The organism is Planococcus sp. APC 3906, assembly GCF_030407685.1.
GTDB classification, from domain to species: domain Bacteria; phylum Bacillota; class Bacilli; order Bacillales_A; family Planococcaceae; genus Planococcus; species Planococcus koreensis.
This window is the reverse complement of sequence record NZ_JASDCW010000010.1, coordinates 1-57,671: the sequence shown is the minus strand read 5'-3', so window position 1 is coordinate 57,671 and position 57,671 is coordinate 1. Positions and strand designations below refer to the sequence as shown.

Here is a 57,671-nt window from a genome sequence, read left to right as displayed (position 1 = left end):
TTTCCCAATCCGACTGCAAATCGTTTGCTTGAAAATTCCCGAGGTATAAATCTTCAATTTGTTCAAAGTATCTTTTTTCGTCAAACTTTTCGATAGCCAGATTGCGGGAAGTTTGGCGCATGTGAGAATAGGAAGGATGATAGATCAATTGCTCTAACCGACTTTCTAGCATTGGTAGATCTCCTGGAGTGATGAGATAGCCGTTCTTGCCATCTTTTACAGCTTCATCAATGCTCCCTACATCTGTCGATAGAACAGGTATTCCGTAACTGATGGCTTCAAGTATCGACATTGGCAACCCTTCAAAATAGGAAGGTAGGACAAAGAGATCCGTTTTTTGGAGAAGTACGCGTTTTTTTTCTTCCCCGATCCATCCATGGAATTGAAAAAAACGTTCAATTCCATATTCCATTGTGAGTTTCTTGGCATCCTCCAGTTGTGGACCGTCTCCGGCAATTTCAAAAACCAGGCGCTTGCCTTGATCAACCGCTCTGGAAATGACCGGGACAGAAGCTTTTATCAAATCTAATATGCCCTTCCCTTCATTCATTACTGCTAGAAAAAGGATTGTGAATGGGCTGCCTGCTTTTTTGGCGGATTTGAAGTCCGGCATCGCCACTGAGTTCATCAAAATATCCACGTTGGAATCCGGTTCGATTTCCATTAATATTGTTTTCCAATTGCTTCCTAATGCAATGACTTTATCTGATTTTCTTAGCATTTCTTTCATGCACAACTGCAACTGAAAAGGGGATTTTTCATAAAATTCATTGAAGTTGCCTCCATGCATGTGCAGGATTACTTTCTTCCTGAAAATCTTTGATGCTTTGAATACGATATATTTCCGAACAAAACTACCTTTATCAGACATATGTAAATGCATGATATCTGGTTTTTTGAGCATTAGATGATAGACAATGCGCACCAAGCTTTTTGCGAAAAAGTATGAATTATAAACTTTTCCTTTTTCGGAATGCGTGGCAATATACTTCAAGTTGACCTTAGGAGAAAATCGGTGATCCAGGAAAGACTGGACTACCGTGGTCATTCCACCTTTTACTTGCGTATTAGAACCGACCATTAAGACATTGACCCTGCCGTCCATGGAATGACACTCCTTTTTTTACGAAATAGAGTTTTGCAATTCAATAGGCATCTTTCGATCCGAATAAGACGAACACCGTCTTAAAGATCAATTTAAAATCCACCCATAAGCTTTTTTGTTCAATGTATTTCAAATCCAGAGCGATCCATTCATCGAAACGTATGTTGCTTCTGCCACTCACTTGCCAATAACACGTAAGTCCGGGTGTTACTTGAATACGCTGTTTTTCATATTCGGTATATTGCTCTACTTCATCAGGGAGTGCCGGTCTTGGTCCGACAAGGCTCATTTCTCCCCTCAGTACATTAATCAGTTGAGGCAATTCGTCAATGCTCATTCTTCTGATCACTCTGCCGACTTTAGTGACACGCGGATCGTATTTAATCTTAAAAACGGGGCCGGTTGCTTCGTTTTGTTGAAGCAGGGCTTCTTTTAAGGCTTCCGCATTTGATACCATCGAGCGGAATTTATACATATAAAAGAGTTCCCCATTTTTTCCCACACGCTGCTGCTTGAACAATACAGAACCATGCATATCCTCTGCCTTGATCAAGATATAAATGACCAGAAATAGCGGCAGCAACAGTAACATTCCCATTAACGAAAAAGTGACATCAATCATCCGTTTGAAAAAGAAATAATATTTCGCTTCTTGGGATGCCGCTGATTCAATTGAAATCGGAGGAACTTCTAAAGCATGTCCTTGTTTTTTTTCACTAGAAACCGCCAATTACATCACCGCTTTCGTTTATTAGTTTTCATGCATTGATTTTAATGGCTGTGTACCAGTCCTTTTAGTGGTGGTAATAATATTGATTCAAGTCATTTTTAGGCAGCTGGAAATTGTTAAGAACTGCCCCCAGTAACTTTCCATTAGAAGCTACAATAGCTTCTTTCGCCTTTTGGGCCTTCTTTTTTTGCGTTTTGCCAGAATTGATGACGAGCACGACACCATCACATTTATTCGCTAAAATTTGCCCATCCGTTACGGATAATATGGGCGGAGAGTCAAAAATGACCAGGTCGTATTGGTCTTCCAGCTTCTTAATTATGCTTTGCAGGGATAAGGAAGCCAGCAATTCGGCGGGATTGGGAGGAATTGGTCCGCTAGTCAATAGGTGAAGTCTTTCAATGCCTGAAGGCATGACCACATCCTGTATGGACGCCTGTCGAGTCAGAACACTGGAAAGCCCCCTATTGTTTTCCTTATTAAATGTGTAGTGCATGGTCGGTTTTCGCATATCCGCATCAATCAGCAGGACTTTTTTTCCTTCTTGGGCAAATACAATCGCTAAATTTGCGGCTGCCGTCGACTTGCCTTCAAAAGGCGAAGCGGAGGTTATGACAAGTGTTCGAATTTTATGGTCAGGTGAAGCGAAGTTGATGTTGGTCCTTAATGTCCGGAATTGTTCCGCTATGTAGGAATTTGGAATATTCGCCGTGATTAGCCTTCTCGCAGAGTATTCCGTTTTGTTTATTTGTTTGACCATCATTCAAATCTCCTTCCGTTCAAGAATTGTCGCGGCTACTTTTTTGCCCTTGCCTTCTTCTGGAAATATTGAAATATATCCAAGGATCGGAATTGCCAAGGCTTCTTCAATATCTTCGTCATTTTTTATACTAGTATCCAGGTAAGACATTAAAAATGCGAAGCCGATTCCACAGCATAGCCCGAAGAAACCAGCTAGAAGCATATTCAAGATGGGCTGTGGTTCAATGGGAACCGGGTTCTGTGATGATACTGCCGGAGATAAAATTCTCACATTATCGACATTCATTATTTCTTTGATTTCTTCCTTGAAAATTTGCGCTATCAAATTTGCTATCAAGACAGCATTTTCAGCATCATTATCCCTAATCGTAATACTGGCTACTTGAGATTCTTCCGCTGTATTGACAGTTATATTTTCATTCAGCTCGGTTAGGGAGGTATCAAGCTCCAGCTGATCAATCACTTGATCGAGTATCACAGGGCTTTTGATGATGACACTATACGTATTAATCAGCCGCAAATCGGTTTCGTTATCATAATTATTCACTTGTATTTCTCCTGCTTGATTTTGGTTAACTAAGATTTGAGTAGAGGCCTGGTAAACTGGATCCACAAAATAATAAGAAGCCAAAGCTGAAATCCCAATAGATAGCAAAGTAAGCGCCAAAATTACACCGGCATATTTTTTCAAAAGCATCAATATCTCTGCCAAACTCTTTCCTTCTCTCATTCAAATCCCTCGTTTCTAGTTATATGCGCATCTACCTGCAATTTCTTACATTACGGAACGATTCTTGTTCATTTTTTACACCATGAAATAAATTTATTAATTTTTATCAAATTATTATTAATAATTATCCTCACTGTGCCTTTATACACTGTACGAAAACTTTTTTTAATTTTAACATTTAATTTTCTGAATAAATAGTCTTATTTAATTAATTTTCTCATTTTTCTAAATTTTTTAGACAAATAAGATAAATCACTTCAAAAAAAGCGATACAGAATCCGATTCTCTGGATTCTGTATCGCTTTCGATTAAAACCCCGTTCGCTTTCCAGCGAAAAGGGCTACCCTAAATTTCTCGTATGCCGTACTTTGCAGATTTCTTCCGTTTCCTCCCAGCTATAACAGATACGGAAAATATCTTCTTCTATCAATTCACTACCAGTCTGCACTTCAATGATTTCCATATCAGTTGTCGCCCGGATTGCATGCTTGGTGCCGAGAGGAATGTGCAGCACGTCTCCATTGCGGACATGCCGCAGTTGATCATCAAAGACAAAAATCCCTTCTCCTTTGACGATGGTCCAGACTTCGCTACGTTTGTAATGCACTTGATAGCTAAGATTCTTACACGCAGATACGCCTAGCCTTTTGGTTAGCACTTCGTTGCCTTCCGGGTATTTCGTGTATTCCAGAACCCGATACCACCCCCAACGCCGCTCTTCGAACATTGGACGCCCTTCCCATCGGTCGACATACTCTTTCACTTTCGAGCTAGCATCTTTATGTGTCACTAAAATGCCGTCGGGGCTTGCGGCCACTACAATATTATCCAAACCAAGCAATGTAATCGGTATATCCAACTCGTTGATGATGTGAGAATTTTCAACTCCCTCGCCAATCAGGCCTTTACCGGTAATGCTCCCAGTCATTTTGTCTGTCAGCGTATTCCATGTACCTAGATCTTTCCAATACCCATTGTATGGAAGCGCAATAATGTTCGGTGTTTTTTCTACCACTTCATAGTCAAAGCTGGTTTTTGGTAATAAGCTATAATCTTTCAAAAGCGCCTCATAGTTTGTCGGCAGATTACGCTCTTTCAATGCGGCAATAAGAAAGCTCAGTCTAAAAGCAAACACCCCACAATTCCAAAGCGCATTTTCATTAATCAATTCCACCGCCTGGCTTGGCGTGGGCTTTTCTTTAAAATAATTCACAGTCAATCGCCCATTAACATTCGCAGGATTCGGAACGATGTATCCATATTTCTCGGAAGGAAATGTCGGTGCAGCGGCAAGAAGCGCCAAGTCTGCATCCGACTCAACTAAAGCGATTTCCAAATCTTTGACCCGTTCAAAAAATTCGTTATCCACATATGGATCCACCGGTAATATACCGACGACTTCGTCCAGTCCGCAATTTCGAACCGAATACAGGTAGCTGGCAGCAAGCGCAATAGCCGGGAAAGTGTCCCTTCTCTCCGGTTCAGTCACTACTTCAATCTCTGGACCTAATTGGGCTTTCAGCATATCCACTTGGGAAGTACTTGTCGCGATGATGGATTTTCCGGCCAAACCGGTTTCTTCTAGCTGCGTCCAGACCCGTTGGACCATCGAAACTTTATTGCCTTCATTATCATCCAGCATTTTAAGGAATTGTTTGGACCTGGAGTCATTGGAAAGCGGCCACAAGCGTTTGCCTGAGCCACCCGATAATAGAACTAGCCTCATTTTAAAACCCCCATCTAAAATTATTATGTAAAAAATCTTGAATATTGTGGTAAGCATATTTTACAGATAATAAATAATAAATTCAATAAAATTATCGGTTTAATTAGAAAATTCAGATATTATAATTAAGAATCTGTCAAATAAACGTACGCCCTTCATATACAGGAAATCCGTTTTAGCTAGCGGGTTTATGCTGCCGCTTTTTTAATGTACTTTTCCTTAAATAGCAGCAAAAAGAATTTAGAGTCGTCAATGAAATACCGCTTGAACAGCCTTTTCGGCTCTCGTGAAAATCGCCAGAACCATTCCATGCCCGATTTCTGCATCCACACCGGCGCGCGCTGAATCGTTCCGGCTTCGAAGTCAAACGACGCCCCTATACCCAGCGCCACGGGTACTTGTGCCGCCTTCAAGTTTCGGCTTATCCACTTTTCCTGCTTCGGCGCCCCTAACCCCACAAATAAAATATCCGGCTTCCCCTCACGGATCAAGCTGACAATTTTGTCGTTTTCCATTCGGTCTTTCTCAAAACCGAAAGGCGGTGAGTAAACACCCGATACAGCAAGGCCAGGAAATTTCATTTGCAGCCGCCTTGCCGCTTCCTCGGCCACCCCTTCTTGCCCACCTAAGAAAAAGACTTTCAGATTTTCCCTGGCCGCCATCTTGCATACCAACGGGAAAAGATCGGAACCGGACACTTTCTCTTTGAGCGGCTGCTTCAGGAAGCGGGAAGCCCAAATCAACGGTTGCCCGTCTGCCAATACGAGAGAAGCTTGGTTGTAAATTTCCTTAAATTCCAAATCCGTCTGCACCTTCATAACGTGATCAACATTCGGAGTTACTACATAGCTATAGCTTTCTTTTTGTTTGCTCAACCCAATGACTTTCTCGCACGCCTCTTTTAAACCGACATTATCGATTTTGATCGAGAAAATTGTCACTTTATTAATAATGTCCAACTCCCTTCTAAATGAATTCTATATAATCTGTTAATTCAGATAATATCATTGTTCTACTTCATTCGCCATCTAATTTCTTTTTTTGTACTGGTCGATAGATATGCAAAAAACCGCTGCCAGAAATCATCCGATTTCTGGCAGCGGTTTTTATAGCGTACAATACGGCTGGATCTATCTGTCACTTCAAGTCTTCAAATTCCTTCGCAATGCGCTCCAACGCTTCTTTGATCAGCGGGCGCGGGGACGGTGTGCAGATGCGCTGGTACAGCTCGCCTTCTTCACCGAACATCGTGCCGTCTTCAAGGATGACGTTCGCTTTGTTGTAGATGCGGTCGTGGATTTCCTCAGCCGAAATGCCGTAGCCGCTGAAATCGAGCCACATAATGTACGTGCCTTCCGGGATATAGGTTTTCACTTTCGGCATATGCTCTGCCAAAAACTCCTGCGTGAACTGCATTGTTCCGTCGATATAATCTTGCAGCTGCTCGAGCCATTCGTCGCCGTCGTTGTAAACGGAAATCAACGCGGCAATCGCGAACGGCGATGACAGCTGGAAGCCCATTTCCGTGCTGAATTTTCCGCGCAGCTCTTCGTCGGTAATGACTGCATTTGTACAATGCAAGCCTGCGACATTGAACGTTTTATTGATGGCAGTCAACGTGATGATGTGGCTGCTGTCTTCGACAACTTTCGCCATCGGCAGGAATGTCTGTCCTTTGCGCACTAAGTCGCCGTGGATTTCATCCGCGACAATGACAACGTTATGGCGGCGGCAGATGTCCGCCATCTTCACAAGCTCATCTTCGGTGAACACGCGTCCGGTCGGATTGTGCGGGTTGCAGAGAATAAACATCGTCGTGTCTTCCTGCTTCGCTTTTTCTTCCAGATCGTCAAAATCCACTGTGTAATAATTAGTGTCATCGGCAATCAGCGCATTATTGACCACTTTGCGGTCGTTGCCTTCAACGGCCGAAGTAAATGGCGGATAAACAGGGCGCTGGATGATGACGCCGTCTCCGGGATTGGTGAAAGATTTCACCGCAACATTCAGTGCATGGACCGTTCCCGGGCTGAAAACGATCTGTTCTTTCTCGATTTCCCAATCGTGGCGCTTGCTGAACCAGTGCTGGATTGCCTGGTAATATTCGTCCGGGAACACCGAATAGCCGAAAATCCGGTGGTCGACCGTTTTATGCAGCGCGTCGATCAGCGGCTGCGGCACTGGCAAATCCATGTCCGCCGTGAACAACGGAATCGTGTCTTCATCGTAGCGATCCGTGATGCCAAACTGCTTGATGATCTCCGCGCCGTCCCATTTTAAAGAATATGTACCTCTTCTGTTAACAAATTCATCGAAATTGTAATTCATTTATATACACCCTTTCCTAAAAATAGCCTCTCCACCCATCGTAACGCAAATGCTTTTTTAAATCTCGATTTTCGGCTTGCCTGCTGGGAGAATAAATCCCGAAGCACGAAAAAATTCATTCCCCCAGCCTCGCCGCCGCACGCCAGAAATGATACAACACACCGTCATACCACAGAAGCGCTTCGACTTTTTTCAGCACCAGGTCCAGCTCTTTACCGGATTTCGCTGCGCGTACGAAATATTCATCGCGCCGGACTTTGCGGTGTTCGGCCATCGCCGCTGATGCCTCACCAAGTTCTGCGATCAGTTCGGGCATAGCGCCTTCATCGAGTATGTGCTGCTGGGCGTTTTCCATCAACGGCAGCCAACGTTCGGCTAGCCCGGGATGCAGCTGGTCTGCCCCTTTTGCGCCAGGCTCACTTAGCACTTGCAGCAAGCGGTCGATGTGGTCGAGCGCATGCAGGATTTGCACGTGGCGGTTGAAGACGTCAGGCGACATCGTTTCGATTTTCGCCAAAAACGTCCTCACCTGCATCGCCGCATTATGGAGATGGGCAATCTGACTCGCGTCGGCATCAGTCCCGGCAAGCATAGCGCGCGCGAGCCCGAAGAGTTTCGAGAGAATCAGCTGAATCGTGCGCTGCGCTGCTTCAAGTGCGACTTCCGGAATCTCCGCTACTTGTGCTTCCAAATGATAAAGCAAAGGATCGCCTTTTTCCGGCACCAGCCATTCAAGCAGCCGGACGAACCATGGCAGCACCGCTGCAAAAAACAATACCCCCAGGACATTGAACAGCGTATGGAAAATCGCGATGCCAACTGCCGCGTCAAATGTGCCAAAAAGCGCTGTACTCAGCGCTCGCGTCACCCAGATCAATAACGGTGAAAGCAGCACGGCGAGTACGGCCGTTCCCAGATTGAAGAGCACGTGCGTCAGCCCTGCCCGTTTCGCTGCCGTCCCCGCTCCGATTGCCGCTAATACCGCCGTCAAAGTCGTGCCGATATTCTGGCCGATGACCAGATAGACCGCTTGTTCAAAGCCGATGACGCCTGAAAACAATGCAGTCAGCGTCGTCGCCACTGCGACCGATGATGACTGCATGATGACCGTCATCAATGTGCCGACAACAATCAGCAAAAAAATGTTCGTCATGCCTTCAAATGACACTGCTGCCTGTAAATCCGCCATACCCGTCTGCAATACCCCGACGCCAAGAAACAGCAGCCCGAATCCCGCAATAGCTGTACCGTGGGCTGCCTGCCGCTTTTTAAGGACGGTCTGCGCCAAGACGCCGATGCCGACAATCGGCAGCGCCCATGACAACAAGTCCACCTTGAAACCGATGAGCGACACCAGCCATCCCGTGCTCGTGCTGCCGATGTTCGCGCCCATGATGACACCGATCGACTGGCGGAATGGCAGCAAGCCCGCGCTGACAAAGCCGATTGTCAACAGCGTCACCGCTGTCGATGACTGGATGATGGCGGTGATGAGCGCACCGGAAAAAATGGCGCGGCCGGTCCCGCCGGCGATGCGGTTCATCCACGTTTTGATGAACTCACCCACCAGCTCTTTTAACGCCCCCGTCATCATCCCCATGCCAAGCACGAACAAACCGATGCCGCCGATAAGCGCAGCCGCCATTTCCATGGCCTCCACCTCCCACCATTCCTTTTCCTTTAGTGTACGGCAAACTGGTGAGAAAAAAGCATTTTTTGACTGAAAATTCTTTCTTTTTGATAATAACTATTGCTATGATAATAAAAACATGAACAATGCGCTTGCCAGTAGATGCGCTGATTCCGCTTAGTTTCCTGCAGAACGGGTAAATTCCCATTAACAATCTATTTTCGAAGGAGGCCACTTTATGAACATGAAATTGCTGCTAGGCTTTATTGTCAAATTCGTCATGATTACGGCGGTGCTGCTGATTGTGCTGGCATGGATTTTCGACGTACCGGTCGTTGACACCCTGCTCATCAGCCTCGCACTGACGGCACTGTCCTACGTGATGGGCGACTTATTTATCTTTCTGCATGCCGGCAATCCAGCCGACCAGAAAACACGCAATTCCATCGCGACGTTCATCGACTTCACTGTTGCGTTCCTGCTAATTTGGCTAGTTGGCCGAATTCTCGGCAGCACAAGCGAGGAATTGCTGGTACCCGGACTGTTGTCCGCGATGATCCTTGCCGGCGGCGAATGGTTTTTCCACAAATACGTCGACCGCAGCATCATGCCGGGATACAACATTCCTGCCCGGAACCGCTAACTTTGAGGCATGCTAAAAAAGCCCGTTCCAGCAAATCTGGAACGGGCTCAGACTGTAGACAAAGTCTACTCAAAATGAATAACTGTGTATACCCCAACCGGTCTGGCCACTTCGCTTTCCGAGGGCTCAGCTTCAGCCTCCTCGTCACTGACGTTCCTGCGGGGTCTTCAGCCTTCGCTGTCCCACAGGAGTCTTCGTGGCCAGACCGGCTGTTAGCATGTAGCTCTAATTAAAGAGAGTAACCAACTAATCCACTTTTCGTAAGCAATCTCTCAAGGATTCGGAGCGCAATGCGGCGACTCCTGCGGAAGAACGGAGTGATGAGACCCCGCAGGAGCTTGCGACGAGGAGACTCAGCGCTTCGTCCGCGGAAAGCGTCCGCATGGAGCGCAGAATCCGGTATACCTAAGATGTAATGACTTTTTATTCTTTAAATAACATGAATATTTATTTGTCTACTACCTGAGCCCGTTCCAGCAAATCTGGAACGGGCTTTCCCATTTTCCCCTTTATGCGATCGGTATCGTGTGGGACACCATCCACGAAGAACTCTTTTTACTATAATATGCGGTAATCACGTACCCGATGCCAGCAGGCATAAATGCTCCTCCGTTTCCCGGCTGTTTATTGACATCTGCATATTCACACACCAATTGCACCGGCTGTCCGCCGCTGTCTTCGACAAAAATCTCGAGCTTTTCCTTGAATGGGTGCTGCGGTGCAGGCGGCAGCTGGATGACAGCGGGGCTCCTTGCGCCGGCTGGCCGGTTGATCGCCGCCTGCGACGTTCCTTCCATTGAATACGGTTTGCCGCAATCCGTTTCTGCCGCATAGCCGTAATGCCGGCCATTATAAGTGATGCTGGTGGTGTCATAATCGAAGTAATGCCCGCGCAAAGAAGTAATTGAATCGATCTCACCCGCTGTCCCGTCGACCGGTTCCGCAAGCAGCGGCTCCAGAATGGTTAACCCGGATGGGTAGTCGAGAATCACATTCGCGTAGCCGTTTGATTCGAAATAACAATGGTTGAGTGTATTGGAATAGGCGGGCGTCGTATTGATCATGCCGGAACCGATATGAATGCCGGCAATGCCATTCGAATCGAAATTGCCGCCTTGGATATGATGGCCGTACAGTCCACGCACCATAAGCCCCGCACCGGCATTGCCGACGAAATGGCAATCGTAAATGCCGTAGACGTTATTGTCGCTGCCGCGGTCGGTTTGGAGGCCGCAGCCGATGTGGATTGCATATTCCGTTCCTTGCTCGAGCGGAATTTCCAAATCAGGGGAAATCGTAATACTTCTCGAACCAACTGCATCGATATGGTAGACCGACCCTTTGCCATTGCCGAATTTCAAATAAGCACCGACATGGACATCGCTCGTTTGCGGATTGAAATCCGCAAACTCCACCGTATCGGCCTCGCCTTTAGCATCGTCACTCTTTATAACCGTTCCGTTCTGCGAAAACTGGCACAGCCGGTCGAATACGCAGAGATTGTTATTGCCTTCCCCTGTGATCTGAAGCCCATGGACTGCTCCCCAGACAAACGCCGCATTCGAAAACGCCTTGTTCCGGATATCCGAAGCGAGCATGCAGACTTTGGCATTCTGCACGTAGCCGTTCATCGGATCCGTCCCCCGGAATTTGATGCCTTCGATCCGTCCATCGCCTCCCCGCATGCGAACCACATAAGGCATCGGTTTGGTAGGCGCAATCACTGTCGTTTTCGGGCTTTGTCCGATCCAGGAAACGGTGTGTTCCGCATCCCTTTCCGGCACTTCAAGAGGCTGGCTGATCCGGTACAAACCTGGCGGAAAAAAAAGCGCACCGCCGCCTGGGTTGTCATAGATAAAATCCACCGCGTCTTGAAGTGCCCTCCAGTCATCCGCTTCCCCGTCTCCTTCGGCACCAAATGACTTCACATTATAAATCGCGTCGACTGCGCTGACATCACTCCGTGTATCCAACTCACTTGGACTGGGCTGATTGCCAAAAAGTTTACGGTGTTTCTGTCTGAATGCCATGGAATTCCTCCCTCGATAGGTCTTCTTAAAATAAGATTAGCCATTTTTCAGAAAACTTACAATCTTAAAGCCGTCTCTGCAGGCAATAGACTGATTTGAATTCGGCCCAACACAAAAAAACTCCCGCACCAATTTCCGGTGCGGGAGTCTGCTTTTCTTTATTTCACCAACAAGCCGCGCGCTTCGCGGAACTCGGTGATGTGGTGGTCGATGATGCGGCCGTTTTCGATGACGACTGCTTCTTTGACCATGTCGGACCAATTGCCTTCCGTCAAGTCATCGAGCATGCTCCAAAAGCCTTCGCTCAACACTTTTGTGATGGTGTGCGGGAACATCGCCGGTGTGTTGTCGACTGTGTAATGGATGATGCCGTCGACCGTATAGACCGGGTCATCGATTGTCGACGGGCGTGACGTTTCGATTTCCAGTTCAGGATCGCAGCTGACATCGATGATCATCGCGCCTTTTTTCAGGCGTTTCAAATCTTCTTTGTAGATGATGCGATCTGTGCGTTTCGTGTCCCACATCACGCAGTTTACAAGAACGTCGTATTCCGTCATTTTTTCGCGGAATAACGATTCGTGTCTGCGGCCAAAAACGTCGACTTCCGCGCCAAGACCATGAAGGATGCGCATGGCACCTTTCGATGTGTGGCCGTTTCCGAGGATCGCTACTCTCGTTTCATAAGGCATTCTGCCTGCATATTGATACGCTTGAAGAACAGCTGCTTCACCCGCCACTTCGCGGTTGCGATAGAAGATATAGCGTCCGCCTTCGAACATTTCTTCCCACGCGATGACCGTGTGATTGCCTGCAAGCACTGCGTCAGTGAACCGGATGTCCTGAACAGCGTGCGCCCAGCCGATCAATAATTTGCCTTCAGTGATTTGGTCGAAGTAATCGGCATCGCCGAGCTTCACATCGACGATCGCTTCGCATTCCAAAGCGCGTTCGCGCGATACGATATGGACGCCGTGTGCAGCGTATTCTTCGTCTGAAATGCCAAGCGCTTCTCCGTAGCCTTGTTCAAAATACAGGCGTTCCGGGAACTTAATGCCCGACATATCCTTCGGCAAAATCGCCCGGCGCTTTTCGTTGTTTTTATGGCTGATGACAAAACCTAATGTGTAAATAATAAACCCTCCGCTTCAAGTTAAATCCGTATAGACGGCAATGGCTGTGGCTTACTCCGCAGCGTTAAATAGCCTCTACTCAAATCATACCATGTCTGGTGAAAATCCTGAGTATTTGTAATTAATTTTTTATAATTTTGGCTCATTTCCATTTATAGGTCTGTTTTTCTACTAATCAAGTAGGAAATCCATGGGGCATTGCCGCCATTTCAAAAATGGCAGCCCCTCGTTCCACCACCCTGCCTAGCTTTGCATAGGCTTCTTCGTTCCAGATTTTCCGCCCCTCCCACAACTCGAATCGGATGTTGCGGCTGAATAGCTCCTCGAAGGGGAATTGTTCACGGTTGCCTAGGAGAACAAAAGACGCACCGTACTGTTTTCCCCAGCACGTCAGCCCGTACTGCAAGACAAGTTCCGGCGCTAAATGGGCGAAACCAGGCAGCGCCGCACTGAATTCCGGCTGAAGCACGCCGCAGCTTAACCTGCTCACTGAAACAGCGATGGTGCGTTCCCGGTATATGGCTTCTGCTATGATCAGATCCGGCCCTAGTTTTTCAATGTATTTGGCAAGCTGGTGCCTGTCCACTTTGCTCTGCTGCAGGTTCTGAAGAGCTGCAATCGAAGCATACAAGGCAGCAAAGTGGCTGGCATTTGCAGGATTAGTGGCCACACGGTAATCGACACCGGACTCAAGCGCTTTGAACAACACCTTTTTGCCGCGCGCGCTAAATTCGTCGCACACCGGGTTTTTGGCGCGGAGGTCGATTGCCGCAATTTCGCCGATGAATTCCCTTTCGTAGCAGCCCGCAAAATCAGCCGCATTGCCGAGCACAGGTTCGAAATGCACCCGTTCGCTGATGATGTTTTGCTCGAGGCAATATTTGCGGAACGCGCGCTCAAAAGCCGCAGCCAGTTCCCAGCGTCGGCCTTCATGGCATACCAAAATTACGGGGCCACCAAAAACGCAAGGCGTCACCGCTTCAAAATACATTTTTCCATCGCCAGCAATCGGAATCTCGCGCTTGAGGAACATGCTGCGCACCGATCCCAGCTCATGATGAAGTTCAAAAACCGCGCATTCCCCGTCCCCGGCCGTTTCTACCAGCTGCCCGTACCGTTGTGCAAATTGCAAATCATCCATTGCCATAACCCCTTTTCATTAATGAAATAAAGAGTTTTCCGCTTCTGAATCACTTTGCGTGACCTGTTTGTCCGTTAACTTCATACTAAGGAACGTAGGTTAAATTAGCGTTAAATCGGGAAAAGAAGTCCTTTTGTAATTAATTCGTAAATCGAAGGGTTAATGGGCCGTATTGAAGGGTATCTAATGCATTAGGTAAACTTATTTGGAAAAGGGGATATGCTGAATGGAATTTGTAATGTTGAATAATGGATTAAAAATGCCGCAGCTTGGCTACGGGGTTTGGCAAGTGCCGGACAACGAAGCAGCGGATGCAGTTACAGAAGCAATAAAAGTCGGGTACCGTTCAATCGATACCGCAATGATTTATAAGAATGAAGCAGGCGTCGGGCAGGCATTGAAGGAATCTTCCGTGCCGCGCGAAGAATTGTTCATCACAACCAAAGTGTGGAACAGCGACCAAGGCTACGACAGCACATTGCGCGCGTTCGAGGACAGCCTGGAGCGTTTAGGGCTCGACTACGTTGACTTGTACTTGATCCACTGGCCGACTCCGGATTTCGGCCAATACGTCGATACGTATAAAGCGCTTGAAAAGCTTTATAAAGACGGCAAAGTCAAAGCGATCGGCGTCTGCAATTTTGAAATCGAGCATCTTGAGCGCTTGCTTGAAGAATGCGACGTGCCGCCTGTCTTGAACCAGGTCGAATGCCATCCGTACTTGGCGCAGACTGAACTCAAGGAATTTTGCGCACAGCACGATATTTTTGTAGAAGCGTGGAGCCCGCTTGACCAAGGCGGCGAAGTGCTGCAGGACCCAACGGTGATAGCGATTGCCGAAGCCCACAGCAAAACGCCGGCACAAGTCGTCTTGCGCTGGCATTTACAGAACGGCACGATCGCGATTCCGAAATCCGTCACGCCGTCACGCATTGCAGAAAACTTCGACCTCTTTGATTTCGAATTGTCAGCGGACGACATGGACAAAATCCATGCATTGAACAAAAACCGCCGCAAGGGTGCACACCCGAACGAAATGAATGTCCGTTAGTCATTATAAAAAGAAAGCCCATTCCACAAGTGGAATGGGCTTTCTTTTGGCTTCCGGAAGCTACAGCACCAGCAGCAAGATCGGGATCGTCACAATGCTTGCGACTGTGCTGACGAACATCGCGCTCGACACCAGATCCGGATTCATATTGAATTTGATGGCGAGCAGCGTGGTTGTTGCGGCGGTTGGTGTCGCAGCCGCCACTAGCAGAACCTTCGCTTCCAGCGCATTGCCCGGATACAAGAGCTGCAGCAGCAAAAATGCCAGCGCTGGAAACGCGATCAGTTTGAACAGCACCGCCGTGCCGATGAACGCGAAAACATTTTTCAGCTGGATTGATGCGAGGGTAATGCCGAGCAGCGTCAGCATCACCGGAATTGATGCCTGTCCAAGCAGCCCCGTCGCACTTTCAATCGCCGCCGGCACCGGAATACCGTTGATTTTCAACAGCAGCGCAAGCAGGATCGCGATAAAGCCCGGCATCCGCACGACCGTCAGGAATATATCTTTTTTCGGCGCGTGTCGGTGATTCGATGCATAGAACACGCCTGCCGAGTTCATTAAAAAGGATTGCATAACCAGGTAGATGATGCCGATCGCCACGCCAGCCTCGCCGAACGCAAACAAGATGATTGGCAGCCCGTAATTCCCTGCGTTCGGAAATCCGCTCGCCAGCATCAGCGTATTTTGATACGTTTGATCCCATTTAAGAAGCTTGCCCGCCAGCCATATATAGGCAGCAAACAGCAGGAACAACGTAAACGAAAAAACCACAATGCGGCCAAAATCATTCATGCCCATCTCGGAAGTCGATACCGAGTAAAAGAACAAAGCGGGACTGAAGACGTAAATCGACAGATCCGACACCGACTTCGAATTGATCGCCATCGTTTTGCCGACGATAAAACCGACAGCGAGCAACAGAAAGACCGGCAATACTACATTTAATATTTCAGTAAGAATCAAGTGCATTCACATCCATAACTATGATCGAAAAGCGTCGCCGCTCTTTCCTTATCCGTCAATTCTACGGAAAGGTGTGTGGAAATACTAGGTTTGGGGTTGAAATGGTTTTGGGATGGCTATTATTTTGATGGATGCGCTTTTCCAATACCCATGCAAAAGCCACTGCCAAGAATCTTAAGGATTCCTGCAATGGCTATGTTTCTATATTCTGATTTGCCAATAGACTAAATCCGTTCGGACGTCGGGATTCTTATTTCTCCACCCCGGCTTTAATCTCCAATGCCGGAACCCCCATCACCGTCGAAAACGCCTCGACATCCTCCACTACCGCAGAACCTGCGCGGACAACACTCCACTGGCCGATTTCTTTCATAGGAGAAATACTTGCGCCCGTCTCTACCAGCGCACCTTCGCCAAGCTTCGCTAATCCCGCTGCCGCTGCGCCTGAAGCGATATGGACATAATCTCCGACAATGCAATCATGCTCCACCACGGAACGCGAGTTCAAAATCGCGTGATTTCCAACCGTTGCCTCTGCATTGACGACCGCTCCGGGCATTACGACGGTGCCATAACCAATCGCGGCACTCGAGCTTATTACGGCGTTGCTGTGTATAGCGGTCGCATATTGATCCGCATTTAACGCCAAACGTTCGACGATTTTTCTTCTGACCGAGTTTGCGCCAATCGCTATAATGACTTTCGCCTGCTCTTTTTCCATTAGCTTGTAGACTTCGGAGACGGGGCCGAACCAGCAGCCATTCGCCTTGAAAACTTCGGTGTGCTTATCATCCAGCCTCGCCACCACGCGGTTCCCGGCAGAAACCACATTATCAGCAATCACTTTGGCATGCCCACTGTCACCTATCAGGATAATATTCACGTTAAGCCCCCTTGGAGTATCAAATAGTTTCGATTCGTTCTTTCTCTATTATAGGACGATAAGCAATCCGCCGGCATAAAAGTTTGAATAAAAAATGGAGGCGGAACAGTTTCGCCTTCGCCCGCATCGCCTCTTCCATCACCCAATGAAACTGCAAAAACCGCTGCCAGAAATCACGCGGATTCCTGGCAGCGGCTATTACTTCATATTGAATTTCAGTCTGCAGCAAGTTTCAGTCCACTAAACGTTCAGCTTTCACTGATTTCGTATAAGGCCTGGATTTTTCCTTCTTGTATTGCTTGTAGCCGACAATAAATTCCTCATACATTTGCAAATACGTTTTAGATAGGTGATCCATTCTAGTTTCTTCTTTAATAATAGCAGTCATTCGATTCATCCTCCTCAGAATTGTTTCTTACAACACTTTTTTCATACAGACATTCTTTTCTGTTTCCGTGCGGAATAAAGGCGCAATTAGTTCAGATTCTGATTTTATTAACAAAATATTATTAAATAATGGATTCCGCTTGCTACTGAATGAATTTCCTGTTTGTGGATTTCAGGTGATAGGGCGTGATGTAGAAAAGCTCTCCAGGACAAGTTTTCGATAAACGGCATAAGCTGTAGAAGACATTGGGTGTAAGTTCGTATCGCTGCATGCAATTGGGCATGGCTTTCGCCTTTTCAGATGCGTGGTCCATCAACACCTCGTCTATGTTCACCCATACAGGTTGAATCCGGGTTTGTTCCACCCCCTCTTTTCCAAAGGAGGTTTCTTTTGTCAGGCGGGCGAAGAACGTGATGAAAGCCGCTCCATTTTCAAGATGCACATCTTTGGATCTGAGAAAAAAATAGCCAATTGATTGTTGAGGCAAATGCTTCATCTGTTCCATATTCGCTTCTCTCCTCTAAACACCCATGATTGTGTGCTTTCCCGCTCCTTTCTTTTTACCCGAGTGCGTGAAGCGCTTCGGAAAGGCGCCCAGCAAAATCTTCGAAAGGTTCCTGTGATGTTAGACGGATGCAATGCATTCCGCGTTCCATTGAAAGCTGCTGCGCATAACTGATGGGAAGCAAAACAGGATGCTCGATCAGCGTCCGTGTGAAAATCGGCAGTTCTTCGGGAAGAAGAAAGACTTCCGCTTCATTAACAGTCTCTTGTCCATCATCGAGCAGTTTAAAAGAGACAGTTAAATCCAGTGACCAGTTGACACACATATCAGGACTTTTTCGGGATTTGATTATGCGTTTCTTTTTGAGCTGCCAAAATTCTGTATCCATTTCCACTTCTGTGCCCATGAATTTGATTGCCTTCTCAACTGTTATTGTTTGTGAACTTGTTTCTACCACTTTTACCACTCCTTCCACTCTCTCCAACAAATTTGCTGCATGCCAATCCTTTACCGGTGTTTTTTACAATGATAGATTTCAAAACAAGCTCCAGCTCATAAAAATTCAGACTATTCAATAAAGTGAAAGGGTTGAATTCTCTAAAATCTAAGCTTTTTCACCTGTTCCACACTAAAAATCATTATCATTCTTTCGTTTTCCAATACCATAAACCTATAGTATAGACTAAAATATGTAAAGGGTTATAGAATATTCTTTTAATTCAGAAATCTTAATTGTTTTTCTTGTATACTATTACTCCCCATGAAACCCATTTTGATAAAATAAAAGAAGATGCGAAATTCATGCATCTTCTTCTTTCTGGCCTTCACTCTTTTTGCAAAAAAAGACATTGAAATAATAGTTTGCTAAAAGAAAATTTCAGCTGATGTGCCAAAAACAGCTGCATCACTTCCAAAAATTCTTTCACTCCTTCTACTGTAATGAAAGATCTATCGATTAGAAATCCGCATCAAACCCGAATTTCTCTCTCCATTCATTTTCCTCCAGGCCGCTTGGATGAGTTCGTTTCAATTCTTCGCACTTCCTTATTGACAACCATTCTCAATAGACGTACGCTAAGTAAGGCAGTAATTGAAAATGATTATCATTATTAATTACTGTCCCCCCCTTATTACCGCTTCACCTATAAAAGCCTACCGAGAAAAGGAGAACATCATCTTGAAAAATCTATACATAGCATTTCTATTAGTGGCCGTGCTGATTCTTGGCGCCTGCGGCACCCAAAAGCCCGCAGCCGAAAGCAGCACAGCGCAAACAGATTCGGAAACCTTCACATACGAATCAGAAAATGGACCTGTCGAAGTGCCGAAAGATCCGCAGCGCGTCATTGCTTTAACCAATGGCCCAAATGCATTGGCTTTGGACGCGAACATCGTCGGCATCGACGAATGGACCAATGCCAATCCTTTGTTCCAGGAACAGCTGGAAGGCGTTGAAGTCGTGTCGGAAGACAATCTCGAGAAAATCATCGAGCTCGATCCCGATTTGATCATCGCCGGTTCCCAAACGAAGAACTTGGACAAGCTGAACGAAATCGCTCCGACCGTCGCTTTCACTTGGGGCAAACTGGATTACCTGTCGCAGCAAGTCGAAATCGGCAAACTTCTCAACAAAGAAACTGAAGCGACTGAATGGGTAGCTGACTTCAAAGAACGCGCTGCCGCTGCCGGCGAAGCAATCCGCACGAAAATCGGCGACGACGCTACAGTTTCCGTCATCGAAAGCGGCAACAAAGAATTCTACGTCTTTGGCGACAATTACGCCCGCGGCACAGAAATCCTCTACCAGGCAATGGGCTTGAACATGCCCGACAAAGTGAAAGAACTCGCTCTTGAAGCCGGCGTCTACACATTCTCATCGGAAGTCCTCCCTGAATTTTCAGGAGATTACGTCGTTTTGAGCAAAAATCCCGAAGCCGATAATTCCTTCATGGAAACCGATGTCTGGAAAAACATTCCCGCTGTCAAAAACGATCAAGTCATCGAAATCAACACATTGGAATCCACTTACAGCGATCCGATTACGCTTGATCACCTGCTGAAGATTTTTGAAGATGGTTTCTTGGGTAAGTAACTAAATGACTTTATAACGCAAAAAGCCGGTGCCAGGAATCTCAACGATTCCTGGCACCGGCTCTTTTCTTGTCTATTTATCGTGTGCAACCTGAACCATCTCCTGCACTAAAACAGTATCCCTCATAAATCCAATCGATTTTTCAATGATGAATTCCAAGTCATTGTCCATCGAAGCAATATGGTACGAATCCTGCAGTTCGAATTTTTGCTTGGCTTCTGATTGGACCTTGCTTAAAATATAATCGGTATTGCCAGGCGGGACAACATGGTCTTCCATCGATTGAAAGGCAATCACCGGGCAATGGATATCGGCTAGCTTTGGTTTGACTGAATCCATATAACGCAATAATTCGTGATATGCCTTTACGGGCGCTTCACTATACGTAATCTCTATAGCATCCGCTTTCTTGATATCCGGCTTGTCTTCATTAACATAGCCGCTTGCAGACTCCTCGCGGTAATTTTCGAAGGAAGGAATATCTATAGCCGGATTCAGCAGCAGTATGCCGGCGATTTCACAATAGCGGCTCGCCAAATCCAACGTCAAGGTGCCGCCCATCGATTGCCCTATGACAAAAATGGTCGAGCAGCTTTCTTTTAACTCCATATATGCTTTTTCAATTCGTGCAAACCAATCGCTTGAGGAAAAGCGTTCAAGGTCCTTAAAATGTGTGCCATGCCCCGGAAGCCTAGGACAAGAAACCGTATAGCCGTGGACAGCAATCGCGTGACCCAATTCACTCATGCTCTGCGGAGTGCCTAAAAAACCGTGGCACAACAAAACTCCGATGCTATTGCCTTCCAATAAAAACGACTCTGCTCCTCGAATGACAGGATGCAATTGTTGATCCATCTATTATTCCCCCATCCCACCTTCCATTCAGCAACTTGGCAAAACGTAAAAGGTTATTACTAGTAGACACCACTTAAAACCAACTTGTCAACTAGGTTTTAAATTTTAGCGCAACAGGGTTATGTCAATAAACACTCCAACCTTCTTTAAAAGAAGATTCTATAAGCTTTATCTCCAATATTTTCATTTACTTCCCTTGAACGCTAAAATACTTTCCGATCGCCCTAGTTTCCTTTCCCACAGAACTAAAATACTCCCCTTGACAGACAAAATACTTTCCAAAATCGTTAAAGCCACAAAAGCTGTACCTGGGTAAGTTATTTAAGGCACCCGCATTCAAAAATTTCGTATCTTTATACCAGGACGCGTCTTCTTCAAAAAGCACAGTGAATTTCATCAAATAAGAATGTAATGCGGCCTTCATGGACTCATCGATTTACAAAAACTATTGCTGTCCTCTTTTAATCCTAATAAAGAGCTGGGTAAATAGAAATAAAAGTTAACATAGCCTCAAAATCACAAAAAGAAACCCACTCCCTTAAACTTGATCGGGGGAGTGGGTTTCTTGTTCATTTAATTGCTGTGCCAGATTTGCATCCTGCAGTATTGTTTCTTTCGCTGGGATTTGGAAGTTCATAATAGGGTTAGCCAAGGTTTCGCTAAATCCATTTGGATTCTTCGTTTGCCATCTCCAGGAATCCCGGCACATGTCTTCCAAGCTTTTTTCCGCCTGCCATTCAAGCAACTCTTTCGCCTTTCGCGGATTTGCGTAGCAGGCAGCGATGTCCCCAGGGCGTCTTGAAGTGATTTGATAAGGAATTTCAACGTCATTGACTTTGCTGAAAGCATCCACCAAATCGAGGACGCTATAGCCGACACCTGTACCCAAATTAAACGTTTCAATTCCTTGATTGCTTTCTAAGTATCGGAGGGCTTTCAGGTGCCCGTTCACGAGGTCCGAGACATGGATATAATCACGTACGCCTGTGCCATCATGGGTGTCATAATCGTTTCCAAAGACCTGCAGCTGTTCTCGTTTCCCTGCAGCGACTTGAGTGATATACGGCATCAGGTTATTTGGAATTCCTGTTGGATTTTCGCCGATTCTGCCGCTCTCGTGGGCTCCGATTGGATTAAAGTAGCGCAGCACGCCAATACGCCAAGAATCGTCCGAAAGGGTTAGATCCTGGAGAATTTCTTCAATCATCAACTTCGTGCGCCCATATGGATTTGTCGCAGATAGCGGGAAGCTTTCTTCTATCGGCAAGCTCTCCGGGTTTCCGTATACGGTAGCCGAGGAACTGAACACAAGCTTTTTCACGCCGTGCTTCGCCATCACCTTGCACAAGTTCAATGTTCCCGTTATGTTGTTGTGGTAATAATCCAGCGGCTTCTCCACAGACTCTCCGACCGCTTTGAAACCGGCAAAATGCATGACCGCTTCAATCCAATGTGCGGCAAAAACTTCGTCCAGACTTTCAGCTGCCAATAAATCCACGTCGTAAAACGGAAAATCCTTGCCGCCCAATTCCTTGATGCGAAGAATCGACTCCATTTGGCTATTGCCCAAATTATCCGCAATGACAATGTCATACCCTTTATTCAGCAGTTCTACAGCTGCGTGGCTGCCGATAAAGCCAGCTCCGCCGGTTATTAAAATTGACATGTTTCACTCCCCTTTTTCATTAGATTCTTTGAGCAAAGAAATTTTTCTAAATAGAAATGCATCTTCATCGTAAAGAACAAATGTTAAATAGAAGTTAAAATTCTAAAAATTCAATATTTAAATTAATATAATCCTTAGACTAAATTCAAATGCTTCGTTTGTGCATCTTGCCTTTTTATAGACTTGATATCCCGTGATTGTAAGCCTTTATCCATTTCGAAAAAAAACTAATTACCACTTCATCAATTATATGATAAAATGATAAATAATTGTTATAATATTCTGAATTTATTTTTGTAACGATTTTGATTTCCCATCAAAAGCTAGGAGATGTTCAAAAATGTCCAAAAGATTAACCAGAGTTTTTATAACCACTGTACTTTTGCTATTGCTCACCGGATGGAGTTCTGCCCCAAATCAGCCAGCAAACGCCCAAGGACAACCGGCAGCGTTCAGCCCCGCTTTCAAGACGGAGCTGCCCGTGGATTACACGATGGACGACTACCTCGCCTATGTACTGAATGACGTCCATGCCTATTGGTCTCCGTTAATGACAGGAGACGGTTATCCAGCACCTGCCGTTACCTATTCGTTCCCTGGTGCTGATGAACCGATTGTTACCGATTGCGCGCTGCCTGCACCGAATGATCCACTTCAAGCGTTTTATTGCGGCGCGGATGATCAAATCGTCATCACACAGGAAATGGCTTTGCAACTCTGGAACGGCACGTATAAAATCAATTATGAACCGCCTGTTGAATATGATGCCGGCGATTTCTCCGTAGCGTTTGTCGTGGCACACGAATATGCCCATAATTTGCAGACCGAATTGGGCTGGCTGCCGGTTACCGGCGACCAGAAACCGATCACGACCTCCCGCAGCACTGAGCTGAACGCTGATTGCTTGACCGGCGTATGGGCGAATTCAGTATACGCCCGCGGTCTTTTGGAAACTACCGACATCCAGGAAGTCATGCGCACCCTGGCGGATATTGGTGAAGACTCATCGAAACTTAACAAGACACACGGCACACCAAAAGAACGGACCGATGCGTTTCTGCTGGGCTATAATTCCGGATCTGCACCCAGCTGCGACCCTTATCTGAACACCCCTTACTGACGATCAGCATGTTGAATAAAACCTGAAAACCCGCTCCCTTGAATTCACATCTGGGGAGCGGGTTTTATATAAATAAAAATAAATATTAATTATCTGAATATTTAAATAATAAATTGATATTTTATTAAGAAAAGCGTATAATAGGCATGTGGAAAGTCACGTACATAGCGTTACAACACGGAGCTGTCTGATTTATTATCTAAAAAACCAAACACAATTACAATCCTCCGGCGGCAAACGAGGCATCTGTCCCTGCATCCAGTGAATTCTGCCCCTCCGTCCATTGCCACCATGCCCGAGGAAGGAGGACTGCTTTAATCAGCACATCCATAATCGCCTTACAAACATTCTGCCTGTTTGCCCCGTTGAGGAAACAATATGTCCAGGAAGGTGACAACCATGAAGCGCATCAGCAGAAGCTTCTTTCTCCTGCTGCTTTCGTTTATCGTCATAAGCGCTTTTTCAGTGACGCCTGTTTTAGCGCATGACGCCGGGGATAACACCCCAGACCATTCCGTAAATGCGATTGCATGTGAATACAGTGACAATTTGAATCAGGACATCGTGAAAGCCTATCCGCCAAAACAGGTGGCGTCGAAGTCTGATTCAGATGATGACATGGTCACATGGAAACCCATTCTTTATCGGTGGGATGGCGTCCGCTATTACGAATGGAAAGAGTTTGACATGCCGCCGGCTTACGCCCATGTTTTACCGGATGGCTTTGGCCGCGGGAAGCATTCTGGATGGCGAGATGTTGAAACCGAGGAAAAGATTCGTTCCATCACATTCACCAACCTTGCGAAAGGGTCATACGTGGTCATTAACGTGATGACATGGGAAAGTGATGGACAAGTCCACCGGGAAGTGTCGCCGAATTGGTGCGATATTTGATTTTAGTTCATAGAAAGCAGCACGATTAATGGCCACGCGGGCGAAATCAATGGATTTCGTTCGCGTGGCCATCTTTAAGCAAATTTACAGGACCGTTTAAGATCACTCCTTAACCGCAGTAATTTCCGCCCGCTCTTCATCTGTCAGTTCATCAGAACTTTTCAAACTCCAACTCCCTAACCATTCTTTGATGGTAGCAAGCTTTTCCTGCCGTTCCTCTTCTATACTGCCCAGATTTTTATACATATTTCCCGGTTCTCCGTCATCCGTACTTGAACCATCATCGAGTCTGCGCATCAATGCGCCCGCATCATCACCATTGACCAAGATGACCAAATCATCGTAGTTATCAAGTCTTGGTCCCTTGGACTCGGCGATATACTTTTCCGGATCCTCTTTAAACTCGGCTAAAGAAGGGGAATCGTCGCCATGGCAGCTAATGCAGCTTTCTTCGATGATTTCTTCTACATGGCTCTCATACGTTACCCGATAACTTTCTTCGTCCTAACCATTGCCTTCCGTTTCCTCATCTGCCTGGTTGCAAGCACCCAGGAGGATGAGGAATAAAACAAATGCACCGATACCTGCAAAAATCCTTTACCCAGTCATTCGAACTCTTCCCTTTTTATCTAATGAGCAATGCAATATGATCGTCTTCTATATGCAACTTCATTATAGCACCGTAAACCTCTCGATATATCGAAAATTCAGATTACAATAGAATGTATGGTTTACTCGTAGGAATTAAAAAAATCCACTCTATTGAACGATTTGTTCTCAGAGTGGATTTTGCTGTATTCAATTGCAGAATCAGTCAGAATAGTTTCTTTCAATGAAACAAGCAGCCTTTATGCCGGATACTCCATCACAAACGGCTAAAACACGATCAGGTAACGGAGAAAGACGATTACTGTGAACACTGCAGCACATAAGGCATGTTCTTTCATCTTTTTTTGAAAAATTTCGTCCAAAAAAATCATGTTCGGAGAAGCGTCAAGTAAGGCCATAAACACTAAAATATCGACGATTTCGCTTCTCGGCGCATCTAAATTGCCGCTTCCAATCCACATAACTGTCACTAAGTAAAAACGATATGGCCCACAATCATACTGATATTAAACACGCAATAGATTTTGAAAATTTTCATAAGGGTCCTCCGTATATGTGTATATCATTACTAAAAAATTCGCAGCCCTCTTAAAAATTCTGCCTACTGTAAAAAAACTTAAACAGCCCACTAAGAGTGTTCCGGTAAAGATTTCATAACATAATAAATCTTTTCGCAACCACATTTCTGTTATAATTTGTATAATAATTCATTGAGAAACACATAGCAAAATTCATAACTCACTGCTAGGATAGAAGGCCACAATGTTTAATTTACTAAATTTATATCGCTTCTTAAAAGTTCTTATAGTAGTTTTATCCACCCTTCTACTTTTGACGATTTTCGAGAATCACCCTTTAATGTCTTTTACAGGGTTTTGTATACTATTTGCGATAATTATTGCCAACCTTTACTTACATATTGAAAAAATCGAGAGAGAAAAGATAGAGGAACGAAGAAAAATACTTCTCAATTCTGATATTTTTGAAATTGATATTATGTCTGGGCGAGAATTCGAACATTACTTAAGGTATTTATTTATAAATGCAGGGTACAGAGTTAAGTTAACGCCAGCCTCTGGAGATTTTGGTGCAGATTTAATTCTCGAGACAGAGACACAGAGAATTGCCGTTCAAGCAAAACGATATAAATCAAAGGTTGGAATAAAGGCAGTTCAAGAAATCGCATCAGCAAAATCGCATTATCGCGCAAATGAAACCTGGGTGGTTACAAATAACTTTTTTACAGCGGCAGCTGTCGAACTGGCTCAAAGTAATGGAGTAAAACTATGTGATCGTAATTTTTTAATCAATTATTCTTTGAAATATCGCGAATCCAACCAAACCATTTCTCGTGTTGAATTAAGAAAAGGCATTTAAAATGACATTGAATTCAATAATTTTCTGCACAAATCAAAAATCCACTTCTAAGAATTATCCTTAGAAGTGGATTTTTTCGGTATTTATATGTGGGGAGACTCACGTCTGCCTCTAACCTGGAAACTCAAATTTACGTATCCAAAAAATTCTTCCCAACCAGCTCACCCGACTGATAAATAAACGCAGACGCCAGCTTGACGGTGTTTTCCAAATCGCCCAAATCGATGATTTCGATAGGCGAATGGGTGTAGCGGGAAGGAATAGAAATGACGCCGGAAGATACTCCGGTAGATGTCATATGGATTGCGCCGGCATCTGTGCCGATTCCCATAAAGACTTCCATCTGGTGCGGAATGTTTTGTTGCTCGGCGACTTTTTCCAGCAATCCCGTAACCAGCGGATGGGCAATCAGCGATTTGTCAGCGATTTTGATGCAAGGTCCGCCGCCAAGTACGCGCGTTCCGGTCATCAGCACGTCGTATGTGTCGCTCGTCGGCGTGGTGTCAATCGCAAGCGCGAAGTCGGGTTGGATGGCGGGAGACAGCACCGACGCTCCACGCAGCCCGACTTCTTCCTGCACGGTGAAGACGCAAAAGACGTCGCCGTGCTTGCGGTCCGGATTATCCTTTAAGTCCTTAAGAAGCTGGATCAATACCGCACAGCCAGCGCGGTCATCGAGCGCTTTTCCGACGACGCGGTTGCGCTTTTTGTCCCCCACCAGTTTCAAGCCGCTGCCATAACTGATGGGCTGGCCGACTTTTACGCCCATTTCGAGGACTTCCTCGGCAGAGCTCGCACCGATATCAATATACAATTCCCGGTGGGACTCGATTCGCTTTGGATCATCCCATTTTACATAATGCATGGACAGCGTCCCAATCACGCCTTCTACGTAACCTTCGCTCCCTTTGATCGTCACCGACTGGGCCAGCAGAATACGGTCATCGAAACCGCCAAGTTTTTCAAAACGGAGCGTGCCGTTCGGCTCGACCTTTTTGACGATAAGCCCGATTTCATCTGCATGCGCTGCCAATAAAACCGAAGGCATTTTAGCATCGGTGGCATTGATTTTGACAATCAGATTGCCTAATGCATCCACTTCCACGCTATCCGCTCCATCTTTCACTTTATCCAGGATAAAGCGTTGGACGTCTTGTTCGAACCCGCTCGGCCCCACAAGTTCACACAAATCTTTTAATAATTGATACACAAAATCACTCCAAGGAATTAGTTTGATAAGTAGACGTCTGTCAGTAAATCGTTGCTCATCGGATGCGGCACGTAGCCTTCCACGTAATCCATCTGCGCAAGCGGCGGTGTCGTGTAGGCGAGCATCACCCACGGTGCGTCTTTTTGGAACAATTGCTGCGCTTGTTTGTACAGTTCAATGCGCTTGTCTTGGTCAAGGGTTTCACGCGCTTCCGTAATCAAAGCCGTAAACTCATCACTTTTGTAGAACGCGATATTTTGTGCAGGAACGGCAGCATTCGTTTTGCTGAGGTTCGGATACAGGAAATTATCCGGATCGGCCATAACGCCGGTCCAGCCGTACATCGCCATCTCATGCGCGCCGGCTTTCGTATCGTCCAGATAAGTCGCCCATTCCATCGACACGATTTCCGCTTCGATTCCGACTTTCGCTAAATCCGATTGGATCGCTTCCGCAATTTTCATCGGTTCCGGCAAATACGGGCGCGGGTTGCTCATCGTATGCAGCTTCGTCTTGAAGCCATTTTCAAATCCTGCTTCTTTCAATAGCTTTTTCGCTTCTTCTACATTGTAGTCGTACTTTTGCAAGGAATCATCATAGCCCCAAAGTGATGGCGGCAGCGGGCTTGTGGCGGTGTCGGCAAGGCCGTTATAAAACGCATCGACGATTTTATCCTTGTCGATGGCCATATTAATCGCTTGGCGAACCAATGGATTGTTGAACGGTTCTTTTTCCGTGTTCAATGCCATATAGCCGATATTGAAGCTTGGCCGCTTGAGCAATTCAAGCCCTGCAGTGTCTTCGACAATCGTCGTATCGGTTGCATTCATGCCGTCGAGTACATCAATTTCGCCCGTCTGCAACGCATTCAAGCGTGCCGCATTTTCCGGAATCACCTGGAAGATGACTTTGTCCAAATACGGTTTTCCTTCCATCCAATACTCCGGATTTTTCGCCAGTGTGATGGTGTTGTTGCGGCTCCATTCTTCAAACATAAACGGCCCTGTCCCCACCGGATTTTCGTTCAGCTTCTCGCCGTATTGCTCGATGGCTGCCGGGCTTGCGATGCCGAACATCGAAATCGCCAAATAGCTTAAGAACGGCGCTGTTTTGCGTTTCAGCTTGATTTCCAGTTCATGGTCGCCTGTCGCTTTCACGTGCTCGATCAAGTGATTTTCGTCTCCTTTAAACCCGCCATAAAGGAATGGATAATAAGCAAAATCCCCTTGGTGGTATGGGTTTTCGGGATCCATCCAGCGGTCGAAGTTGAAGACGACGGCTTCCGCGTTGAAATCGGTTCCGTCATGGAACTTCACGCCTTCGCGCAATTTGAATGTCCACGTCAGCCCATCTTCACTCGAACTGTATTCCGTTGCGAGCTTCGGCTGCAATTCCAGGTTTTGATCGTATTCCAGCAAAGTCTCAAAGACATTATGCGTCACACGGATCGATTCCCCGTCGGTCACATTGATCGGGTCCAAGCCGACCGAATCAGCTCCACGGCCATAGACGAGCGTTCCGCCCTGCTTGTCTCCTTCTGGCGCTTCACCGCCGCTGTCGGCGTTGTCTGCTCCATCATTTCCTGAACAAGCCGCAAGCAGCAAGACGAAAATCAAAGATAGGATAAATGGGATATGCAGCTTTTTCTTCATTTTGTATGCCTCCTCTTTCTCATATAAATTCGAAACCTGGATGATGAAGCTAAATGAATAAGCCCTGTCTAATAGACTTTCTTGTTTTTGTTTCGTAGATACTAAAAACACCAAACTCCTTTCGCCTTACAAAACAATACGTTTTTCGTGTTTTTTCAGTTCATAAAGTAAGAAATATCTACTTTATACATTACTTTTGTTCTTAAACTGTTTTAAGTGTATTTGTAATAAAAATCAATGTCAATGAATTTTTAAACAATTCTATCAATAATTTTGATCGTTTCTATTCTGTTTACCCCTCGAAAATGAATTTTGAATCGCCAATGAAACAGAGCGAATGACGCTGCTCACTCATAACAAAAGCACACTCCCCATCAAAGCGTAGTTAATGAAAATTGCGCTTTCAAGGTGCATCCATCTGGCAGGAAAATAAGCATTTTATAAAAAAGCTATTGTGTGAGAAACACGTCCTGCGTTACAGGATGGAGGTATTCTGCTGAGACATGAGATTTAAAATTAGAGAATCATCAATACTTACTTATGGACCTTTTATTAAAAAAATTCCTTTGGTTATCAAATATATGATAGAATAATAATTAATTATCAAAATATTCGCAATAAAAATAATACCGCACCATTGGATTTTCCAAATAAAAACCTAGGAGATGATCAGTATGTGGAGAAAAACAGCACAAATCCTATTTGCCGTGGTCATCATCCTGTTTCTTAACGGGTGGAACCCGCTTCAAGCTTCGCCACAAGCAGCTGAAAATCAGCAAGACGCGGTTCCCCTAACACTCGGCTTATCGGCAAAAGAACCAACTTTATCCAGCCCTGCGTTCAAGAAAGATCTGCCAGCGGATTATACGATGCATGATTACCTTGTCTATGTCTTGGCTGATGTGGAAGCATTTTGGTCTCCCATCATGGTTAAGGATGGCTACGCAAAACCATCAGTCACTTACTCATTCCCAGCTTTAGGAGAACCCGTCCAGACCGAATGCGTCATTGAAACACCGATCAATCCGGCGCAAGCATTTTATTGCGGCTATGACGACAAGATTGTCATGACGCAGTTGATGGCGATGCAGCTATTGGAAGGGACATACAAAATCAATGTGGAGCCGCCGAGCAAGTACAAGGCCGGTGATTTCTCCGTGGCCTTTGTGCTGGCTCATGAATACGCGCATAATCTGCAGACCGAGCTCGGCTGGCTGCCAGTAACCGGCGACGAAGCTCCAAAAGCGACTTCCCGCAGCATTGAACTCAACGCTGATTGCATGACTGGTGTATGGGCCAATTCGGTAAACGCTCGCGGCCTTCTGGACACCACGGACATCCAGGAAGTGAAACGAACGCTGGCGGACATCGGACAAGACCCGACGGCCCCTAATCCGACACACGGAACGCCGAAAGAGCGGACCGATGCTTTTCTGCTTGGCTATGATTCCGGAAAAGCTGCCAGCTGTGAGCCTTATTTGACCACTCCTTATTAAACGGAACAGCTCTCCTCTTTCTGCACAAGAAATCCGCTCCTTTGAATTTCCCTGGGAGTGGATTTTTCTGTCTTCCCTGATCGTGCAGATTCAGAATGACGTAGCTTTGCCTCTTACCTTGAAGCAAGAATTTCTCATTAATCATTAAATTATACTTTATTAGTCAAAATATTCTTTCTATTGTGATAGAGTAGACCTATCATCTTTGTTCTCACATAAGCTTTCAACCTACTTTGAATGGGAGGAAAAGGAATGGCACAGAACATTGTACAGATTTTGCAAGACAAAGGCATCGACGTACCGGAGCATCACGAGGAAATGCTGGTGAATCAGTGGGCCGTTTTCGAAAAAATGCGCGCAACCGTGGACCAGGAATCGCTTGCCGATTACGACATCGGTTTGACCCATGTGCCGGGAGGTGATGGGAAATGACGCAGGACTTAGCCAAACAATCGATTGGCGAGCTGGCTCCGCTGCTCCAAAACAAAGACATTTCTCCTGTCGAGCTGACAGCAGCGGTGCTGAAAAATGTCGACAAGTACGACAGCCAAGTGAATTCCTATATCGAAATCCAAGCCGAAGGAGCGAGACAGGCAGCAAAAGCGGCTGAGCTTGAAATTGCGAGCGGCAATTACCGCGGCGCCCTTCACGGCATTCCGATGGCGTTGAAAGATATTATGTATTTCAAGGGAGAAACAGCTACAATGGGTTCCGGCATCCACCGGGATTTCATACCCGATTACGATGCTGCGGTCGTATCGAAGCTGAAAAATGCGGGGGTGGTCTTCACCGGGAAACTGAACATGCATGAGTATGCCTGGGGCGCGACGACCACCAATCCGCATTTCGGCGCTTGCCGCAATCCGTGGGACCTCAATAAAATTCCTGGCGGGTCAAGCGGCGGTTCAGGTGCAGCCGTTGCTGCTGACATGGCCATCGCGTCTCTCGGAACCGATACAGGCGGCTCTATCCGGATTCCTGCTGCAAGCTGCGGCATTATCGGCTTGAAGCCGACCCATGGCAGAATCTCGAAATACGGCTGTTTCCCTTTGGCGTGGAGCCTTGACCATATTGGGCCCCTTACCAAGACGGTCCATGATGCCGCTCTGCTATTGGAAACCTTGTCCGGCTATGATCCGCGGGACCCAACGTCGATCGATAAGCCGTCCCAAAATTATAGTGGTGGGCTGTCCGAAGACTTGAAGGGCAAAGTGATCGGCATCGATGAAGATTACTTTTTCCGCAACGTCGACAAACGCGTCGATGAAGCCGTGCGGCACGCGATCAGTGAATTGGAAAAACTGGGTGCACGAATCGAACCGGTCAAAATCCCTTCACTGTCGCAAGCGGAATTTGCCGAACTCGTTACCATTACATCGGAAGCGAGTACCGTACATCACCAGAATTTGATCAAGCATCCTGAAATGTTCGGGGAAGATACCCGCTTCCTGCTGGAGTTTGGTGAATTGGTGACAGCAGTGGATTATTTGCAAGCCCAGCAAATCCGCCGGAAACTGAGCAATGAGTTTGCGCAAACCTTTGAACACGTCGATGTCATCATCAGTCCGACCTTGCCGTTCTTGCCGCCGCTCGTTGGCGACAACACGGTAGACATCAACGGCCAAACGCTGAGTTTCCTGGATGAAGTCATCCGCTTCACGGGACCCGGCAACTTAACGGGACTTCCGGCCTTGAGCATCCCATGCGGCGTCCGCGACGGTTTGCCGATTGGTCTGCAGATCATGGGTCCGGCATTCGAGGAAGAGAAAGTGTTGAATGTGGCCTATGCGTTGGAGAAGCTCCAGTTGATGAAAGGCCAAAAACCGGATCTGCTTAGCGTCTTGTGAATGAAGAAACAACTTTTTTCCGCAGGAAGCGGCACCATTCTTGAAAGTTTCGCTTTCTGCAAAAAATAAAACAGCCGCTCCCGAGAATGTTACATTCTCGGGAGCGGCTTTCTTTCGCATTCATTTGCTTAGAATAGTCAAAACTCTATTGAAGTAATTCTTTCTCAGGAACGTGAATTTCAACTTCCCGCAGCTACCGCGGCAATCAATTGAATTTCGACCGGTGCATTGCCCGGCAATGAAGCAACTCCTACCGCAGCCCGGCTCCCAACTCCTTTGGCGCCTAATTGTTCATATAAGTACTCAGAAGCAAAGTCAGCCAGCGTGGAATGCGCTCCAAAGCCATCTTCCGCCTTCAGGTACACGGTGAGCGAAACGATTTGTTCAAAGTCCTCTTGGTCTGCAAGCAAACCCCTAGCTGCAGTTAATGCATTGGCAGCCGCTTGCCTGACTGCTTCTTTATAATTAGCAGCCGGCTGATCAGTGCTGATTTTCCCCGTTTGAATCAGTACGCCATTCTTCCGCGGAGTCATCCCGGCGGTATAAACCAGGTTTTCAAAGCGGGTAGCCGGAACATATTTCCCCTGCGGAACTGGGTTATTCTTTTCTTCTGACTTGTTCATTTGCGATACAACTCCTCTACTTTAGTGAAATGTTCAATTGCGGCTATCCGCAATCACAAAAAACATTCTACCTATCGAGACAAAAATTTTCCCACTTATTCTATTTCTGTTTCAATAAAATCTATATTCGCTTCATGGCGTGGAATGAGATGCGGCGGAATAGGCTGCTGCCGGTAAAGGGCCTTTTTATCGCCAGAAGTTATTTGATGAAGGTATTCCAAATCGTCTTCGATTCGTTTGAGAATCTCTGGTTGCGAATCGAAAATCGGATCGCCGTGGCCAGGAATCAATGTGTGAATGCCATGTTCGATGATTTTCTCTTTCATCCGCTGCAAACTCTCTATGTATTTCTGGCTCGAATAAAAGATAAACGGAAATTCCAGATTGGATAAGACATCTCCTGCGACAACCAGTTTGCGTTCCAGAAAAAAGGTCGCCATCATATCGTCAGTATGGCCGGGTATCGCCAAAAAATAAAGCGTGTCATCTGAGGTGGATTTGGTCGTCTCTTCAACGATTTCCTCATCGATTCTGAGCTCTCCAAGTTCGTTGTCGCGTGCAACATACCATTGAAGATCAAAAGACCGGACTTTCTCCAAAGGGTCCTGGCGTTCACGGATCTTGTGGTGGCCAATCGTATGTCCATATGAAAACTCGGAAAATCCGGCAATGTGATCCCAATCGGCATGGGTGTAAATCACGGTTATTTTTTTGTCTGGAAGCGTTTTTTTGATTTGGGCTAATTCGTGCGGAAAGTAGGTTGGGTCAAAGAGAAAGCATTCTTCCTTACCTTCTATTAAAGTAGAGTTCGTTTGCCATAAGCTGCTTTGAAAAATAATCACAAAAATCCCCCTTTCAACGATTAGTTTATTATAGCGTGACCGAGCGGTATGAGACATGTATAAAATACACTTTCCAAGTTGCTTGAGGTCAAATTCTTTGGAGGATAAAACCAAAGAAATGAGCCGCTTCGAAGGAATTATTGAGCTGTTAAGATGACCAATCTAGCCTACTGCATCAATTGCCTGACCTATCAGCAGATCGTTGAGGAAGATTCCTAATGTAGAAGACATGGAAATGCGGGTAATGTTGGTTTTCTTTGAGCAAATGTTGGCTGCCCCCCCCCTCATACAGGCAGCTGCCATTTCGTCCCAGTGTAAGGCGCAATTATAAAAAGGTAGCTATTCACATGAAAACACCAAAACCGCCTTAAATGAAATTCTTTGATTTCATTTAAGGCGGTCTTTTAATGTAACTTTTTTTGAAATAAATTCAAATGTATCTTATTTATGGACGCTATTTAGTCTATGAAACAGCGTCTCTTTATAACACTTCTACTATAGGGTGCTTGAGACAATCGGAGTGTAAGTACTATAAATCTTTTTCCCATTAACAATACGATACGCCCTAACTTTGTAATAATAGGTTTTACCTTTACTTAAACCTGTATTCGTAAAGGTAATAGCAGATCCGGAGGTCTGGGTTTTAACTTTAGTATAGGTTCCGGCTTTGCTGGTTGCACGATATAATTCATAACCGCTCGCTTCGCCCACTTTAGACCAAGATGATTTGATGGAAGTGCTGCTCACTTTCGCCAGCGTGATTTTTGATGGCATGGCTAAAGTTGGTATCGCACTGACTATTCCTGAGTATAGACCATAGACATTTTTGCCGGAGACAACTCGATACGCTCTCACCTTGTAATAGTAAGTTTTTCCGGTCGTTAAGCCCGTATTTTCATAGACGAGCGTACTGCCGCTTGTGATGGTTTTGATATTGCTATAAGTCCCTGTTTTTGAAGTCGCTCGATAAACAATATATCCACTAGCCCCGCTGACTTGAGACCAGCTGACTTTGTTCTTGCTGTAACCCGCTGAAGCCGCTCTTGCGGTAATGGTTCCTGTGAAAACAGGTTTTGCGTTAAAGATACTTGAAAAGGAGCTGTATACTTTTACGCCTTCCACAGTTCGATACGATCTAACTTTATAGTAATAGGTATTTCCAGTTACTAGATTACCATTTACCAAACTTGTAGAGGCAGTCGATCCGACACTTGAATAAGTTCCGGTGCTTGACGTGCTTCGATAAACTTCATAGCCGGTAGCCCCCCATATCGCTGCCCAACTTACCTTAATACTATTGTAAGACGCTGAGGCTACTTTAACTGAAGTTGGTACAGGTGGCAGCGCTTTTCCTGAAATAACAGTTGAATAACCACTATAAAATTTAGCAGATCCAGTGTATTGATAAGCTCTGACTTTGTAATAGTATGTTTTATTGGTCGGTACGTCCGGATCTACGAGGCCATTATACGATGTCGTCGGTCCAATTCTAGAATATGTTCCAGTGCTTGACGTGCTTCGGTAAACCTCATAACCCGTAGCACCCGATACAGCTCCCCAAGTTATTTTAATACTATCGATAGAGTTTGAAACCGCTTTTAGGCCGCTAGGAGAAGGAAGCGTAACTGTAATGTTTACAGTCATTGATGATTGATTACCTGATGCATCTGTAATGCTATATTTTACTGGATAAATTCCTACTACTTTTGTATTGACCGTTCCACTAATTTGTATTGATGTGGTTAGATTCCCATCTACATTATCTTCTGCCTTAATACCTGCTTTGGGATCAAAAGCAGAATTCAATAATACAGATAAATCTTTTGCTCCTAGAATACTCGGTTTTTGGTCGTCAACAACTGTTATTTTTCGTTTAGCTGTAATGGAATTCCCATTTTTGTCTGCGGCAGTGTATTCCAAATAATATACACCAGGTTTTGCTGTATCGACAGCGCCTGTAATATAAATTGAATTCGTTAAATCACCGTCAACAACATCAATCGCCGTAATGCCTGCTCTATTATTAAAAGACTCTCCGACTTTTATTATTACATCTGCCACACCTTCAAGTAATGGATGATCCAAATCCACCGCTTTAACATTTAAATGGTATTCTTTCTTCGTTCCATCTTTCGAAGTCACTGTAATTGTATAGCTGTTGTCTCCGGGCGCAAGAGTAACGTTCCCTGCTCCACTGACCACAGCATCTGGATCTTCTGCATTTGCCTGTATTTCAATTGTTTTCAATGAATCTGGAACAGTCACTTCGTACTCCGTGACATCAGGCGAAAAAGTTTGAGAAAAATTGAAACCCTGTACAGACAAATCATTAAGTTGTGCATTAGAAGGATCACTGATATAAAACAACTTCCGGCTGGATACAGACGTGATATTTCCCGCCATATCTTCTATGTCAACTAAATCTACATCTACAAATCGGTGCTGATCACTTTTCACTTCATAAAACAATTCAAACTTTTTACCCTGGCTATTTGCCACTTCTGACATCGTGTACTCTTCGCCTTTTATTGCACCTGAAAATTTTATTTTCATGTCCGGTTTCACCGGTTCACTGAATTCTGCGATGATGTGGGCATAGTCACCCTGATAATGAACCTTCTCATCCGATTGGATGGAAATCAATGTCGGGGTTTTTCCGTCGGCATAAAAAAGATCATTTTTAAAATAAACACTTTGATTTCCAAAAAAATCTTCAAGATTGATGATCTCGGCATGAACTGTCCCTGAATCCTTTTCACCAATCGTATATTCAGCTTTATACTTTAGGCCATTACTTTCAGGAATCTCATCCATTTCCAAAGCTTTGTTTTCCGTTCCGCCTGATAGATTCACTTTCACTCCGGGTTTAACAGGTTCACTGAATGTTGCAGTAAAGACCAGTTTCTCCCCCAGTTTTGCTTTTATTTGAGAAGTTTCAAAGTTTTCTACCTGCGGCAATTCGGCATCCGCTATAAAAAGGTTTTCCTGTTTATATTCTCTGCGTAGGGTTCCGTTTGCATCAAAAACATTTGTTAAAGAGGCAGTAACGCCCCCTGGATTCCCACCATATACATAGTAATCATACGTGAACTCCTGCCCGGCACTGCCTGGAACTTCGATCATGACTTGATCCTGAAGATTGGCACCTCCATCTAAGGACAACTTAATGCCTCCAGCTACCTTTTCTGAAAACTTGGCTGTAATGGTAACAATGTCGCCAACCTTCGCTTGTTTTTGCGATGCAAAAAGAGCGCTGAGCGGAGCTGGATCATTGCTTTTAACAAATAAGTGCTCTTCTATATACGGATCAAAACGCTTTTCATCCAACGTAGATATATTTTGTAAACTTGCACTAACTGCCCCTTCTTCATAATCAGCAGGCAAAGTGTACTGGAAGATAAATTTCTTCCCTCCACTGCCTGCCACTTCCTTCATCAATACTGGATCCATTTTAACCGCACCAGCTAAGGACAATTCAAAGTCTGGCTGTACCGGCTGGTAGAAAGATGCTGTCAATGTTACTTTTTCACCGGATTTTGCATCTTTTATCGAAGAAGTCAGCGACTGCAAAGGAACCACTTGAAAGAGATTCTTTCGCTGCAACGAATTTCCAAATGAGTCCACAATGCCAGGTAGAGAGATATTCACCCAGCCAACATCTGCTTCCTTAGCCTGATAGGAAGCTTTGTATTCCTTGCCGTCTACTGAATTCAAATGGCCACCCAAAGAAATAGAACCACTGAAAGTGTATTCATCGCTTTCTATAGTATAGAAACGACTGCTTGATAATGAAAATTGTACATTATCACCAGGTTTAACAACTTGCTTATCTATTGCGATTGCATCGGATGCAGCTTGTCCGGTCCAGCTTGTGGCTACTATCGTCCCATCACTTTTTAAACCGGCTGTAAAATCATCTCCTGCAGATACAGCGACTATGTCCGTCCAGTTTTCTACTTCGGTCTGACCAAAAGCGTTTGATCCCGTCGCAACTACTGTACCGTCCGTTTTCAAACCGACTGTATGGGCTCTCCCTGCTGCAATAGCCTTAATCTCTTCCCACCGTTTTACATCTAATTGTCCATCCCTATTTCTACCTTCTGCTAATACTGTCCCATCATTCTTGAGTCCAGTAATATATTCAAGGCCCCCCGCAATATCTTTAATACCACTCCAACCTTTACTGTTAAATTCAGTTGAAGTTCGAGTATCTACTATTGTGCCATCCTCTTTTAAGCCTAATGTAAAATCACTCCCTGTAAAAACTTTTACTATACCACTCCATGATTGAACATTAGTACGACCTCCATATCCATAACCTGTCGCTAATACAGTTCCATCATTCTTTAAACCAATTGAAAATGCTTCTCCTGCCGAAACTTGCTTAATATTTGTCCATTTCTCAACATTGATTTGTCCATTTCCAGAGTTACCTGCCCCTAGTACAGTTCCGTTACTTTTTAAGCCGAGAGTATGAATTGCTCCAACTGAAATTTGGGATATATCACTCCAGTCACTAAGGGAATTAAAATTAGCAGTAATGGACCCCTCCGACAAAACACTACCGTCTTTTTTTAAGGCTGTAATATTTTTCTCCCCAGCTGAAATTGCTCTTATATTTGTCCAACCGGCAATATCTCTTTGAGCTCCATAGATATTCCCAGTTGATATAATTGTTCCATCACTCTTTAAACCAATTGTATAATATCCTTCAGCTTGAACTGCTATAACATTTTCCCAATCTTTGAAATCCAGCTGTCCGCTATCGTTATAGCCCGTTTTGCTGCCAACTAAGGTTCCATCACTCTTTAATCCAACCAAATGATAATCTCCAGAAGATATAGCAACGATATTGTTCCATTCTTTTACTTCTTCTGCAAATTCTCCTGTAGCGAGAACAGTTCCATCTTCTCTTAAACCTGCTGTATGGTTATCACCTACTGAGATTTCAATAATAGCTTTCCAATTGCTTGCTTCTGCAAAAGAAGTCGGATAAGATCCATTTGCTAAAATTGTTCCATCTTTCTTTAAACCAACATAATGGTCCATACCTGCAGCTATTGAAATAATGTCTGTCCAACTACTAATATCCCAATCTCCATTTCCTGCACTTAATACAGTACCATTGTTGTTTAAAGCTAATAAATCTGATTCTCCAACTGAAATCGCTTCTATGTCTTTCCAATTAGATACTTCTTCACTTATATATGGATATCCATCGGAAGTAATTACAGTTCCTTCATCTGTCAATCCAACTGTAAAATATGTACTTGCGTCTAGGAACTTAATATTCTTCCACTCTATAAATTCTTGCTCCCAAGACATGCTCGTTTCACTCACTGAGCCATTTGCTTGTAGAATTGAAATTCGAGATTCATTTGCTGCGATGATCCCTTTGTATTTTCGCGCTGTTTCGAATGTCAATAAAGGCTCAGCGTTAGCTTGATCAATATACCTTTCCGGCAAGATGCTGATCATTAATCCCGCTACTATAAGCAATGATAAAATTTTTAAATATATTTTCATATGAGTCCTCCGAAAAACTTATTTTAAGCATAATTTTACCATAAAATTTTAAAAATAGGAAATTAGTTTTAGGAATAAATACATGCTTATAAGTCAAACGAAATGTACACAAAGGTAAAAGTAAAATAGAGCTTTTTAAATTCTGAATCGACTTACCGTAATAGAGTAAAAAGAAAAAACATCAAGTCCATTATTTAGCTGATAGAAAGTCACATCTAAAAAATCCCATTGTTCTTAGTTGATCTTTTAATTCCCAAAAAATTATCTAGTTATATTTACACTTTTAGAATGTTCAAAAATTATTTCATTTTTATGTTATTTCGCTCTTTTCACAGAGCCATTATGACAGCTCGCTATTCGTTAAACATGCAAAAAGAACCCGGTCAATTATTGACTCAAGCGGATTCCTCGTGCAGTATTCTTATATATTTTGAATTGGTTTGGACTCCGAGACAAAATTTTATATTTTACTATCTCCTTCAAATCCTTTCTCAACCTGTGTGCGGAACAAGTATGAATAGGTAGCTATCCACATAAACACCAAAAAAACGCCTTCGAAATCCCTAGATTTAATTGAAGGCGGTTTTTGGGTATTCTCTTTAATAGAATGAATACATTCATTCGGCTTACACAGCGTTGTGCTCTTACTACCGATTACTATTCGGCCACAGCACAAACTCTCCCGGTGGTGAATAGAAATGGACCAATTCATCATTGATCATCCATCCGACACCTTTTGTTTACAGCGCATCTTTAACGTGCTCAGATAGCTTTATCCCATAGGCATTTAGGCAAGACTTCCCTCCATGCTCTTTTGCAAATTCTTCTCTTGTCTTGAATCCAACCAGCAACGCCAGCATATCCAACTTCATCACCAATCGTATGGCAAACGCTATCTTCATAAGGTTTGTTCGGTTCAACGCAATTCGTGTCTTTTGGATTCGCATAAAATCCGCTTACGCCTTTCTTTATCCCGGGCAGCACCATATACCGCACCGCTATTCTTTTGCCCATATCTCCGCCTCCCTTGAATTGAGTTTAAATAGAATTAGCTTTTAAACCGGAAAATATTTTTCTTCAAATTCCCGGTAATGTTCCTTCAGCTTGGCTGGTGTGTCCGGATCCATATTTAATTGACCTTTCACTCGCTTCAGCAGCGACTCCCAGGTAACCATCTGGATATTCTTGTGCAGCGCCGGGTCCACAATGGTGTTCATCACATTTTGATATTGCTTGTGGAGCTTCAGATTGTCCTCGGGACAGACAAACACCAATAACCGTTCGTCTCCCGCATCCACATAAGCAATGTTGCGCAGCAATTGATAATTCTTCTTCAATGCTTGATAGCCATCTACTCCTGTACGGATCTTGCCTGCGAGCATTCTCTGGTAAACATTCTTGTATTGTTTATCAAATGTTTCTCCGGAAGTCGCTCCGCCAAATCCCTTTTCCGTGTATTTAATTTCAAATACTATTTCTCTGCCGGATTTCAGTTTCATATAAAAATCGAAGTTCGTTCTTTCCCCTTCCCCCATCATGCGCTCGAATGCACACTCTTCGACGGGCTCTTCCGGCAACCCTAAGGCCTTCAGCAATAAAGGCAATCGATGCTCTACGTCCTGAGGATAAAAAAAATTAAGCCCCATGGCTTGTGACGAATTCAAGTGATGGAAAAATTGATGAAGTTTGACTTTGTTTTTCGCATAGATTGCCATCTCATTCCGGTAATTGGCCAAGAAATTCAACTCCCGTTTATCCACTGGAAGAATATAATGGTATTTCTTCTTGCCATTCCGCCAAAACTCAGGCTCTGTTATGGCCAATTTACTTACTTTATATTCCGCTAAATGGTTTTTCACAAGCTGATCATACGTCAAAAAATCGCCTCCTCAGTGTTTGTACCGCTTTGTAAAATTTCTCTTTAAATATCAGCAATCTAATCAAATTCTATCATGGAGAATATAAAATTAACAGATAATTCAGATATATAATAAATTAGCATTTTTTTCTGTATCTAAAAAACAGCCATCTTTGAAATAAACCCTTTCCAAAGATGGCTGCTATTTTAAGGTCATTGCAAAGAATCGGTAACCCAATAATTCCATATGGATCAGAACCTTATAGGCCCTCCTCGGCATCCTCAGCATCTTCCCAAATGCGCTCCCAAAAGAAATCGAAATTTCCTTTGCGTTTCGCATCTACCCGATTGAATACTTCAATCAAATCCGGCAAGGTTCGATCCACTTTCTTTTTATTTCCTGCTAATCTATCCATGTATAACAGTAGGTTTTTCATTGACATGATTTCCCCCGTCCAATAATCCTCGTTTCCCATCAATTCACGGTCATGCTTAGCCATTTGGATCTGCTTCATCGCATAGAGCGCTATATCCGCGATGACGGTATCGCTTTTATTCATCCTTCTCGCCCCTCCCTATTCGTCCATTTAAACTTGTAAACATGTATTCGCCGAAATCATGCTGTTTCCCTGTATTGTTTCAGAAAACACGTTTGAGAATCAGTCATGCCAATAAATAAAACTATTGCTGCCACGATTCGAAACCACTTCGGCATCATAGAACCCGTCAGAGGAATAAATGCCTCGCATAGGAAAGCTGCGAAAACACAAAGACCGCCTTCGAAATCCCATGATTTCAAAAACGGTCTTTTAGGTATTCATTTCAAATGATTGAAAAGCTGCGCGATATTAAGACTCATAACTCTCTCTCGCTGCTTTTCTCTTTTTCTTCGCTCTTTTCTCTTTTTGGTCTTTCAAATAATACTGATCCGATGTGAAAAACTCGGTCGTCAATGCTTTCACTTTATTGCTTAACAATAAGATGGCAAGTACGTTCGGAATGAGTATGACCGCAGCATAATATCGAGGAAGCCCCAAATCACTTCTGCTGCGCCGACCGCTCCGAAAATGATGGCGAATATGTAAACCACTTGCATGCCGTAGGAAGCTTTCGTGCCGAATTCACCGAAATAGGATTCAAATGCCAAGCTCGTCAATGCAGAAGAATTTTCCATTGCGCCTTCCCCTGTCCAGACACCCGATGACAATACCACACCGAATTTAACCGGCACTAGCTGCGAAGCTTCTCCCCGCAATTCAAGTTCAAGAGCAAAAATGGAAAAGCCCAACGCAGCTGCCGGCTGCGTTGGGCTCCTTCTCAAGCACTTTCGCATTTCGCCAGGGCGAAATGCATCCATCTGTTTCGGTTGGTTTAGAAGATTCGCCCGTTAACATGAACTAAATCACCGTTAACATGACTTAGCCAGGCGTTAACATGACATGCGAGAGATTCAACATGATCTAACCAGCTCTTAACATGAACTGTTCCGAATTTAACCGGCACTAGCTGCGAAGCTTCTCCCCGCAATTCAAGTTCAAGAGCGGAAATGGAAAAGCCCAACGCAGCTGCCGGCTGCGTTGGGCTCCTTCTCAAACACTTGCGCATTTCGCCAAGGCGAAATGCATCCATCTGTTGGTTTGGTTTAGCAGATTCGCCCGTTAACATGAAGTGTAGAACTTTCAACATGAGCTAACCAGTTCTTAACATGATCTATTTCGAGTTTAACCGGCACTAGCAGCGTAGCGCCCTTCCACGATCCTAGTTCAAGAGCGGAAATGGAAAAGCCCAACGCAGCTGCCGGCTGCGTTGGGCTCCTTCTCAAGTACTTTCGCATTTCGCCATCGTCATGCATCTATTATACCAATGCATGACGATGGCAGGCGTATAATTGTTGCCAAAATCGTTGACTTGGCCACCCAGCGACAAGTGTGTTGTATGCACTAAGCAGCCCCTTCGCAGGAAAACATAAAGACCGCCTTCGAAATCCCTTGATTTCATTGAAGGCGGTCTTTTTGGTATTCAATTCGAATGTATAAAACTATAGTGCCTTACACAAGCATGATTGTCTAAATCTGGTGGTTAATTTTGCACACGTTCTCCGGCATAGACGGTAACATCCATCGGCGCTGCCATGAAGGCTTGTGCTTGTCCTACAAATGCAGTGAAATGTGCGCTTGTGTTATGTGCTTCAATTGACGCGGCGTCTTGCCACGTTTCCACCATTGTATAATGGTGGTCTTGGTCAGTCGATTTTTTCAAGTCGTAGGAAAGGTTCCCCGCTTCCGCTCGTGATGCTTGGATCAACGGCTTGCTGGCTTCAAGGAATGCCTGTTCTTGGTCGGGTTTTACTTGCAAATCTGCGTGAATAATTAACAATGGAATCATCCTTTTTCAATGTATTTGTTAAACTGATTAATAGTCAATGATATTATGCTGCATGCGGCCCAACATGCCGGCCAGGGCTTCCACTTCTTCTGGCGTGAAATCCTGGAGCATCTGCTGCACAAAGCCGGCATTTTCTTTTCGGTAGCCGATGATTTTTTCGCGCCCTTCTGCGGTCAGGCTGACAAAAATGACGCGGTTATCGTCCGGATTTCGGCGTCTCGCCACCATGCCGTCCGCTTCCAGCTGCTTGAGGTGCCGGGTAATCGCGGCCCCGTCGATATTGACTGCTTTTTGCAGCGTCGACTGGTTGATTTCGTCTGTTTGATAAAGCTGGTGCAGCAATTCATAGCGCGATGCGCTAATGCCGGTACAGCGTTCAAATTTTGGGCTGATTTGGTTGTTAAGGCCTTTAAACAAGTGCAGGACTTGCTCTTGTTTTGAAAATGAACATTGCATAAATTGACCTCCTTCATCATTTTGAGATCAATTGATAGCCAGTTCACTACGCATTGTCCTCATAAAACAGTATCATCCAGTATTCAAGTTATTTCCAGTCTGTGATCGTGTCGACCGGCAAACGGTACGACGGGAAACCTTCGTTGGCGGCTTTGCCGATTGTGATCAGCATGACCGGCACATAACGTGCTTTGTCCAAGCCGAATGCTTCTGCGATCTGCTCTTTGTCGTAACCGCCAATCGGGTTCGTATCGTAGCCATGAGCCCGCGCGACCAACATCAATTGCATCGACACCAAGCCCGCATCCAGCATGACGATGTCTTTCATCGCTTCGTCGGATGCATTTTCATAGATTGGTTTGAACATCCCCAACTGCATGTCTTTGACTTCTTCTGGCATATAGCCCAGTTCCACTGCTTTGCCATAGATTTCTTCTGCATACTCAATGTTTTGGCGGTCCCCGAAAACAGCGATGACTGCCGAAGAACTCATTACCTTATCCAAATTAAATGAAGCCAGTGGCGCCAGTGTCTGTTTTCCTTGTTCGCTGTCGATGACGACAAAACGCCAAGGCTGCATATTAATCGATGACGGCGCCGTCGTTGCTTGCGCGATGATTTCGCTCATCTCTTCCCGGCTGATTTTCACCGTCGGATCGTATTGTTTGATCGAACGGCGGTTGTTGACGATTTCATTGAAATCATTTATTTTCGTTTTTGCATATGTTTGCATGAATTCTTGCTCCTTTTTCCAACTTTTATTGTGTGACGCATCAATACTTGATACCTCAACCATTGACTCCTCATACAATATAAAACGGATGCGAAAATTTTGCAAGCGAAGAGATTCGGACACGAGTTGAATTTTTTTCTGACTGATAAAATCAGCTGACTAAAAAACTCTCTTCGTATTGAAAATGACGTTGAGGAACAACAATGGATTTCCCGTTATTTCAGCCGACAGGCCTTCTCATTCCGTAAACCGCTATCGATTTCAAGCCCTGCCCCTGTGTCCGGCCCACTTATGAATCGTCAGACACAAAGACCGCCTGCGATGAAATCACAGGATTTCATGGCAGGCGGTCTTATAGACATTCATTTTAAATGTAAGACATGCAATCGGATCTTGTTACGGCTGGAAAGTTATTTTTTCGATAGCGAGCACCGCTTTGCGGTCTTTGCCAGTTTTCACCGTAGACAGCATGACCAATTCATTTCTTGTGGAATCGGTGAAGATGAATTTCACTTCGCCGTATGCGGCCATGTGGTACTGGTTCTTCATGTCCGCCGCTGAGTTGACTCGGATCAACCGTTTGTTTTTGGCGAAGTAAATTTCATTGCGCGCTGCGCTTTCAGCAAAAGAAGTGAAGCCGTAGCCATCCGCTTCGTAGTCTTCAAGCATGTCCGTTCCGTCCGTCATGCCGTTCACGGAAAAGGTTTCGCCGGTATTGGTTAAGGCGTATCGCCCGTTTAGCGTCACTTCCAAATGGGTGCCGGGATGATACGCGCTCATCTGTACAGGAGAATATTCTCCTGCTTTCAGCTGCCCCTGATCCGTGAGGTAACTTCGTAATCCCGGATTTTCCAAGGTGGTCAACGCGTAAATTTTCGTTGCTGACGGGTTCAGGCGGATCAGCGACTGCTCACGAAGACCAGACGCTGTCGACAGAAGTTCGCCTGTTGCAGACGAGTAGCTCTGGAGATACGTCCATTGGCCGGAACCGCTGGAGACATACAGGATGCCGTTTGCATCTACTTCAATATCAAAGGGATCCACTTTGACCGGTATAGACTTCAGCAATTGCAGTGTTTTTGCGTCGTAAACCGCAATGTCACCGCTTTGCTGGTCTTGCTGCCGGTACGATGAATGCGGATGGTGGAGTTGGGGGATATAGATTTTCCCATCTTTTAACGCCATCCGTTCAGCAGGCAGCGGAAGTTTCACTGCCCGTTGTTCATTGGTGACATGATTCAATGCCACAAGTGAATTTGTATTCGCTTCGATGAAGTAAATCACTGGTTCTGCCGAATCTTTCACTGCATCCAGCGGTTCCAGGTTCCCCAGCTCCTGCATAGCCGCCCCTTTCACAGCAAGAGTCGGCGGTTTAAACGCCGGATTCAAAATCCGAGCCATGAACACAGCGAAATGGGCTCTGCTGATTGGCAGGTTCGGTTTGAATGTGCCATCCGGGTAACCGACCGTAATATTGACAGCTGCCAGCGAACGGACGTAAGGCGCTGCCCAGAAGCTCGCCGCGACATCCTTGAATTGGCTCGTATTGACACTGCCCAGCGAATACGCCTGCACCAGCACTTTGGCCATTTCGGCCCGTGTCATTTTGCCGGTTGGATCAAAGATGTCCCAGTCCTTGCCGGTAACAATGTTCAGCTCATAAGCCCGCAATACATCCCTGTGCCCGTCCTGCCCCGGCTTGACGTCGCTGAACTGATAGGGATTTTTCGGCTCCCAATTTTCGGGTATGCCGATTTCGCGCATAATCATTTGGACCGCTTGAATTCTTGTAATCGACTGGTCCGGACGGAATGTTGCGTCGGGATAGCCGTTGATGATTCCAATTGTTGTTAAATGGTTAATCTCTTCTTTAAATACCGTTACATCATTGAAGCTTGCTGCGTAAACAGGGCCGCTCCATGCGAATTGCCCGATTGCCAGCAGCAACATCAACGTGATTGAAAACTTGATTGCACGCACTTGGTACTTCCTCTCTATCTATCGAATAAACTAAAGTATAGTTCCAATTACTAAAAGCGGAATGTGCTATTAGCCTTATATTGATTACATTATTTAAAATAAATTTTTCTATCATAAAAGAATTACAGGCTCCTCTTTTTGCGTTATCGCTGTGAGCGGATCAGTTCCGTATTATTTGATGGCCGCAGGAAACAAAAAGACCGCCTTCGAAATCCTTTGATTTCAATGAAGGCGGTCTTTTTAGGTATTCAATTTAAGTGATTGAGTTCACTTGTGTCTTACACAGGGGCGCAATTTTAATCCTTTGGATTTTTCCCGTTCCCGTCTTCATCTTGCTTTTTTGGCTGCTCTGGTTTCGGCTCAGCTTTCTTCTCCGGCTTAGCTGCTTTCGGCTCTGCTTTCTTCACGGGCTGAACAGCTTTCGGTTCTGCTTTCTTCTCTGCCTGAACGGCTTTCGGTTCTGCTTTCTTCTCTGCCTGAACGGCTTTCGGTTCTGCTTTCTTCTCTGCCTGAACGGCTTTCGGCTCTGCTTTCTTCACAGACTGAACGGCTTTTTGCTCTGCTTTCTTCACAGACTGAGCGGCTTTTTGCTCTGCTTTCTTCACAGACTGAACGGCTTTCTGCTCTGCTTTCTTTTCTGGCTGAGCTGCTTTCGGCTGAGCCTGCTTTGTTTCATCTTTGGTCACAATTGCTTGTACTGGTGTTTCAGTGGATTCAAGTTCCTCCGTATCTGCACCATTTACCGATAGATTTTCAACTGCTTCAGGGTCTACTGCCTCCGACTCGCCCGAATCAGCCGTTTCTTCATCAGTTTCTTCTGCAATTACATCTTCTGTTTCTGTTTCTGCTTCTGTTTCTGCTTCTGTTTCTGTCTCTGTTTCTGTCTCTGTTTCTGTCTCTGTTTCTATTTCTGTCTCTGTTTCTCCAAGCTTCGCCAATTTCTTGTTAATTTTTCTTTCCAGTCTTTCCTGGGCTTTCACGACATTTTTTGCCAGTGATTCTTTAGCCTGCGGATTCTCCACCTTCTCCAGTGCGGCTTGCAAAGCAAGAAGGTTTGAACTGAATTTCGCTTCCAATGCAGCACGGTCCTCGTCAATCGGCGCCTCTTCCGATTCGGTTTCTTCAGTGGCTTCCTCTTCTTCTGCTACCTCTGGATCCACAGGCTCATTAGCGGATTCGTCCTCGGCGTTTTCTTCATCAGCAGCTGATTCTTCCGGTTCTGCCAATTCATACGCCTTTAATGCTTCCTCTTGCTGGGCAATCGCTCGTTCCAGGGTTTCAACGGCAAGCTCTACTTCGCCTTGGGCAAATAAAGCCTCTGCCTCTTTAATCCGTTCTTCCACAAACGAAGCATAGAGTTCAGCTTCTTTCACATCTTCGAACGTCAAAGCAAGCTGGACATTCTCTTGGAGTTTTTTAACAAAATAAAACCAGTCCCCAGGAAGTTGAGCAGGCTCTTCTGTTTCAATTTCCTCAGCCGTTGGTTCCTCTGCACTTTCTTCCGGTGTTTCAGCCGGTTCAGCCTCCACCGTTTCTGTAGCCTCAAGTTCTTCATGCTCGTCTGCCAAAACCACTGTCGAGCTAAATGCAAATGCAGTTACAACAGACACCATTCCCACCGCGAAATAACGCTGGATTTTCTTTTTATACGTAACCAAAATAAAACCTCCCCTATCAAATTTATATGTGAATCAGAAGAATTTAGAAATCAACCAGGAACGTTTTCATACACATTTCTTCTTCAGTCCAGCCACCATAGCCTAAGACTTTAAGTCTGCGACTTTGCGGCACTTTCTTAAAACCATTTTGCCTTTATTGAAAGGAAGAACAGTGTTTCAGGGGCCGTCACTTCCGGCATTTCCCAAAAAAATTCATTTATAGATTTCATTCTACTTCAATAAAATGAAAGTAAAAAGGGTATTATGATATAATTTTTTACCTTTTATTACATTTTATTAATTAGAATTTAGGTAATATGTATACTTACTGAAGATATTCTTTTCTAGCAGTCCTAAAAGCGTCTTTGTGCACGAAATGATTTTGGCTATTTCCCATAAAACGCAAAAAGAACCCGCCCCATTTCTGGTTTCAGCGGATTCCTCATGCAGTTTCCCGTATAACTTGTATTGTGTTCGTCACAGGGCTCTTTTTTATCAGATCAGCAAGTTAAATAACATCGGGTCGTTATTGATCTCCTTATAGGGAAATCCGTTTTCATCCATCCTTTTCACAAGCGGTCCGTAGTCTTCCCGGCTCTTCAGTTCAATGCCCACGATGACGGGACCTGCCTCGCGGTTGGTCCGTTTTGTGTATTGGAAATGTGTGATGTCGTCCTGCTCCCCCAAAACCTGGTCCATGAACTTACGCAATGCGCCGGCACGCTGGGGAAAGGTGACGATGAAGTAATGCTTCAGCCCTTCATAAATAAGCGATTTTTCTTTGATCTCCTGCATCCGCTCAATGTCATTGTTGCCGCCACTGATGACGCATACCACATTTTTCCCTTTGATTTCTTCCTTATAGAAATCCAGCGCAGCCACCGACAACGCACCCGCCGGTTCCGCCACAATCGCATTTTCGTTATACAGCTGCAGAATGGTCGTGCAGACTTTGCCTTCGGGTACAAGTGCGATATCATCCAAAACGCCGCTGCAAATCGCCACTGGCAATTCGCCGACCTGTTTGACAGCTGCGCCGTCGACAAACGTATCAATCGAATCGAGGCGGGTCACTTTGCCATTGTCCAGCGATGCCTTCATACTGGCAGCTCCCGCCGGCTCAACGCCAATCAGTTTCGTCGACGGGCTGATCCCTTTTAAATAGGTTCCGATGCCTGACGCCAATCCGCCGCCACCGATGGCACAAAAAGTATAGTCAACAGGCTCCTGCATGTCGTTCAGGATTTCCACTGCGACGGTGCCTTGGCCCGCTATCACCTGTCTATTGTCAAACGGATGGACAAACACACCTTCTTCGGCTGTACAGTACTCCATCGCTGCTGTATAGGCATCGTCAAATGTGTCTCCTGTCAGGACGACGGAGACTTGATCGCCGCCGAAGCGTTTGACTTGTGATACTTTTTGGCTGGGGGTTGTCAGCGGCATGAAAATCTTCCCTTCGATTCCCAGCGCAAAGCAGGAATACGCAACGCCTTGAGCATGGTTGCCAGCGCTGGCACAAACAATTCCTTTGTTGCGTTCTTCCAAGGTCAGGCTGCGGATGAAATTATAAGCGCCACGCAGCTTGAATGAGCGCACCACCTGCAAATCTTCCCGTTTTAAATACACGTTACAGCCGTACCTGGCAGAAAGAATTTCATTTCGCTGCAGCGGCGTCTTGATCACGACGTCTTTGAGCGCCTGGTTCGCCACCATAATCTCTTCAACCGATACTTTCGACAACGTTGCTTTCCTTTCCAACTCTTCGATGTTGCTTCTAGCCATAGGTGTCACCTTCTTGTTTTTAGTATTTCCTTACTCTAACATAATGTGCAGCCCAACTGGAAACAAATTTTTGCAATATTGTCACTGTTTTTAGAACGGCTAGAAGCGCCCATGGCAAGATACACATGTTTTTGAGCAACTGCTTGTTCCACCGACACTAGAAGAACTCAAGCAGGAGCAATGCTCTCTTCCAGCAGTTCCCATTTCGCCCCTGTGTACGGCACAATTATGACTACTTGCTCTTCACTATAAACATGCAAAAGGAACCCGCCCATTTAGTGGTTTCAGCAGATTCCTTATGCAGTATTCCTGTATATAGGGAATTGCGTCCGACACAGGGAACGTCCCCATTTTTACCGACTGATTTCAATTCGACTTTGTCATTTGTTGCTTCGAATAAAAGATACTTTCAATTTCCCCAGTTTCTTTTGTTTCGCTTTCTGAGTACAGGAATAATTTCCCACGCTGCTCGATATACCGATTGCTGATGACGGTATCAAATTCCATCTGAATACGTTTGTCTTCTATTCCCGTCAAACAGAACAATTGTGTCTTGGTCTTTTTCGCCAGTTCAATCATGGGTTTTACGACATGATCTGCACTCGCTTCACCGAAGGGATTGTCGGCAATCAGGAATTTCCAAGAATTTTCTTGGGCAAACCGTTTCTTTCTTATGAATGTGTTCAGTGTAATAAACATCGCCATGCGGGATGCATGTTTTTCCCCATTGCTCCATTGAGCTATTTCATCCCATCGGAAATACTCTTTTTTGCCAGAAACTTGTGCGTTTCTTGGTTTAAGGGCTTTTAACACACATTTGTTTATATCGGCGTAGCAGTTGAGAATGGCAACATCAGTGACCCTTTCCTGGAACATATGATCCAACATATCCTGCGTAGCGCCATTTTCTTGCTGTTCCACTAACTCCTCCAAGATTTCATCAACAAACATCCGCAAGTTATGCTGACTTTCGAGTATGCCGTGTTTTGGCCAGTATAGAGTGAAAAGTGGAATACTTATCCCCTTTTCTTCTATTTGTGAATACCTTGGCAGCTCTATCATATTTTTATAAAGCAGCTCGCTCCGATCATACATCATCTCAATGATTTCATTTCTTCCTTCTTCCGACTGTTTCCGCTGCATTTCCAGACTTTCTTTGAACTTTTCGATTGCAGCCAAAACTGAATGGAAATTAAGTATCATTGCCTCATAATCACCTTTTGCAGATTCCAATACATTAGAAAAATCTTTGCTCATACTGAGCAAGTTCATGTTACCTGTTTCAACTATCTCCTGGTGCATTGCATTTATCTTCTCTTTGACCGCGGCTTCCTGCCGCCGTAGCTGTTCCCGTCTATCAGTAAAATCTTCTTGAACTTGATGAACTTTTTTAATGGGCTGCTCTTTCGACCATTGATCTTCTGCTAAAAATTTATTTTCCTCATTTAAAGACAAGAAAAATTCCTTATATCTGTTAAGTTCAGTTAACGCATGGAGATATTGTTCTGCCAAGGTTTTGGATTTTGATAGTTCCGCATCTATACCGGAAACCTTCTTATTCAATGAACTCAGTTCAGAATCAATAGATCCTTTTTCAAACAAATGATTTGTTGAATATTCAAAGGGAAAAATCTCATAGTTCTCTTCAATACGTTCTTTTTCCCTATTGTATAGCGCTTGTGTTGTTATAAAGTTTTTTTCTAAATCGCTATAAACTTTTTCAATGCCGTTGTATTGATGTCGGGCTTCTTCCAACTGTTGACTATACTGCTCTAACAGATATTGCTGAAATATTATATTACCCTTCTCGAAAAACTCCAGCGAAAAATTACGTCCGATTATCCCTTTTTTGGCTTTCTCTTTCAGTTCACTCCGATTCTTCAGATTACCCCTTAATAAATTAACTTGAGTGGTTTCAAAAGAAGAATTCGCTTGAAGTTCTTTTAAGAAAGATTTGTCACTTTCGTATTGTTCTCCGCTGATTTCCTGCTCGTCAACGTTTATCGTCAACCCATATTCCCGGACATCACGGTCCAGGTCTTTCAATTCCCCTATTATAGTGACTTTCACTGAATTTTCTTTTTCCAGCTTTTCCACTAATTGATTTCCTGTTCGTCCATGCATCTCTACGGCATCACCTAAGTCGGATAACTTTTCACCGAGTAGCGAAGAAGCTTCCCGTTTCAAAGAAATATCCGAATATCGCTTAATAAAAGCTGCCACTTGGTTTTTAAGAATTTTCGCCTTAGAAATTTCAGCATGCACTTCATCGGATTGGCGTTGTATTTCTTCCCCTTTTACAACAAATTCTTGAAGCGTTTTTTTCAATCCGCTAATTTTCCCCCGGACCAAGTATTCTTTCTCTTTGACTTCTTCGATCTGATTCGATAGTTTTTGTCTTTCATTTGGAGAGTAGCTCTTGTAAAAAGCATTTAAATTCAATTCCAATTCAATGGTTTTTTGTTCTTTAGATTTCAGTTCCTGCTGCTTTTCTTGGAGCTCTCTAATTTTTTCTTCCAACTCATTCGCCCAATTATTCCACTCAACACCAGTGAAACGCACTTTGAACTTTTGAAACAAATGGGTGTTATTCGTAATCTCTGTGAATTTCCCCTGTACATCCCCTTCTTCCAAACCTTGTTTCATCAAGAAAAATACCGGTACCGTCAATTCTTCTTTAAATGCTTCCAGCAAAGCAGAGGTTTTTTTCAGTCTGTCCTTTTCAATCAAGAGTGAAAATGGCAACAAAGGATTTTTCATGAAGATCTCTAGTTTCTTTTCTTCAGGAAATGTCGACTTCAAAAGCCACTCAGTCCCTGAAATGACATGGATATCTCTTGCATCCAAATAACGTTTTACAGACTCTATTTCAGGATGAAGATGATACCCTTTTTGATCAATTTGTTTATAGTATTGGTTATATTGTTCTAACATCACCGCTTCCTGGAGAATCTCCTGGTTTAAAGCTTCTTTTTTGCGGCGAAGAGCAGATTGGATTTCTTCTTGTTGGTCAAAAAGCTCAGTCCGAACGGCTAGTGGTAAAATTGCAGCAATGTCATTCTTTAACTCATGATCTTCCTCACTAAATTCTTCAAAGTGCTGTTCAGTTTCTTCCAGCTCTCTTTTTAGATTTTCTTCATTTTTAATTTCTTGCTGAATTTCTCCCTGCACTTGTTTGCTTTGAAGATTAAATTCTTCAAGGGCATCTTTGTTTTTCTGCATAATTGCTTGCAAATTAAGGATATGACTAGTAACTGCTTCTTCTGATTCCTGAATAGTCTCATGCTTAAAATCACCTAATGCATCACTAATCTCAGTGATCTCCTGATCGTGTTGAGTAATGGAATTTTCTAATTTCCCCATTTCTACTTTGACATCTGTCATGAGGTTTTGAGTTTCCCTCAATGCATGCTCATTATTATCTTTTTCATGAGTCAACCCAGCAATATTTTGGTTACTGGCATTCTCTTGTTCAGTTAACTTTGAAAGTAAAAAGCGATTTCCTGACGAAACCCAGCCGAGTGAAATTTTAAGTTCTTGCATTTTTTCATCCGCATCAAGTTCTGCCGTTTTAATCTGCGCTTCTAAACGGTTCACTTCCCCACTATAACGCTTATAATCTTCGTAACTTTCAGCAGCTGATTGCTCATTGACTTTCTGCTCCAGTGATTTCACTAAATCAGTAACATGCTTCTTTTTAATCTCTGCTTCTTTAAAACGAGCCGATGCTTCCATTTCTTCTATCTTATATAAATGCACTTTATAAGAATCAATTTTCCACTGTAATTCTTCTTTTAATATTTCTATGTCCTGTAATTGCTTTTCCAATTCATTTAAAAGATCCGCATTGTTCTCTTTTTCATATTGAAGCGAATAAAATAACCTGGTCATTTGGATGCGGTCATTTTCCAATGCTGTTTTTAGTTCGCTGTAACGCTTTGTCGTATCGATAATCACATCCGCATTATTTGTCACTGCTTCAAAATCAATTAAATCCCTCTCTAATGCAGGAAGTTCCAAGAGACGGTCCTTATAGGTTTTAAAGGCTTGAACAATCGCATTCCGCTCTTCATCCGTTGTAAACAAGTTATCCAGAAATGCAGGCAGCAACAACTTTTCGATCAAAGTTTGAATTTTATCGGCTTTGTCAAAAAATGCGGTTACACCCGCTTCTGCTCCATTCACTTTTGAAATGTTCTGCCATTCTGAAGCCAATATTCCATATTGTTCGAGGGCTTCCTGATATGTATAATTTTGTGCAAACACCTGCGTGTTTTCATCTTGTTTCAAAAATGATTGTAATTCTGAATATGGTGTAATTTTCCCAGCGCGAATGAACGGTATTTTTTCAAGAGACAGGGAATCCTCGGTGTCACGTTCTAAGATGTAATTAAAATAATCATAGGTTGAAGTGGATTTCTCTTTTTTTATTCCATGATGGAAGAAACAGAATCCGGTAACAAACATCGGTTGGCTTTCACTGTCGGGTATCCATTCAACTGCTACATTTATTGTGCTGCCTTTTTCCACTATGCTTTTAAACACTCTTCCCTGAATCGCATGATTGGGTAATATCACCTGGTGAAGAAGTTGAATGATGCTTGTTTTTCCACCGCCATTTTTAAGCAAAAAAATCGTACTCAAACCGTTCTGTTCCCATATTTTATCTCCAATGACCTTTGTCCCGCCATCCAATTTTATATTGGATACCCGGATTCTATTGACTCTTGGCATTCAAGTCACCCCCTGCTATAGTTTCGGCGAAATTTTCCGTTTGGCGCAGCAATTCTTTGATACGGTGAATCCGCTCCTCATGATGATAATAATAAGCTGTGATATTTTTCATTTTTTCAGTGAGGACAATTTCTTCATTGTTATGGATATAAATCAGTTTTTCGTTTTCCCAGAACCTAAGTGCTTTCAGCAGGAAACCGTAATCCCGCTTCACGGCCCGTCGCACATCTGTTATGCCTTCCGTCATTGCCATCAGCCCGTCCCATACTTCAATAAGCCCTTCCAGATCCATTTCATAACGGGCTGCCAGGTCAGTTAATTTTTCATCATTAAATTGTTTAAAACCTGTTATGTATGCTTCAACCGTATGAAGAATTTCTTCCACTTTGACGAAATTCCGTGGTTCATTCGTGAACTGAAACTGCTCTCCGTAAAATTCACTTAAAACATTGATCCAAATAAACTGAGCCAGGTATAATTCTTTATTTGAACTCAACTTCATGACAGTCCTTAATTCCTCATTTGAGTATGTAAGGAGTTCATTTTCCAGTTCCGGGACAAGATAAATCGTTTCATCCAGGTGAAAGATTTTTACTTGGGCATCCCTTTGGATTACATTCTGAATTACTTCCCGAACTTTTGGCGAAAAAAAGGATCGATAAATTTCAGGATGCTTTCTTTTCGTAATCTCTTTGTGCTGAATCAACGTCTGGTAGAGAATGAATGCTTCCCTGAATGTTCCTTCTTCATAATTCATGTTCAAGTTTCATCCTTTCTATAACGTAATCAGTCATAACAACACCGTTAACGAATGTTAGTACGCGGTCTGTAGCAAAAATTTCAAAACTGCTTATTTCCTTCAACCCCGGATGTTTTTTCCCTAGAGCCACCATCATTCTTATTTCATCTGATTCAAATGGCAATTCTTCCAGAGGGATTGGACCGAACGATTTATATTCACTTCTATGCAATTTAATACTTATGTTCAATAAATGATGAAGTTGATTCGCCTCTAGGCAACTATTTTCCGGCTCTTTCCCGTTTGCCTCATTGACAATATCCGATAGGAAATAACGGTTCCTATTTTGCAAAGGCTCCAATATAAATTCCAGGGCTTTCATTTCTTTGTTGTAAACCGCTTCTTTTTGCTGCTCCAACTCTTCTCGATGAATTTCCAGCTTCAAGTTATCCACTGCATCTTCCATCTGCTCGTTTTCGTAGTGCTGCTTTTTCGTATATTGGCGGTCAAAAGCTGCAAATGGATTGTAAAATTTATTCACCTTCTGTGGCATAACCGGCCTTAAAACCGCTTCAACTTTCAACTGATCGATTCGTCGTTCCACCCAGGACTCGAGAATTTCCTGTTTAAAATTAAAGTTTTTGGAAAATGCATTACCGATCAGCAATTGCAGGGAACTGGTTAATGTCTTCAACAAATTAAATTTTTGCACAAATAATAACTCATGTTTCGCGATGCAAAGTGTTAACACTTTTTCAATCCGCAATACCTGCCCATATGCCTCCCTTTCCTTTCTGCTCAATTGGCCGGCAATATAATTGGTCTTTACTTCTTCAATGGTGATTCTTAAATCACTCAACTGCCTTTTATCTTCTTTTGTCTGTTTATAAGACTCTTCGTACTTCTTTTCCAGCTCATCCCGCTTGAACATCGTTAAGGCATTTGTACGGATGTCATTCTCATATTTCTCGATAGCCTGAATTTCCGATTGGATTTGCAATTTCAGTTCTTCGGCGGCCGACAACGCCTGAAGAAACATCCCTTTACTGAGCTGCTGCTTGAAATAAAGCATGGTAATACTGATCTGCATTTCCGCAAACAATTCCTTTGTCTTAAAAAGCAATTCAATTCCTTCCTGTGTCAGCTTAAGATATAGATTCTTCTCCTTTAAGTCCTTGTACGAAAAACTATCATATGTAATCAGATCGAAAGCATAAATTTTCTCTTCCCCAGTAGCTAAATCAGTGTAACGGCTCAAAAACTTCTCTCCGCCATTCCGCAGTTTGCCATCAACTAGATATGTTCTTAATTCATTGATTTCAGTGGAATTCACTGATAATCCATATCGCTCTTTCAATAATTGCTGCAGAAAGATGTTGATCTGTTCAGGTGATATTTTCCCTTCACCAGACAGCATCTTTTCGAGCATCATCAGCAATACAGCGACTCCCAGTTCCATCATGTTCAAATGACTGTATTTGGGATCTTTACTTTGAGCTAGTTGGAAAATCGGCTGGAAGAGTAGAAATGATAGCTTAACTATGTACTAAAATGATTGTCTAAGCATGTACAGTTTTGATGTGCATCGGCATACTAATCTAGAGGTGATTAGTATGTACATACAGCTAGCGATTGAAACGGAATTTGAAGTGAAGAAATTGAGTGACTTACCGAAATTAAAAACCCTAATGGAGAATCTGAAAATGAAAATAAACAAAAGTGAACTGGCGAGAAAGCTTGATGTGGACCGCCGAACAATCGATAAATACCTAAACGGCTTCAC

At 44.3% G+C, this 57,671-nt stretch carries 47 protein-coding genes, 2 pseudogenes and 1 riboswitch (1 of these 50 running past the window's edge); of the genes and pseudogenes, 11 read left to right on the top strand and 38 right to left on the bottom strand.

The genetic code is table 11. The features are described from left to right. From QMA09_RS07855 to QMA09_RS07820, 8 genes are all read right to left on the bottom strand, one after another. On the bottom strand, positions 1-1,105 hold the 5' portion of the coding sequence (locus QMA09_RS07855) for a glycosyltransferase family 4 protein (RefSeq protein WP_290212691.1). It extends 8 nt beyond the left edge of the window; the window shows 1,105 of its 1,113 coding nt (coding positions 1-1,105); the start codon lies at positions 1,103-1,105; its stop codon lies beyond the left edge, outside the window. 40 nt (positions 1,106-1,145) lie between these two features. Next, positions 1,146-1,835, bottom strand: coding sequence for a sugar transferase (locus QMA09_RS07850; RefSeq protein WP_290212690.1), 690 nt, complete (start codon positions 1,833-1,835; stop codon positions 1,146-1,148). Positions 1,836-1,899: 64 nt separating this feature from the next. Further along, positions 1,900-2,595, bottom strand: a complete 696-nt coding sequence (locus tag QMA09_RS07845) for a CpsD/CapB family tyrosine-protein kinase (RefSeq protein WP_290212733.1) — start codon at positions 2,593-2,595, stop codon at positions 1,900-1,902. A gap of 3 nt (positions 2,596-2,598) precedes the next feature. Continuing rightward, positions 2,599-3,327 (bottom strand): YveK family protein, encoded by a 729-nt coding sequence (locus tag QMA09_RS07840; RefSeq protein ID WP_290212689.1) that lies wholly within the window; start codon positions 3,325-3,327, stop codon positions 2,599-2,601. Between the two features lie 340 nt (positions 3,328-3,667). Beyond that, positions 3,668-5,053, bottom strand: a complete 1,386-nt coding sequence (locus QMA09_RS07835) for a sugar phosphate nucleotidyltransferase (RefSeq protein ID WP_290212688.1) — start codon at positions 5,051-5,053, stop codon at positions 3,668-3,670. A 188-nt stretch (positions 5,054-5,241) separates the two neighbouring features. Further along, a complete protein-coding gene (locus QMA09_RS07830) occupies positions 5,242-6,012 on the bottom strand; it encodes a WecB/TagA/CpsF family glycosyltransferase (protein ID WP_290212687.1) in 771 nt (256 codons plus the stop codon). Positions 6,013-6,190: 178 nt separating this feature from the next. Further along, positions 6,191-7,381: a MalY/PatB family protein gene (locus QMA09_RS07825; RefSeq protein WP_290212686.1), complete on the bottom strand. Its 1,191-nt coding sequence runs from the start codon at positions 7,379-7,381 to the stop codon at positions 6,191-6,193. A gap of 115 nt (positions 7,382-7,496) precedes the next feature. Further along, the gene (locus QMA09_RS07820) at positions 7,497-9,032 is read right to left on the bottom strand and encodes a Na/Pi cotransporter family protein (RefSeq protein ID WP_290212685.1); all 1,536 of its coding nucleotides are present in this window, start codon (positions 9,030-9,032) and stop codon (positions 7,497-7,499) included. Positions 9,033-9,249: 217 nt separating this feature from the next. Here QMA09_RS07820 and QMA09_RS07815 point away from each other — a divergent pair, with 217 nt between their 5' ends. Further along, positions 9,250-9,654: a DUF2512 family protein gene (locus QMA09_RS07815; protein WP_290212684.1), complete on the top strand. Its 405-nt coding sequence runs from the start codon at positions 9,250-9,252 to the stop codon at positions 9,652-9,654. 509 nt (positions 9,655-10,163) lie between these two features. On the opposite strand, the gene QMA09_RS07810 is transcribed toward QMA09_RS07815, so the two are convergent. The 3 genes from QMA09_RS07810 to QMA09_RS07800 all read right to left on the bottom strand — a co-directional run bounded on the left by QMA09_RS07810 (position 10,164) and on the right by QMA09_RS07800 (position 13,958). Continuing rightward, complete coding sequence (locus tag QMA09_RS07810) at positions 10,164-11,684, bottom strand: right-handed parallel beta-helix repeat-containing protein (RefSeq protein WP_290212683.1); 1,521 nt, start codon at positions 11,682-11,684, stop codon at positions 10,164-10,166. A gap of 158 nt (positions 11,685-11,842) precedes the next feature. Next, a complete protein-coding gene (locus QMA09_RS07805; protein ID WP_290212732.1) occupies positions 11,843-12,796 on the bottom strand; it encodes a N(5)-(carboxyethyl)ornithine synthase in 954 nt (317 codons plus the stop codon). A gap of 196 nt (positions 12,797-12,992) precedes the next feature. Further along, positions 12,993-13,958, bottom strand: a complete 966-nt coding sequence (locus tag QMA09_RS07800; protein WP_290212682.1) for a hypothetical protein — start codon at positions 13,956-13,958, stop codon at positions 12,993-12,995. 226 nt (positions 13,959-14,184) lie between these two features. Between QMA09_RS07800 and QMA09_RS07795 the strand changes: the two genes are divergently transcribed. Then, complete coding sequence (locus QMA09_RS07795; RefSeq protein WP_290212681.1) at positions 14,185-15,009, top strand: aldo/keto reductase; 825 nt, start codon at positions 14,185-14,187, stop codon at positions 15,007-15,009. Positions 15,010-15,069: 60 nt separating this feature from the next. Here QMA09_RS07795 and QMA09_RS07790 read toward each other — a convergent pair whose 3' ends face one another. The 5 genes from QMA09_RS07790 to QMA09_RS07770 all read right to left on the bottom strand — a co-directional run bounded on the left by QMA09_RS07790 (position 15,070) and on the right by QMA09_RS07770 (position 18,157). Beyond that, positions 15,070-15,975 (bottom strand): AEC family transporter, encoded by a 906-nt coding sequence (locus tag QMA09_RS07790; protein WP_290212680.1) that lies wholly within the window; start codon positions 15,973-15,975, stop codon positions 15,070-15,072. Positions 15,976-16,225: 250 nt separating this feature from the next. Then, positions 16,226-16,858, bottom strand: coding sequence for a NeuD/PglB/VioB family sugar acetyltransferase (locus QMA09_RS07785; protein ID WP_290212679.1), 633 nt, complete (start codon positions 16,856-16,858; stop codon positions 16,226-16,228). A gap of 232 nt (positions 16,859-17,090) precedes the next feature. Then, positions 17,091-17,246 (bottom strand): hypothetical protein, encoded by a 156-nt coding sequence (locus QMA09_RS07780; RefSeq protein ID WP_290212678.1) that lies wholly within the window; start codon positions 17,244-17,246, stop codon positions 17,091-17,093. A 142-nt stretch (positions 17,247-17,388) separates the two neighbouring features. Continuing rightward, positions 17,389-17,751: a hypothetical protein gene (locus QMA09_RS07775; RefSeq protein ID WP_290212677.1), complete on the bottom strand. Its 363-nt coding sequence runs from the start codon at positions 17,749-17,751 to the stop codon at positions 17,389-17,391. 55 nt (positions 17,752-17,806) lie between these two features. Then, positions 17,807-18,157, bottom strand: a complete 351-nt coding sequence (locus QMA09_RS07770) for a hypothetical protein (protein WP_290212676.1) — start codon at positions 18,155-18,157, stop codon at positions 17,807-17,809. Positions 18,158-18,928: 771 nt separating this feature from the next. Here QMA09_RS07770 and QMA09_RS07765 point away from each other — a divergent pair. Beyond that, positions 18,929-19,843: an iron-hydroxamate ABC transporter substrate-binding protein gene (locus QMA09_RS07765; RefSeq protein WP_290212675.1), complete on the top strand. Its 915-nt coding sequence runs from the start codon at positions 18,929-18,931 to the stop codon at positions 19,841-19,843. A gap of 72 nt (positions 19,844-19,915) precedes the next feature. Here QMA09_RS07765 and QMA09_RS07760 read toward each other — a convergent pair whose 3' ends face one another. After that, on the bottom strand, positions 19,916-20,698 hold the full coding sequence (locus tag QMA09_RS07760) for an alpha/beta hydrolase (RefSeq protein ID WP_290212674.1): 783 nt from the start codon (positions 20,696-20,698) through the stop codon (positions 19,916-19,918). Positions 20,699-21,353: 655 nt separating this feature from the next. Next, positions 21,354-22,364, bottom strand: a pseudogene (gene galE, locus QMA09_RS07755) (UDP-glucose 4-epimerase GalE); the annotation flags it as partial. A 340-nt stretch (positions 22,365-22,704) separates the two neighbouring features. Between galE and QMA09_RS07750 the strand changes: the two are divergent. Together QMA09_RS07750 and QMA09_RS07745 are read left to right on the top strand one after the other, a co-directional pair. Beyond that, entirely contained in the window at positions 22,705-23,484 is a 780-nt protein-coding gene (locus tag QMA09_RS07750; RefSeq protein WP_290212673.1) for a neutral zinc metallopeptidase, read from the top strand. A gap of 399 nt (positions 23,485-23,883) precedes the next feature. Next, on the top strand, positions 23,884-24,378 hold the full coding sequence (locus QMA09_RS07745) for a hypothetical protein (protein ID WP_290212672.1): 495 nt from the start codon (positions 23,884-23,886) through the stop codon (positions 24,376-24,378). A 102-nt stretch (positions 24,379-24,480) separates the two neighbouring features. On the opposite strand, the gene QMA09_RS07740 is transcribed toward QMA09_RS07745, so the two are convergent. Beyond that, the gene (locus QMA09_RS07740; RefSeq protein ID WP_483313550.1) at positions 24,481-24,819 is read right to left on the bottom strand and encodes a hypothetical protein; all 339 of its coding nucleotides are present in this window, start codon (positions 24,817-24,819) and stop codon (positions 24,481-24,483) included. Between QMA09_RS07740 and QMA09_RS07735 the strand changes: the two genes are divergently transcribed. Both QMA09_RS07735 and QMA09_RS07730 read left to right on the top strand, forming a co-directional pair. Beyond that, positions 24,808-24,945: a hypothetical protein gene (locus QMA09_RS07735; RefSeq protein WP_290212670.1), complete on the top strand. Its 138-nt coding sequence runs from the start codon at positions 24,808-24,810 to the stop codon at positions 24,943-24,945. The two genes, QMA09_RS07740 and QMA09_RS07735, sit on opposite strands and share 12 nt — an antisense overlap. Before the next feature lie 804 nt (positions 24,946-25,749). Further along, positions 25,750-26,364: a restriction endonuclease gene (locus QMA09_RS07730; RefSeq protein ID WP_290212669.1), complete on the top strand. Its 615-nt coding sequence runs from the start codon at positions 25,750-25,752 to the stop codon at positions 26,362-26,364. 130 nt (positions 26,365-26,494) lie between these two features. Here the strand turns inward: QMA09_RS07730 and QMA09_RS07725 are convergent, their stop codons facing one another. Together QMA09_RS07725 and QMA09_RS07720 are read right to left on the bottom strand one after the other, a co-directional pair. After that, positions 26,495-27,574 (bottom strand): M42 family metallopeptidase, encoded by a 1,080-nt coding sequence (locus QMA09_RS07725; RefSeq protein WP_290212668.1) that lies wholly within the window; start codon positions 27,572-27,574, stop codon positions 26,495-26,497. Between the two features lie 17 nt (positions 27,575-27,591). Further along, the gene (locus QMA09_RS07720; RefSeq protein ID WP_290212667.1) at positions 27,592-29,226 is read right to left on the bottom strand and encodes an ABC transporter substrate-binding protein; all 1,635 of its coding nucleotides are present in this window, start codon (positions 29,224-29,226) and stop codon (positions 27,592-27,594) included. 674 nt (positions 29,227-29,900) lie between these two features. Here QMA09_RS07720 and QMA09_RS07715 point away from each other — a divergent pair. The 3 genes from QMA09_RS07715 to QMA09_RS07705 all read left to right on the top strand — a co-directional run bounded on the left by QMA09_RS07715 (position 29,901) and on the right by QMA09_RS07705 (position 32,569). Further along, positions 29,901-30,722, top strand: coding sequence for a neutral zinc metallopeptidase (locus QMA09_RS07715; protein WP_290212666.1), 822 nt, complete (start codon positions 29,901-29,903; stop codon positions 30,720-30,722). Between the two features lie 252 nt (positions 30,723-30,974). Then, positions 30,975-31,154, top strand: a complete 180-nt coding sequence (locus QMA09_RS07710; protein ID WP_135501708.1) for a hypothetical protein — start codon at positions 30,975-30,977, stop codon at positions 31,152-31,154. After that, the gene (locus QMA09_RS07705; RefSeq protein WP_290212665.1) at positions 31,151-32,569 is read left to right on the top strand and encodes an amidase; all 1,419 of its coding nucleotides are present in this window, start codon (positions 31,151-31,153) and stop codon (positions 32,567-32,569) included. Before QMA09_RS07710 ends, QMA09_RS07705 begins: the two co-directional genes overlap by 4 nt. Before the next feature lie 179 nt (positions 32,570-32,748). On the opposite strand, the gene QMA09_RS07700 is transcribed toward QMA09_RS07705, so the two are convergent. The 17 genes from QMA09_RS07700 to QMA09_RS07620 all read right to left on the bottom strand — a co-directional run bounded on the left by QMA09_RS07700 (position 32,749) and on the right by QMA09_RS07620 (position 57,350). Then, entirely contained in the window at positions 32,749-33,192 is a 444-nt protein-coding gene (locus tag QMA09_RS07700) for a RidA family protein (RefSeq protein WP_290212664.1), read from the bottom strand. A 95-nt stretch (positions 33,193-33,287) separates the two neighbouring features. Beyond that, positions 33,288-34,034: an MBL fold metallo-hydrolase gene (locus QMA09_RS07695; protein WP_290212663.1), complete on the bottom strand. Its 747-nt coding sequence runs from the start codon at positions 34,032-34,034 to the stop codon at positions 33,288-33,290. A gap of 495 nt (positions 34,035-34,529) precedes the next feature. Beyond that, a complete protein-coding gene (locus tag QMA09_RS07690; RefSeq protein ID WP_290212662.1) occupies positions 34,530-39,560 on the bottom strand; it encodes an immunoglobulin-like domain-containing protein in 5,031 nt (1,676 codons plus the stop codon). Positions 39,561-40,322: 762 nt separating this feature from the next. Beyond that, entirely contained in the window at positions 40,323-40,574 is a 252-nt protein-coding gene (locus QMA09_RS07685; RefSeq protein WP_290212661.1) for a hypothetical protein, read from the bottom strand. 41 nt (positions 40,575-40,615) lie between these two features. Next, positions 40,616-41,437, bottom strand: coding sequence for a PGN_0703 family putative restriction endonuclease (locus tag QMA09_RS07680; protein WP_290212660.1), 822 nt, complete (start codon positions 41,435-41,437; stop codon positions 40,616-40,618). A 241-nt stretch (positions 41,438-41,678) separates the two neighbouring features. Then, on the bottom strand, positions 41,679-41,978 hold the full coding sequence (locus tag QMA09_RS07675; protein WP_290212659.1) for a hypothetical protein: 300 nt from the start codon (positions 41,976-41,978) through the stop codon (positions 41,679-41,681). Positions 41,979-42,388: 410 nt separating this feature from the next. Then, positions 42,389-42,706 carry a hypothetical protein gene (locus tag QMA09_RS07670; RefSeq protein WP_290212658.1) on the bottom strand — a complete coding sequence of 106 codons (318 nt, stop codon included), beginning with the start codon at positions 42,704-42,706 and terminating at the stop codon, positions 42,389-42,391. A 530-nt stretch (positions 42,707-43,236) separates the two neighbouring features. Continuing rightward, positions 43,237-43,359, bottom strand: a complete 123-nt coding sequence (locus QMA09_RS07665) for a hypothetical protein (RefSeq protein ID WP_290212657.1) — start codon at positions 43,357-43,359, stop codon at positions 43,237-43,239. Between the two features lie 138 nt (positions 43,360-43,497). Continuing rightward, the gene (locus tag QMA09_RS07660; RefSeq protein ID WP_290212656.1) at positions 43,498-43,794 is read right to left on the bottom strand and encodes a putative quinol monooxygenase; all 297 of its coding nucleotides are present in this window, start codon (positions 43,792-43,794) and stop codon (positions 43,498-43,500) included. 36 nt (positions 43,795-43,830) lie between these two features. After that, positions 43,831-44,259 carry a MarR family winged helix-turn-helix transcriptional regulator gene (locus tag QMA09_RS07655; protein ID WP_290212655.1) on the bottom strand — a complete coding sequence of 143 codons (429 nt, stop codon included), beginning with the start codon at positions 44,257-44,259 and terminating at the stop codon, positions 43,831-43,833. An 88-nt stretch (positions 44,260-44,347) separates the two neighbouring features. Then, positions 44,348-44,992: a nitroreductase family protein gene (locus tag QMA09_RS07650; RefSeq protein WP_290212654.1), complete on the bottom strand. Its 645-nt coding sequence runs from the start codon at positions 44,990-44,992 to the stop codon at positions 44,348-44,350. A gap of 396 nt (positions 44,993-45,388) precedes the next feature. Continuing rightward, entirely contained in the window at positions 45,389-46,972 is a 1,584-nt protein-coding gene (locus tag QMA09_RS07645) for an S-layer homology domain-containing protein (RefSeq protein ID WP_290212653.1), read from the bottom strand. A 296-nt stretch (positions 46,973-47,268) separates the two neighbouring features. Continuing rightward, complete coding sequence (locus tag QMA09_RS07640; RefSeq protein ID WP_290212652.1) at positions 47,269-48,630, bottom strand: DUF5667 domain-containing protein; 1,362 nt, start codon at positions 48,628-48,630, stop codon at positions 47,269-47,271. A 79-nt stretch (positions 48,631-48,709) separates the two neighbouring features. Continuing rightward, positions 48,710-48,793, bottom strand: a riboswitch (cyclic di-GMP riboswitch). Positions 48,794-49,125: 332 nt separating this feature from the next. Continuing rightward, positions 49,126-50,415 (bottom strand): threonine ammonia-lyase IlvA, encoded by a 1,290-nt coding sequence (gene ilvA / locus QMA09_RS07635; protein ID WP_290212651.1) that lies wholly within the window; start codon positions 50,413-50,415, stop codon positions 49,126-49,128. A gap of 366 nt (positions 50,416-50,781) precedes the next feature. Continuing rightward, positions 50,782-55,149 carry a coiled-coil domain-containing protein gene (locus QMA09_RS07630; RefSeq protein WP_290212650.1) on the bottom strand — a complete coding sequence of 1,456 codons (4,368 nt, stop codon included), beginning with the start codon at positions 55,147-55,149 and terminating at the stop codon, positions 50,782-50,784. Continuing rightward, the gene (locus QMA09_RS07625) at positions 55,133-55,906 is read right to left on the bottom strand and encodes a DUF6063 family protein (RefSeq protein ID WP_290212649.1); all 774 of its coding nucleotides are present in this window, start codon (positions 55,904-55,906) and stop codon (positions 55,133-55,135) included. The genes QMA09_RS07630 and QMA09_RS07625 overlap by 17 nt, the downstream gene beginning before the upstream one ends. After that, positions 55,896-57,350, bottom strand: coding sequence for a hypothetical protein (locus tag QMA09_RS07620; protein WP_290212648.1), 1,455 nt, complete (start codon positions 57,348-57,350; stop codon positions 55,896-55,898). The genes QMA09_RS07625 and QMA09_RS07620 overlap by 11 nt, the downstream gene beginning before the upstream one ends. A 151-nt stretch (positions 57,351-57,501) precedes the next feature. Between QMA09_RS07620 and QMA09_RS07615 the strand changes: the two are divergent. Continuing rightward, a pseudogene (locus QMA09_RS07615) lies at positions 57,502-57,671 on the top strand (HTH domain-containing protein); the annotation flags it as partial.

What these genes read in the sequence shown, in the direction of transcription:
- QMA09_RS07845 (WP_290212733.1), bottom strand. Translation starts at nt 2,595, where the DNA reads ATGGTCAAACAAATAAACAAAACGGAATACTCTGCGAGAAGGCTAATC.
- QMA09_RS07840 (WP_290212689.1), bottom strand. Translation starts at nt 3,327, where the DNA reads ATGAGAGAAGGAAAGAGTTTGGCAGAGATATTGATGCTTTTGAAAAAA.
- QMA09_RS07835 (WP_290212688.1), bottom strand. Translation starts at nt 5,053, where the DNA reads ATGAGGCTAGTTCTATTATCGGGTGGCTCAGGCAAACGCTTGTGGCCG.
- QMA09_RS07825 (WP_290212686.1), bottom strand. Translation starts at nt 7,381, where the DNA reads ATGAATTACAATTTCGATGAATTTGTTAACAGAAGAGGTACATATTCT.
- QMA09_RS07820 (WP_290212685.1), bottom strand. Translation starts at nt 9,032, where the DNA reads ATGGAAATGGCGGCTGCGCTTATCGGCGGCATCGGTTTGTTCGTGCTT.
- QMA09_RS07815 (WP_290212684.1), top strand. Translation starts at nt 9,250, where the DNA reads ATGAACATGAAATTGCTGCTAGGCTTTATTGTCAAATTCGTCATGATT.
- QMA09_RS07810 (WP_290212683.1), bottom strand. Translation starts at nt 11,684, where the DNA reads ATGGCATTCAGACAGAAACACCGTAAACTTTTTGGCAATCAGCCCAGT.
- QMA09_RS07800 (WP_290212682.1), bottom strand. Translation starts at nt 13,958, where the DNA reads ATGGATGATTTGCAATTTGCACAACGGTACGGGCAGCTGGTAGAAACG.
- QMA09_RS07795 (WP_290212681.1), top strand. Translation starts at nt 14,185, where the DNA reads ATGGAATTTGTAATGTTGAATAATGGATTAAAAATGCCGCAGCTTGGC.
- QMA09_RS07780 (WP_290212678.1), bottom strand. Translation starts at nt 17,246, where the DNA reads ATGACTGCTATTATTAAAGAAGAAACTAGAATGGATCACCTATCTAAA.
- QMA09_RS07775 (WP_290212677.1), bottom strand. Translation starts at nt 17,751, where the DNA reads ATGGAACAGATGAAGCATTTGCCTCAACAATCAATTGGCTATTTTTTT.
- QMA09_RS07770 (WP_290212676.1), bottom strand. Translation starts at nt 18,157, where the DNA reads ATGGGCACAGAAGTGGAAATGGATACAGAATTTTGGCAGCTCAAAAAG.
- QMA09_RS07760 (WP_290212674.1), bottom strand. Translation starts at nt 20,698, where the DNA reads ATGGATCAACAATTGCATCCTGTCATTCGAGGAGCAGAGTCGTTTTTA.
- QMA09_RS07750 (WP_290212673.1), top strand. Translation starts at nt 22,705, where the DNA reads ATGTCCAAAAGATTAACCAGAGTTTTTATAACCACTGTACTTTTGCTA.
- QMA09_RS07745 (WP_290212672.1), top strand. Translation starts at nt 23,884, where the DNA reads ATGAAGCGCATCAGCAGAAGCTTCTTTCTCCTGCTGCTTTCGTTTATC.
- QMA09_RS07735 (WP_290212670.1), top strand. Translation starts at nt 24,808, where the DNA reads ATGGCAGCTAATGCAGCTTTCTTCGATGATTTCTTCTACATGGCTCTC.
- QMA09_RS07730 (WP_290212669.1), top strand. Translation starts at nt 25,750, where the DNA reads ATGTTTAATTTACTAAATTTATATCGCTTCTTAAAAGTTCTTATAGTA.
- QMA09_RS07720 (WP_290212667.1), bottom strand. Translation starts at nt 29,226, where the DNA reads ATGAAGAAAAAGCTGCATATCCCATTTATCCTATCTTTGATTTTCGTC.
- QMA09_RS07715 (WP_290212666.1), top strand. Translation starts at nt 29,901, where the DNA reads ATGTGGAGAAAAACAGCACAAATCCTATTTGCCGTGGTCATCATCCTG.
- QMA09_RS07710 (WP_135501708.1), top strand. Translation starts at nt 30,975, where the DNA reads ATGGCACAGAACATTGTACAGATTTTGCAAGACAAAGGCATCGACGTA.
- QMA09_RS07705 (WP_290212665.1), top strand. Translation starts at nt 31,151, where the DNA reads ATGACGCAGGACTTAGCCAAACAATCGATTGGCGAGCTGGCTCCGCTG.
- QMA09_RS07700 (WP_290212664.1), bottom strand. Translation starts at nt 33,192, where the DNA reads ATGAACAAGTCAGAAGAAAAGAATAACCCAGTTCCGCAGGGGAAATAT.
- QMA09_RS07690 (WP_290212662.1), bottom strand. Translation starts at nt 39,560, where the DNA reads ATGAAAATATATTTAAAAATTTTATCATTGCTTATAGTAGCGGGATTA.
- QMA09_RS07685 (WP_290212661.1), bottom strand. Translation starts at nt 40,574, where the DNA reads ATGGGCAAAAGAATAGCGGTGCGGTATATGGTGCTGCCCGGGATAAAG.
- QMA09_RS07675 (WP_290212659.1), bottom strand. Translation starts at nt 41,978, where the DNA reads ATGAATAAAAGCGATACCGTCATCGCGGATATAGCGCTCTATGCGATG.
- QMA09_RS07655 (WP_290212655.1), bottom strand. Translation starts at nt 44,259, where the DNA reads ATGCAATGTTCATTTTCAAAACAAGAGCAAGTCCTGCACTTGTTTAAA.
- QMA09_RS07650 (WP_290212654.1), bottom strand. Translation starts at nt 44,992, where the DNA reads ATGCAAACATATGCAAAAACGAAAATAAATGATTTCAATGAAATCGTC.
- ilvA (WP_290212651.1), bottom strand. Translation starts at nt 50,415, where the DNA reads ATGGCTAGAAGCAACATCGAAGAGTTGGAAAGGAAAGCAACGTTGTCG.
- QMA09_RS07630 (WP_290212650.1), bottom strand. Translation starts at nt 55,149, where the DNA reads ATGCCAAGAGTCAATAGAATCCGGGTATCCAATATAAAATTGGATGGC.
- QMA09_RS07625 (WP_290212649.1), bottom strand. Translation starts at nt 55,906, where the DNA reads ATGAATTATGAAGAAGGAACATTCAGGGAAGCATTCATTCTCTACCAG.
- QMA09_RS07620 (WP_290212648.1), bottom strand. Translation starts at nt 57,350, where the DNA reads ATGATGGAACTGGGAGTCGCTGTATTGCTGATGATGCTCGAAAAGATG.